The following is a 57671-nucleotide window of genomic DNA, read 5'->3' as shown; positions in this document are numbered from 1 at the left end:
TTTCTGGAAGCTGAATTGTAACAGTTACTTCTTTATTTTTCTGCTGGAAATCGACTTTTATTCTGTCTCTTAACCAAATATATTCATAAACTTCCTGCCACGGTGCCATCCAGATTGAGTCGTTTCCTTTTTCTCCGTATTTATTGGCAAGCGTTGTCATATAATATTTGAATTCAGGAAAACGCATACTTAAATTCCACAAATTTGTATTTCCAGTTCCGTGCGTGAATTCGTTAAACCAAACTGGATCTTTCTGTTTTACAATAGAATCTATCGTTTTTAAATATTTATCCATCGTTTTAAAACTTGTTGTGTCTTTTGAACTTTGAACAAACGTTCGGGCAGAAATCATTTTATCTAAATCTACTTTTGAATCAACTTTAAAAACTGGACCGACGCCATAATAAGATGCTACCGAAAAATTTCCATTATTGAGGGCTTCTTTTTCATATTCCAAATAATATTTCTCATCACCTTCTCCGCCTGGAACTACGAAATGAGACATTGTAAAATCAAGATTTTGCTTTATTGAAGCAGTATTTTCGGTTACTTCTGTCAAATAATTAGTGCCATGTTTTGTGGCATGATGAAAACTATGATTCAATATATCCCAACCAGCATTGTACATTTCTTTAATTTCTGACCAAGAAAGATGTCCGCGATTTTCTGGCAAATCACGTATTGAACCTCCATTTATTGCTAATGCCAATTTAAACGGAATTTTATTTCCCATTCCGTCCGAATAGAAAAGTCCTTCTGAAGTTGTTCCGTCTCCGCCTTGATCAATTTTCCATTCGTTTATTGATGAATTGCTGATTTTTCTTCCGTTCAATAATGGAAAAGCGGTTAAATAAGCTGATCTATAACCATCGTCGAGCGTAAAACTATACGCCAAATGTTTATTGTATTTTAAAGGAGAAACGGCAATTTTGATTTTATCAGCCGATTTTAGTTTTATTTTGAATGAAATTGTCTTTGTTTTTGAAGAATCTTTTTGAATAATTCCGTTAGAAAAACTAGTAAAGCTTCCGAAAATTATGATAGCTATTATAAGTAGAATTCGTTTTGACATAAATTTTAGTGGTTCTTTTGCGATCTAAAAGTACATTTCTTTTTGAAAAAATATTTTAAAACTGATCCTGTCCTTAAAAATAATTTGTTCTGAATCAAAAAAGAGAACAGATTTTAAACCTAAATTTGTACATCAAAACACCAATTCGGTTTTAGCTTATCTGCAAAATGACACACAAAATTTTAATTATAGACGACGAAGAAAAACTTAGAAGTCTGCTCGCGAGAATTATAAAATCGGAAGGATTTGAAGTTTTTGAAGCCAAAGATTTAAAATCGGGTTTTAAAAAATTGGAACAAACCGAAATTGATGTCGTTTTGTGCGATGTGAAACTTCCTGACGGAAACGGTGTTGATTTTCTTCAAAACATAAAAAACAGTTTCCCTTTGACAGAAGTTATTCTACTTACTGCTTTCGGAAATATTCCTGACGGCGTTCAAGCGATGAAAAATGGTGCTTTCGATTATATTGTAAAAGGCGATGATAACGACAAGATTATTCCGCTTCTTTATAAAGCTGTTGAAAAAGTGCATTTGCAGAAAAAAGTGCAGCAGTTAGAAAAACGAATCAACGATAAGTATTCTTTCAATACCATTATAGGAAAATCAAAAGGAATTGAACAAGTTATTGATTTGGCACAAAAAGTAGCCAAAACCGATTCGACTGTTTTACTTATGGGGGAAACCGGAACCGGAAAAGAAGTTTTTGCGCAGGCGATTCATGAAAACAGCAATCGTGCAGGAAAATCTTTTGTGGCGCTGAACTGCAGTACTTTCACAAAAGAAATTTTAGAAAGCGAGCTTTTCGGTCATAAACAAGGTGCATTTACAGGAGCTGTAAAAGATAAAAAAGGTTTTATTGAAGAAGCAAATGGCGGAACTTTATTTCTGGATGAAATTGGTGAAATGCCAATTGACCTCCAAGCGAAATTATTGCGTGTTTTAGAAACCAGCGAATACATTCCCATTGGCGATACAACTCCGAAAAAATCAAACTTTAGATTAATTGCGGCTACAAACCGAGATTTAAAAACCGAAAGCGACGAACATCGCTTCCGCTCTGATTTGTATTTCCGTTTGAATATTTTCGAAATCAAGCTTCCTTCTTTACGAGAAAGAATTAAAGATATTCCGTTATTGGCTAATTATTACGTGAAACAATTTTCAGAAAAAACGAATAAAAAAGATTTACAGGTTGGAGATGACTTTTTACAGAAATTAGAAAATTACTCTTGGCCAGGAAATATCCGCGAACTCAAAAATGTTATTGAAAGATCGGTTATTTTGAGCAATGGAAATATTCTGACCGCAGATGTTCTTCCTTATGAAATGCAACATCAAACTGAAAACAATTCGAAACCAATGTCTGCTTTCTCCATGCAAAGTGTTGAAAAACTGCATATTCAAAAGGTTTTAAATTATACGAAAGGAAATAAGGCTGAAACGGCCAGATTATTAGAAATTGGAATTGCAACTTTGTATAGAAAATTGGAAGAATATGGGATAGAAAATTCCAAAAATTAAATTCCAAATTCCAATGGCAATTTCAAAGCTTCGGAGAAGCGGTATATTTATAGAATATTTTTAGCCACATTGATTGAAAGCTCCAGCGGAGCGACACCGACACAATCTAAAAAACATGTCACCCCGCTGGGGCTCTTGTAAATGTGAATACATCATTTTCTATAAATATACCGCTTCTCCGAAGCTTCAAAATAACATATCAAAACGAGAAAAGCTTATCAAAATGATAGGCTTTTTTTATACCTATTTTTTGGCACAAAACTACATCCCTTTTATTCACAACACTTTACACACAACCTGATTTTTTCGGAACATCTTTTGGCATAAGGAGAGAGAACATTAAAAATTCATTCCAAATGAAAAATCAAGTTACCTCAATCTACAAACAAGCAGAACGATTTGCTGAGATTACTAAAAAAAATATTATCTGTGGTAATATCGTTCGAGCAAAAAAATGCTTAGCGCTTGCTGAACGGTTATTTATAAACGGAAGTATCGAAACCAAAAATGCCATTTCTAATGTATATGTTTTTTCAGTTTCGTCTTTTATGGAAATGCGTCACTGCAATATTTCTCACCTTTTCCCTCAAACGCTTAAAGCAGAATATATCAAGCAGGTTAATGCCTCTGGCGTATAAATATGTTGAATCGTTTAACTGTTTAATTGTTTAATCGACTTCAAAAAATCTAAAATCTGTCCCGAGGCTTCGGGACTAAAATCTAAAATAATCCCTATGATCACTTTTCTTTTACTTGGGCTGGCCGTTGTGCTGTTTGCCATTTGCTTTTTGTCTGTTGAATTTTTTGAAAAAATCTAAATCATGACCGCACTATTTATTATCTCAATCGCCGTTTTCTTGTATCTGATTTATGTCTTAATCAAACCTGAAAAATTCTAAAAATGAAAAAGTCAAATTATAAAAATAAAAAGACACCTCTATTATATGTATGTGCTGTCTGGACATTAGCCTTTATTGTACTTATCCTGTTTTTATAAAATTCTAAAAATTAAATAATTTCTAACAAATAAAATATGAACACAGAAATACTAGGTGTCATAGGTATTTTTATCCTTACCATTATTTTAGCTATTCCGGTAGGGAAATATATTGCTAAAGTTTTCTTGGGAAATAAAACACTTCTTGACCCAATTTTCAATCCAATTGAAAAACTTATTTTTAAAATTAGCGGTATCAATCCAGCCGAGGAAATGAACTGGAAACAGCACTTAAAAGCACTTTTAAGCATCAATATGGTTTGGTTTTTTCTTTGCTTTTTTGTTCTGCTTTTTCAGGGTTCTTTACCACTAAATCCAGATAATAATCCATCGATGTCGCCTGATTTGGCATTTAACACCACTATTTCATTTGTTGTTAACTGCAACTTACAGCATTATTCTGGCGAAAGCGGTGTTTCGTATCTATCGCAAATGGTTTTGATGTTTTTACAATTTGTTTCAGCTGGTGTTGGAATCGCTGCTGCTGCAATGGTTTTTACTGCAATGAAAGAGAGAACTACTGACAAACTGGGGAATTTCTACAATTATTTCGTAAAAAGCTGTACTCGTATTTTATTACCGCTTTCAGCAATTGTAGCTATCGCATTAGTTTTTAGCGGAACTCCAATGACTTTTGAAGGAAAAGACGCTATTACAACTTTACAAGGTGATCCGGTTGAGGTTTCTCGCGGACCAGCTGCTGCTTTTATTGCCATTAAACATATTGGTACAAACGGCGGTGGATTCTTTGGAGCTAATTCTACTCATCCATTAGAAAATCCAACTTACTTTACAAACGCAGTTGAACTTTGGGCGCAAATGATTATTCCGTTTGCGATGATTTTTGCACTTGGATTTTTCTTAAACAAAAGAAAATTCTCTTACATTATTTTTGGTGTCATGACCGTTGGATTTTTACTCTTGGTTGTTCCAACCGTTATGAGTGAGATCAACGGAAATCCTGCTATCGAAAAAATGGGAATCGCACAGACAACTGGAGCGATGGAAGGAAAAGAAGTTCGGTTTGGCCCAGCAATTTCAGGTTTCTGGAGTATTGCAACAACGGTAATTTCTACAGGTTCTGTAAACAGTATGCACGATAGTTCAATGCCGGTTTCTGGCGCTATGCAATTATTATCTATGATGGTAAATGCCTTTTACGGCGGATGCGGTGTTGGTATTCTAAACTACTATATTTTCATAATACTAGCCGTATTTATCTCCGGATTAATGGTTGGTCGAACACCAGAGTTTTTAGGAAAGAAAATCGAAGCGCGAGAAGTTAAAATTGCTGCTTTTATCGCCATTCTTCACCCATTATTAATATTAGCGGGAACTGCTTTAGCATCTTATTTTGCTGCGCATGATACTGCAATGGGTTATTGGTTTAGCGGAAACGCAACAGGCTGGTTAAACAATCCCGGAAATCACGGATTCTCTGAAATGTTATACGAATATACTTCGAGCGCTGCCAATAATGGTTCTGGTTTTGAAGGATTGGGAGATAATAATCCGTTCTGGAATATCACTACAGGAATTGTATTACTGCTAAGCCGTTTTATTCCAATCATTGGTCCATTGGCAATTGCAGGTTTATTGGCAGGTAAAAAATACATTCCAGAGAGTGCAGGAACTTTAAAGACTGATACCTCAATTTTCGGAATTATGACTTTTGCTGTGATTGCCATTATTGCGGCTTTATCTTTCTTTCCAGCGTTGGCTTTAGGCCCATTGGCAGAATTCTTTACACTAAAATAATAACTCATTTTTCAATGCTGAAAATATTTTAAACACATAGAAACATAGTCTTTTCTTTACCTAAAAAAGAAAATCAAAAGAAACTAGTTTCTAACACATAGCTATGTGTGTTGATGCAAGTGAAACGCCTTTACCACAAAGTAAAATCTATGTTTCTATGTGTTTAAAAAAGCCAACTAAATAATATAAAGAAATGACAACTAATAAATCCACATCATTGTTTGAAAGCAAACAGGTAAAAGAAGCCTTAGTGCAATCTTTTGTCAAGCTGAACCCAAAAATGATGATCAAAAATCCGGTAATGTTTACCGTAGAAATTGGAACAGCCATTATGTTTGCTGTCTGCGTTTCGATCTTAATGGGCGCAAATGACCAAGGAAGTTTTACTTATAACCTAATTGTATTTTTAATTTTACTGGCAACGCTTTTATTTGCCAATTTCGCTGAAGCTATTGCCGAAGCAAGAGGAAAAGCACAAGCTGACAGTTTAAGAAAAACCCGTGAAGAGACTCCTGCAAGACAGATTCTTCCAAACGGAGAAATCAGAAATATCAGTTCTTCAGCATTAAAAAAAGACGATATTTTCGTTTGCGAAGCTGGCGATTTAATTGCTGCCGATGGTGAAATTATCGAAGGTTTGGCTACAATCGACGAAAGTGCCATTACTGGAGAAAGTGCTCCTGTAATTAGAGAAGCTGGCGGAGATAAATCTTCTGTAACTGGAGGAACAAAAGTATTATCTGATAAAATTAAAGTAAAAGTAACTTCTGAACCTGGCGAAAGCTTCTTAGATAAAATGATTGCTTTGGTTGAAGGTGCAAGCCGTCAGAAAACGCCAAACGAAATTGCCTTAACCATTTTATTAGCCGCATTTACTTTAATTTTCGTGATTGTGTGCGTTACACTAAAACCGTTTGCCGACTATGCCAACGCACCCATCACGATCGCGGCTTTCATTGCTTTGTTTGTCTGTTTAATTCCAACTACAATTGGAGGTTTGCTTTCTGCAATTGGTATTGCGGGAATGGATAGAGCTTTACGTGCCAACGTAATTACAAAATCTGGTAAAGCAGTTGAAACAGCTGGAGATATTGATGTTTTGCTTTTGGATAAAACAGGAACTATCACAATCGGAAACAGAAAAGCAACCAATTTTTATCCAACAAAAGGAATCTCTTTTGATGATTTCGTGAAATCGGCTGTTTTGAGTTCGCTTGCTGATGATACGCCTGAAGGGAAAAGTATTTTAGAGTTAAGTGAAATGATTGATGTGAAGAGTGAAACAAAAGCAAGTTTCTTAAAGACTACTTCTGATATTTCGCATACTATCAAATTTACTGCCGAAACCAGAACTTCTGGAGTTGTATTAAAAGACGGAACAAACATTCGAAAAGGTGCACAAGACGCTGCTAAAAACATTGCACAACAAGCTGGAAATTCTTTTCCTGAAGATACTGCACAACAAGTAATTTCAATTTCTTCTAATGGAGGAACACCTTTAGTAGTCATTAAAAATAATGAAATCCAAGGTGTTATCGAACTTCAGGACATCATTAAAACCGGAATGAAAGAACGTTTTGAGCGCTTGCGCCGAATGGGAATCAAAACGGTTATGGTTACTGGTGATAATCCGCTTACTGCGAAATTTATTGCCGAAAAAGCTGGCGTGGATGATTTTATTGCCGAAGCTAAGCCTGAGGATAAAATGAATTACATAAGAAAAGAACAAGCCGAAGGACGCCTAGTTGCCATGATGGGTGACGGAACAAATGACGCTCCTGCCCTTGCGCAAGCGAATGTTGGAGTTGCCATGAACAGCGGGACTCAAGCTGCAAAAGAAGCTGGAAATATGGTTGACCTTGACAATGACCCAACGAAATTAATCGAGATTGTTGAAATTGGAAAACAGCTTTTAATGACTCGAGGTACTTTAACCACTTTTTCAATTGCAAATGACGTTGCGAAATATTTTGCTATTGTTCCTGCTCTTTTTATTACTGCGATTCCTGCGCTTCAAGGTTTGAATATTATGCATTTGCATAGTCCTGAAAGCGCCATTTTATCGGCTGTAATTTTCAATGCTATTATCATTCCGATTTTGATTCCGCTGGCATTGAAAGGTGTTGAATATCGTCCAATTGGGGCAAGTGCCATTCTAAAACGTAATCTTTTGATTTATGGTCTTGGCGGTTTAATTGTTCCTTTTATCGGAATCAAAGTTATTGATTTAATAGTTGCAATCTTTATGTAAAAAAAGTTACTAAGGTTCTGAGATGCTAAGGCGCTAAGTTTTTTTCTCTTAGTCCCTTAGAACCTTAGCTCCTTAGAACCTCTAAAAATAAAAAAAATGAAAAATCTATTTTCACTCATAAAACTTACTGTCGCTACATTAATCTTGTTCGCAGTTATTTATCCTTTAGCGATTTACGGAATCGCACAAATGGCTCCAAACCAAGGAAAAGGAGAAACTATCTCGGTTAACGGAAAGATAGTTGGTTATCAAAAAATCGGACAGAAGTTTGATAAGTCAAATTATTTCTGGGGAAGGCCTTCGGCTGTTGATTATAATGCGGCGGGAAGTGCCGGAAGCAATAAAGGTCCAAGCAATGCTGAATATCTAGCATTGGTTCAAAAAAGAATTGATACCCTTTTATTGGTTCATCCGTACTTGAAAAAATCTGATATTCCTGCTGATATGGTTACAGCTTCAGGAAGCGGTTTAGATCCGAATGTTTCTCCGCAAGGCGCTTTGATTCAGGTGAAACGAATTGCTAAAGAGCGAAATTTAGCTGAAGCGAAAGTAAAAGCTTTAGTAGAATCTAAAATTAATTCGGCCGTTGTTGGTCCTGAAACGGTAAATGTTTTGGAATTGAATGTGGCGCTGGATCAGCTTCGCTGAAGCTTTAAGATGCTAAGGTTCTAAGATACTGAGATTCTAAGTTTTTCTCCTGCAAGGTTTTCAAAACTTTGTAGGTATGAAAAATCTGCATCAAGTATTATCATGAAGTATCCGTGTAGTTTGTCATCCTGAGGAACGAAGGATCACACGAGAAGTTCCGTCCGCATGATCGTCAATCTTTGTCGAGCTACTAGTGTGATCCTTCGTTCCTCAGGATGACAAACTGTGGCGAGAATTGGAATCAATAAACTTAAAATTAAATACCTACAAGGTTTTGGAAACCTTGCAGGAAACGAAAACGCCTTTTTACCCCAAATGCCCTAGCCCCGATAGTAGTGGAAATCCTTTTGTGCCGGGGTTCGGCACAAAAGATTGAAACGGATAGTGGGAAATAGCTCCTAAAAAATCTACTAAACAAATAATTGAATACCACAAAAATGAAAAAAATAATACTTACTGCTTTAATCGCTTTTGGTTTTAGCAATTTACACGCACAAGAAGAATCTAAAAGTCCGTTTACGTTTTCTGGATATGTAGACGTTTATTACAGTTATGATTTCGCGAAACCGGAGAATCATACAAAACCGAGTTTTTTTTATAATTATAATCGAACCAATGAAGTGAACCTGAATTTAGGTTTGGCAAAGGTGAATTATTCTAAAGGAAATGTCCGAGCGAATTTAGCCTTGATGGCAGGAACTTATGCGCAATATAATATGTCGGCTGAGCAGGATTTACTGCAAAATGTTTATGAAGCGAATGTGGGTGTGAAGATTTCGCAAAAACATGATTTATGGATTGATGCTGGGATTATGCCTGCTCACATTGGTTTTGAAAGTGCAATAGGAAAAGACTGTCAGACTTTGACCCGAAGCATTTTGGCTGAAAATTCGCCTTATTATGAAGCAGGAGTCAAAATTGGCTATACTTCTGATTCTGGAAAATGGTATTTGGCGGCGATGTATTTGAACGGCTGGCAGAGAATTCAGAAAATTGATGGCAATCAAACTCCGGCTTTTGGAACTCAAGTTACGTACAAACCATCTGATCGGGTTGTTTTGAACTGGAGTACATATATTGGAAACGAACAGCCTGATATTGACAAGAGATGGCGTTACTTTAATAACTTTTATGGACAATTTAAAGTGGCTGAAAAAGTAAACTTAACAACTGGTTTTGATATTGGTTCTCAGCAATCGGCTAAAGGAAGTAATAAATATGATGTTTGGTTCTCTCCTGTCTTAATTCTTCAATACAAACCGACTGATAAAATTCAGCTGGCTGCACGAGGAGAATATTATAGTGACGAAAAAGGTGTAATTATCGCAACTGAAACTCCAAACGGATTTAAAACTTACGGATTTTCAGCTAACTTTGATTACTTAGTTACTGACAATGTTATGTTTAGAATTGAAGCAAGAAATCTTTCAAGCAAAGATGAAATTTTCACAAAAAACAATCAGCCAACAGATGCAAATACGTTTGTGACGACAGCATTAGCTATTAGTTTCTAGAAATATTTTTGCCACAGATTACACAGATTAAAAGGATTTTTTTTCGCCACGAATTACACAAATTTTCACTAATTTTTATTCAATATAATTCGTGGAGATTTGTGTAATTCGTGGCAAATAAATCAACACAAAGCAATTCAATAATCTTTTTAATCTGTGAAATCTGTGGCTAAAAAAAATAAAGGTTAGTGTCTTAGCGCCTTCGTGGCAAAAAAATATGAAAGAAGAAAACGAAAATAACGCACAGCATTTTCTGGATTTGATTCAGAAATCACGAAAAGGAAAGTTTAAAATCTACATTGGGATGAGCGCCGGTGTGGGCAAGACTTTTCGTATGCTTCAGGAAGCGCATTCGTTATTGAAAAACGGAATCGATGTCAAAATTGGTTACATCGAAACGCACATGCGAAAGGAAACGCATGAATTATTAGCAGGCTTGCCTATAATTCCGAGGCGGACTATTTTTTATAAAGGAAAAGAACTCGATGAACTCGATGTTCAGGCAATCATCAACCTTAGACCAGAAGTGGTTATCGTTGATGAATTGGCGCATACAAACATTGAAGGAAGCAAAAACGAAAAACGCTGGCAGGATGTTCTGGAGATTTTGGATGCTGGAATTAATGTAATTTCGGCTGTCAATATTCAACATATTGAGAGTTTAAATGAAGATGTAAAACGGATTACCAATATCGATGTTCAAGAAAGAATTCCTGATAATGTTCTACGATTGGCCGATGAGGTTGTAAATATCGATTTGACTTCAGAAGATTTGATTGCCCGACTGAAAGAAGGAAAAATTTATACAGCAGATAAAATTCCGACTGCTTTAGCGAACTTTTTTAAATCGGAACAAATTCTCCAATTGCGTGAATTGGCTTTGAAAGAAGTGGCAAGTCAGGTAGTTCGAAAAGTGGAAAGTGAAGTTCCGAATCTGCATGCTTTAAGACATGAAAAGCTTTTAGCCTGCATTAGCAGTAATGAAAAAACGGCTAAAATCATTATTAGAAAAGCAGCAAGATTAGCCAGTTATTACAACGGATCGTGGTATGTTTTGTATGTTGAAACGCCAAAAGAAAGCAGTAACAGAATTGCACTCGACAAACAAAGACATTTAATTAATAACTTTAAACTCGCTGTGCAATTGGGCGCTGAGGTTATTAAATTGGAAAATTCAAATATTACCGATGCTATTTTAAAAACGGTAGAGCAAAAACAAATTACAACTGTGTGTATCGGAAAACCGCATTTTAATTTGTTTAAAGTAATTTTGTCTACAACAATTTTCAGACGTTTGCTCAACAAATTGTCTTTGTCAAATGTTGACCTTGTTATCCTGTCGTGAAAAATTTTTAAACCATATAAGTGATATAAGTTCATTTAAATTCGAGGCGTTGATTTTTTTTTAACCGCAAAGACGCTAAGGTCTCGCAAAGCACGCAAAGATTAAAAAAAACTTTGCGCCATGCTCTAGCGAACTTTGCGTAAAACTTCGCGTCTTTGCGGTTAAAAAAAAAGCAATTCTAATATTTTCTTATATCACTTATATGGTTCAAAAAAAGTTCAAAAAAAATTAAATGTTTTATAAAATGAGAATTAAAACCAAATTGAATCTGGGTGTTGGATTGTTATTTTTAATGATCATTATACTTTCGTTAGTGAGCGGATATTCTGTTTTTTTGATAAAAGCAGATACCGAGAATATTCTGAAAGCGAATTATAATACGCTGGAATATTCGCGAAATATGATTTTGTCTTTGGATGAAATTAAAGCGAGCCCTGATAGCAAGATTCATGTTTTCAAGGAATATCTTGAAAAACAAACGCAAAATGTTACCGAACCCGGAGAAAAAGAAGCAACCGAAAACCTTGAAAAAAGTTTTACGCTTTTAGAACAAAACGGAGCAAACGAAACCATAAAAGCAAAAATCAGACAGGATATTTTTGCCATCATGAAACTGAATCTGGATGCTATAAAACAGAAAAGCGATATTGCTAAACATACCGCCGAAAATGCCAATTTATGGATTGCCATTGTGGGAAGTTTATGCTTTTTGATTGCTTTTAATTTGCTGGTTAATCTTCCGAATAATATTGCCAATCCTATCAAGGAATTGACACTGAGTATCAAGGAAATTGCGAATAAAAACTATTCTGAACGCGTTCATTTTACGAGTCATAGCGAATTTGGAGATTTGGCCAAATCGTTTAATACGATGGCGCAGAAACTCCAGGAATATAATGATAGTAATTTGTATAAACTCTTTTTTGAAAAGAAACGACTGGAAACTTTAATCAATAATATGAACGATCCTATTATTGGATTAGATCATGAAGGAATTGTTTTGTTTGCCAATGATGAAGCACTGAAAATTGTTGGTCTGAAACTGGAAGATGTTATCGGAAAATCGGCTTCTACTCTAGCCTTATCGAATGATTTGATTCGGTCTTTGATTTTAAAAGAAGATTCAGACGCTCCTAAAAAACAACCACTTAAAATTTATGCGCACGGAAAAGAAAGTTATTTCGAAAAAGAAATTCTCAATATTACCATAATTCCGACTGGAGAAGAAAAAGAAATCAATATTGGCGATGTGATTATTCTGCGAAATATTACACTTTTTAAAGAACTGGATTTTGCCAAAACCAACTTTATTGCCACCGTTTCGCACGAATTAAAAACACCAATTGCATCGATAAAACTAAGTCTGAAATTACTTGAAAATGAAAAAACAGGCGATATGAACGACGATCAAAAACAATTGGTCGAAAGCATAAAAGATGACAGTCAGCGCTTATTGAAAATTACTGGCGAATTGCTTAATCTATCGCAGTTAGAAACTGGAAATATTCAGCTGAATATCGAAAAAAGCAATCCGCAAGAAATTGTAAATTATGCTGTTGAAGCAGTAAAAGTTCAGGCGGAACAAAAACAGATTAAATTAATAATTGATGCCGATGAAAATCTAGAAGACGTAAAAGCCGACAGCGAAAAAACAGGCTGGGTTTTGATTAATTATTTGTCGAATGCCATCCGTTATTCTTCTGAAAAAAGTACCATTCACATCAAACTTAAAAAAGAATTAAATCAAATCGTGTTTCAGGTTATCGATACCGGAAAAGGAATTGATACAAGATATAAAGACAAAGTTTTTGACAAATATTTTCAGGTTCCGGGAAGTCAGAAATCCGGAACGGGATTGGGATTAGCTATTAGCAAAGAATTTATTGAAGCTCAAAATGGAAGTGTTGGGGTTGAGAGTAATTTGGGATTAGGAAGTACGTTTTGGTTTTCGTTGAAAGTATAAATTATTTAACAGTATTTTGAAAATAAATCTTTAATTTTGAGTATTAAAAAGAATTTGATATGGACATGACAGCGCAAATAAAAGAAAATTTGATCTCCAGAATTAGAGATTCTAAAGACATGAATTTTTTAAAAGCACTTCAAACTATTTTTGATTCTTCAGAACAGTCATTATATGAATTAAATGCTGAACAACAATCTTCTATCGAAACAAGCCGAAATCAGATAAAAAATGGCGAATTTCATAAAAATGAAGATGTAATTTCAGAGATGAGAGAATGGCTAAAAAAGAAATAATCTGGTCTGATCTTGCTAAACTTGAATTTTCTAATGTTCTTGAGTTTTATGTTTTCAGGAATGGAAATTCTGATTACAGCTTAAAAATTCTTGAAGAAGTTGAAGATTTATTAGAAACTCTTTCTAATAATGAGTTTATTGGAAGACTTACTTCTAATAAAATCACTCGTGTTATTCCAATGAAAATTTATTTGATTTTTTATGAAATTAATAACAATCAAATAGAAGTATTATCTTTTTGGGACAATCGTCAAAATCCTGAAAAAAGGAAAATAAAATAAGACTCTTATTTAGCCAATCTTAATCCAATTACCCTATTCAAACCCAACAAATTAATATTCACTTAAGGTTCAATTAAGACCAAAATACCAGCGTTGAACATTCGTTACTATTGCAAAATATAACGACAAAAACAATGTTCCGCAAAACGATTTCCCTCGTATTTCTATTCGGATTATTTTCTGCGAATGCACAGCAAAATGATTCGATCACAAAAATTGACAGTACTTCACATCCATTAAAATTCAATTACAAACAATTAATTATTCCGAGCGTATTAATTGGTTATGGCGTAATTGGTTTAGAAAGTGATCAGCTTTTGAGTTTCAATCATCAAATTAAAAATGAGGTTACTGAAGACATTGACGAGAAAGTTACCATTGACGATTTCTCGCAATATGCGCCTGCCGTATCTGTTTATGCGCTGAATGCTTTTGGAGTAAAAGGCAAAAATAATATGCGCGACCGTTCTGTAATACTTGTGACTTCGTATGCGATTATGGCGACAACGGTTTTAGGTTTAAAATCGATTTCACATGTAGAAAGACCTGATGGAAGTTCGAATAATTCCTTTCCTTCTGGACACACTGCAACTGCATTTATGGGCGCCGAATTTTTATACCAAGAATACAAAGACAAATCGATTTGGTATGGAATTGCAGGTTATGCCGTTGCTACTGGAACGGGACTTTTTAGAATCTACAATAATCGTCATTGGTTAACTGATGTCGCTGCTGGAGCTGGAATCGGGATATTGAGTACCAAAATTGCTTATTGGATCAATCCGTATATTACTAAAAAGTTATTCAAATCAGATTCTGAGAACAAATCAACTTCTATGATTATGCCTTTTTATAATGGACAGCAATATGGATTAGGATTTGCGAAGGTTTTTTAGTTTTTTTTGCCACAAAGGCGCTAAGATACAAAGTTTTTTAAGCCACAGATTTCACAGATTAAAAGGATTTTTTACTACTTTGTATAGTTTGTTTGCCACGAATTACACAAATTTCCACGAATTATATTTGAATAAAAAATTTGTGAAAATTTGTGTAATTCGTGGCGAAAAAAATAATCCTTTTAATCTGTGAAATCTGTGGCAAAACTCTTTTTATGTATTCGAAGTATTATTCTTAATCTCTCGAACTTCACGTTTCAATTCTAAAAGCAAATCTTTCATTGCTCCAGTTTCTGTTGTTTCTTGTTTTTTGTCTGAACGGCCGATGTTGCATTCGTATTCCCAAATCTCCAAAATATCAGAAGCTTTCACTTCATAATTTGGGTAAAAACTATTGTCAGATTCTAAAACCAAACTATTCTTTTTGTTTTTATTGAGACGTTTGTAAACCATTCCTTCACTTTTGGTAATAAGAATATAGGTTTTACCATCCATCACCTCTCCTAGTTTTTCTACATAACGGCCAATAATGATAGAACCATCTTCATGCGGAGGCATAGAATCGCCTTCAACGGGAAATCCACGATGTTTTCCTGGTCCTAAAAACGGAAGTGTAATCTGCTGTAAACTTTCAATATATTCTGGATCAGCATATCCGTTTAAATAACCTGCTTTTGCTTTTTGAGATACAATTTCAATAAAATTTTCTCCAAAACTATCCACTTGAATGGGTAAAATAAGTCGATTGCCTTCTAGTTTTATCAAATTTTGCACATCAATTTTACGGATATCGACAGATAATATCAAGTCGATACTCATATGAAAATATAATGCAATCTTCTTTAAAATGTCATACGGTGCCTCCGAAGTTCCGTCTTCGTATTTCACGTATCTTCCTCTTGTAATACTTAGGTTTTCAGCTAATTTTTCTTGTGATATTTTATGCTTAACCCTTAGTGCTCTGATGTTGTCTGAAAATAAGGACATAATTAATTTGTTATAATTTGGAACAGCAAATATACAAAAAATTGTTATCACCTGTGCTAATTTTGTTCCATACAAAAACAAAAGGAAAATGGCACGGGCAATTGTACATATGGATCTGGATACCTTTTTTGTATCCTGCGAAAGACGCACCAACTCAGAACTCAACGGAATTCCGCTTATTATAGGTGGCGGAGACCGCGGTGTTGTGGCCTCTTGTTCGTATGAAGCCCGAAAATATGGTGTTCGTTCTGCCATGCCAATTCGTATGGCATTAAAACTTTGTCCAGACGCAAAAGTGATGAAAGGCGACATGGAATTATATTCGCAACTTTCTCATGATGTTACCGAAATTCTTCAGGAAAAAGCACCTGTTTTAGAAAAAGCCAGCATCGATGAATTTTATATGGACATTACCGGAATGGACAAATTTCACGGAAGTTACAAATGGACAAATGAATTGGCGCAAAAAGTAATTAAAGAAACAGGACTTCCGATTAGTTTTTCATTATCCATCAATAAAACCGTTTCTAAAATTGCGACTGGCGAAGGCAAACCTGTTGGGAATCTAGAAATTCCAGAACAAAAAGTTCAGGATTTTTTAAATCCGCTTTCGATTCAGAAAATCCCGATGGTGGGCGCTGTGACTTTTCAGCTTTTGTCTAGAATCGGCGTTCGTAAAATTCAGACTTTAGCCGAAATGCCTGCTGAGGTTTTACAACAAATGATTGGTAAAAATGGTTTGGAACTTTGGAAAAAAGCGCACGGAATTGACCATACCCCTGTTGAACCTTATACGGAAAGAAAATCAATTTCGACCGAAACTACTTTTTCACAAGATACTATCGATCTTGCCAAACTGAGAAGAATATTATTAGGAATGGTAGAAAAACTGGCTTTCCAGCTTCGTGCAGAACAATGGCTGACTTCAACTGTTACGGTCAAAATACGTTACGCCAATTTTGATACCGAAACCAAACAATGCCGAGTAGCTTATACCTCCGCCGATCATATTTTGACTAAAAACGTAATAGAGCTTTTTGAAAAAGTGTATCAGCGTCGTATGCGTCTACGCCTGATTGGCGTTCGCTTTAGCGGATTGGTACGCGGAACGTATCAAATCGATCTTTTCGAAGATACTCAGGAAATGCTTTCACTTTATGAAGCGATGGACAAAATGAAAAGCCGTTATGGTTTTGATGCCGTAATGCGTTGTGCCGGAGCTCACTTTAAACCGAATACTAAAGACGAAATTTTAAAACGCAAAAAATAATGTATCTCAATTGTCATTCTTATCATTCATTACGTTACGGCACGATTCCGCTTAAGGAATTGATTGCTGAAGCCGTTTTGCATGGTATAAAAGCAATGGCATTGACCGATATTAATACCGTTACTGGAATTTACGATTTTATAAAAGCGTGTCAGGAAAAAGAAATCAAGCCTTTGGTTGGAATGGAATTTCGATGCGAACATCAATTCCGATATATTGGTTTGGCACAAAATGCAGAAGGTTTAGCCGAAATGAACAGATTCTTAACGGAACATAATTTCAGCGGAGAAACTTTGCCTTTGCGTGCTCCCAAATTCAAATCGGCTTTTGTGATTTATACTTTAGAAAATGCTCCCGAAACGCTTTTTGAAAATGAATTTATCGGAGTTCGTCCTGAAGAAGTTTCAAGTCTTCTGACTTCAAAACATAAAAATAAAATCTCCAAAATGGTGGTTTTACAGCCTGTAACTTTTAGAAATAAAAAAGAATACAACCTGCATAAAGTGCTTCGGGCTATTGATACGAATATTATTTTATCGAAGCTTACAGAAGCAGATTATTGTAAAGTTTCTGATGTGATGAAACCTGTAGAATCGATTCTGCCATTCTATGAAAAATATCCTGAAATCATTTTAAATACACAGCGTATTATTGATGAGTGCAATTTTCAATATGATTTTTCAGCTAAAAGAAATAAAAAATTCTATACTGAAAACCGCCAAAAAGATTTAGAAAAACTGACTGAATTAGCTTGGGAAGGATTTAAAAATCGTTACGAAAACGAAAATCTAGAAGCAAAAGCCCGCGTAGAGAAAGAATTAAAAGTAATTGATGAATTAGAATTCAGCGGTTATTTTTTAATTACCTGGGATATTATTCAATACAGCAACAGTAAGGGTTTTATGCACATTGGACGCGGAAGTGGTGCCAACAGTATTATTGCCTATTGTCTCGGAATTACCGATATCTGTCCTATCGAATTGGACTTATATTTTGAACGTTTCTTAAACCTCAACCGTAAAACTCCACCCGATTTTGATATCGATTGGAGCTGGCAGGAACGCAATACCATTTTAGAATATATCTTCAAAAAATACGGCAAAGATCATGTTGCTTTTTGCGGTACAAACGTTGAATTTAAATACAGATCTATTTTTAGAGAAGTCGGAAAGGTTTTTGGGCTTCCAAAAGAAGAACTCGATATGCTGGCTAAAAATCCAATGGCGTTGCATGAAACCAATAAAATTGTAAAAATGGTTCAGCAATATGGAATGCTATTGGAAAAATATCCGAACCAACGCAGTATGCACGCCTGCGGAATTTTGATTTCTGAAGAACCAATTACGAATTACACGCCTCTAGAAATGCCTCCAAAAGGTTTTCCAATTGTACTTTTTGATATGCATATTGCCGAAGAAATTGGTTTTGACAAATTTGATATTCTAAGTCAGCGAGGCATCGGCCATATTGACGACAGCGTAAAACTGATTGCCAAAAACCGAGGCATAAAAGTTAATATTCGCGATACTTCCATTTCTAAAGATGAAGCGGTTTGCAACTCTTATTTAGCAAAAGGACATACAATTGGCTGTTTTTATATCGAAAGTCCAGCTATGCGAGGATTATTGCGTCGACTAAATTGCGACAATTATAAAATTTTGGTTGCAGCTTCGTCTATCATTCGTCCTGGAGTAGCACAATCGGGAATGATGAAAGAGTATATTTTTCGCCATAATAATCCAACTCAGTTTGAGTATTTCCATGAAGTTTTTAGGGAACATCTTGGCGAAACTTACGGCATTATGGTTTATCAGGAAGATGTGATAAAAATCGCCCAGCATTACGGCGGACTTCCCGCTCCTGACGGCGATATTCTGCGTCGTGCCATGTCGGGAAAAGGAAGATCGTTGGAAGCTTTACAAAAAGTAAAAGATAATTTCTTTGCGAGCTGCGCACAAAAAGGACATCCGTTACAATTAAGTCAGGAAATTTATCGTCAAATTGAATCTTTTGCGGGCTATTCTTTCTGCAAAGCGCATTCGGCTTCTTATGCGGTTGAGAGTTATCAAAGTTTATACTTGAAAGTTAATTTCCCTGTTGAGTTTATGACGGCGGTAATCAACAATCAGGGCGGATTTTACAGAACCGAAGTTTATGTACACGAAGCTAGAATGTCTGGCGGAACGATTCATAATCCGTGTGTGAATAAAAGTGAATATCAAACGACTTTATACGGAACCGATATTTATCTCGGTTTTATGCACATTCAAAGTCTGGAATCTAAAATCGCTCACTTGATTGAAGAAGATCGAAATAAAAAAGGGGATTTTAGTTCTCTAGAAGATTTTATCAATCGAATTCCAATTGGGATCGAAGGTGTTAAAACTCTGATTTTCATTGATGCTTTTCGTTTTACCGGAAAAACTAAAAATCAGCTTTTGGTAATTGCTAGTTTATTGCTGAACAATTTTAAACCTGAAAACAGAGATTTAAAACTTTTGCAAGAACCTGTTAAAGAATATAAACTTCCAACATTGGAACGCTCTGTTTTTGAAGATGCTTTTGACGAAATCGAGTTGCTAAGTTTTCCTGTTTCTTGTACTGTTTTTGATCTTTTACAAACCAAACATCGTGGTGATGTGATGGCAAAAGATTTAGTACAGTATCATAAAAAACAAGTTAGAATGCTGGCCTATCTCATTTCCAGAAAACACGTCCCGACCAAAAAAGGCACCATGTATTTTGGAACTTGGATTGATCACGAAGGCACCTATTTTGACACCGCTCATTTTCCTGACAGCTTAGAAAAATATCCTTTTCAGGGTGGTGGCTGTTACTTATTATTAGGAAATGTTGAGGTTGATTATCATTTTCCGACTATTACGATTCTCAAAATGGCCAAAATGCCTTTTATTCCAGATCCGCGCTATATGGATTCGAAAGATCAATACAGAACACAAAGTCAGATAAAGGAAGATGTTAGTTTGACGCATCGAGCGCCTTATCCGCAGGGACATGAAATTAATTTGCCGAGACATAGAATGAAGTTTTAATTTTTACTAAACGCCGAAAATTGCTCGCAAAGACGCAAAGTCGCAAAGTTTAATTTAAAGAACTTGAAAAAAACAAAACTTGGCGTCTCTGCGACTTTGCGAGATTAAAAAATAAAGTCTGCACACTATGTGTTAAAAAATTAAATAACTAAAGAAGAACTTACGTTATATAAAGATGAAAAATACGGAATATGCTATAGTCGATATTGAAACCACAGGCGGAAATGCCAGTGGCAGTCGCATTACTGAAATTGCGATCATTATTCATGATGGTAAAAATGTGCTAGATCGTTATGAAACACTTGTAAATCCTCAACAGGACATTCCTCCTTCTATTTTTGGATTAACGGGCATTAATAACGAAATGGTAGCCAATGCCCCAATCTTTGATGATATTTCAGAGAAAATATTAGAAATGCTTACTGATCGTATTTTCGTTGCACACAATGTCAATTTCGATTATTCATTCGTTCATCATCAGTTGGAACAGTCAGGTTTTAAATGGTCTGCTAAAAAACTCTGCACCGTTCGTGCGGCCAGAAAAATCAAACCTGGTTTAGGTTCTTACAGTTTAGGAAATCTTTGCAATTCTTTAAATATCAATTTAGAAAATAGGCACCGTGCTGGAGGAGATGCCGATGCTACTGCCCTATTATTTTCTCTTTTGCTAGAATGGGATGATGCTGGAGAAATCGAAAAAATGATTAAAAAAACAGCACAAGACCAGCGCTTACCTCCTAACCTTCCGCCAGATGATTTTAATAATTTACCCGATAAACCAGGAGTATATTATTTTTATAATCAGGCGAAAAAAGTGATTTATGTTGGAAAAGCTATTAATTTGAAAAAACGCGTTTCTTCTCATTTCAGCGGTAATAATATCAATCCGCAGAGACAGCATTTTTTAAGAGATATTCACGGAATTTCTTTTGAAGTCTGCGCTACCGAATTAATGGCGCTTCTTTTAGAATGTACTGAAATCAAAAAACTCTGGCCGACTTATAATAGAGCTTTAAAACGTTTTGAAGCTAAATTTGGCATTTATCAATATGAAGCGAGAAATGGTTATAAATATCTCGCTATTGGCAAAGTGAGCAAGTTTCAGGTCTGCATTCATGAATTCAGCAGTTTGCATGAAGGCATCAATTTACTTCGAAACCTTGCCGAACGTTTTGAAATCGATCACCGTTTCTGCAAATATTCAAGATCTGAAGAGGGAGAATTTTTCTATAATAATAATCCGCAAAGTCTGCCAGATGCTATAATGCATAATGCACAAGTCGATAATGCTATTGACTATCTCTTAAACAACAGACCAACTTTTGCCATTATCGACAAAGGAAAATCAAAAGAAGAACGCAGCTGCATTTGGATTGAAAATGGGCATTTTTATGGTATGGGATATCTTCCTTCAGATGTTTCGATTCATGAGCCTTCAGACGTAAAAAATTATGTTACGCCTTATAAAAGCAATCAATATATTGAACAACTGATTTTTTCTTATGCAGAGAAGCATCCTAGAAAAGTATTCTTTAAAAAGCATTTAGTCTAAAATCAAATTAGAGAAAAATAGAGCTGTAAAAAATCAAAATTATGACACTATTTACCGATACCGAATTATTTACCACTGGACACGGAGGTAAAAAAATATTTGATCTTCCGGATTGCGAACTAATTCTGATTGAAAATTTCTTCAGTAAAGAAGAATCAGATTCTTTTTATGACAGAATACTGCGCAAAACGAAATGGAGAGAGTACGAAATGGAAATTTATGATAAAACCTATACTGTTCCCAGAATGATTGCGTGGTACGAAGATAAAGACAACGAAGGAGCTGATCCAAACGGACCTGACTGGACGTATGAATTGTTAAAAATCAGAAGCCGTGTTGAAAAAGAAACTCAGCTTGATTTTAACAGCCTTCTGTTAAATTTATACCGAAACGGAAAAGATGGCGTAGGCTGGCATAGCGACCGAGAAGACAAATCTGGTAAAGATCCAATTATAGCATCTGTCACTTTTGGAGAAACCCGAATGTTTAAACTTCGCCATAAATTCAGAAAGGATATTCCATTGGTTGAAATACCACTTCATCATGGATCTTTCCTACTAATGGCGGGGACTACCAATAGTTTTTGGCAACATCATGTACCCAAAACAGCACGCAAAGTTTTGCCCAGAATAAATTTAACTTTTAGGCAAACGCAACGTAATACGTAATGCATTCAGAACTAAAAACTAGCTGATTTATTAGCTCAATTTCAACGAGGAAAATTCTGTCGAAAAAAGTTAAAATACTGATTGTATGAACGTTTTATTAGGCTGAACCTTCCTTTTTTACTATTTTTGCAACCTTTTAAAAAAATATAATACCGCAATGGCTTATTCAAACAACGATTTAGCGCGCTTCCTAGATGCACAAAACAAACTTTATCTTACTGCTCTTTCTGAAATAGGAAAAGGGAAAAAAGAGACGCATTGGATGTGGTTTATTTTTCCTCAAATTAAAGGATTGGGCAAAAGCGATACTGCAAATCTTTATGCCATTAATGATTTAAAAGAAGCTTCAGATTATTTGGAGCATCCAATTTTAGGAAAACATTTAATTGAAATTTCAGAATTGCTATTGACCTTTAAAATGAAATCGGCTGATGGAATTTTTGGAGATTTAGATGCTCGAAAATTGCGTTCTTGCATGACTCTGTTTTCTTTGGTAGAAAATGCAAATCCAATATTTCAGGAAATTCTGGAAGCTTTCTTCTCTGGAGAAAACGATCCGCTTACTTTGTCTATTATTAATTCAACTATAAAATCTGTTGATGAACCGGTTGAAATATAACCCGAGTTTACAGCGATTATTTACATTTAAAAGACACTAATTCTAGTGTCTTTTTTTTGTTTACAACTATATCATTTGCTAAAATCAAGATCTTAATTTGTTTATTTAAAAATAATTAGCATTAACTTGCATAATCAACCTCAAATCTAAACCAAATTATGACAGAAAAAATCAAAACTTTACAAATCATTCATCTTGGCATTTGCGCTGGAACAATTATCGCGTATTTCATTGTAGGAGATATTTCGTTAGAAACACTAAGCGTTCCAGCTATTGATTCTAATTCAATACTATACCTTATTATTCCTATTCTTGCCTTTGTATTAAGCAGTATATTATTTAAAGCACAATTAAAACAAATTGATCCGAAATTAAAACTCGAAGACAAACTTCCTGTTTACCAAACTGCTTCTATTATGCGATGGGCGGTTCTTGAAGGTGCCGCTTTTTTGATATTATTCATTAAACCCGAATTTATCTTGTTCGGAATACTTCTCATTGTTTATCTTCTTTATTTAAGACCTACCGAAGAAAGAATTACCAATGATTTATCTAATTCTTAAAACGTATAAAGCATAAAAAAAGCATCTTGAAAGATCAAGATGCTTTTTTTATTAAATTTCAATTGAAGCTAAAATATTATTCACTTGGTTTTGTTAAATAGTAAACTGGAATTCCGGTTAACATAATTAATACTCCCCAACCGCAAGTTGAGAATTTTGTGATTAACAACGAAATACAAATTGCTGACGCTACCACTATATATAACATTGGCAAAAATGGATATCCAAATGCTTTATAAGGTCTTTCTGCATCTGGCATTTTTTTTCTTAGAATAAAAATTCCGTAGATCGTAAGTATGTAAAAAATCAATACAATGATAATTACAAAATCAAGCAAATCGCCATACTTTCCTGTAAGACACAAAGCTGAAGCCCAAATGCACTGCGCCCAAAGTGCCCAAGCAGGAACACTCGAACTGTTTAAAACGGCAGCTTTTTTGAAAAATAAACCGTCTTTTGCCATCGTATAATATACTCTCGCACCCGCCATAATTAATCCGTTGTTGCAGGCAAAAGTCGAAATCATAATCATAATTGCAATAATGAGCGCTCCAATATTCCCGAAAATATAATCTGAGGCCACAACTGCAACGCGGTCAAATTTTGCTGTAGCAATTTCGTCAAACGGCACTACAGCCAAATACATAAGATTTGTCACAACATAAAGAGAGGTCACAATAAAAGTTCCTAAAAACAAACTTAGACCTACATTGCGTTTCGGATTCTTAATTTCACCCGCAATAAAAGTCACACCATTCCAAGCATCGCTAGAAAATAACGATCCTACCATTGCTGCTGAAATTCCCGAAATCAAAGCAGTTCCGCTAATTGGCAGCCATGATCCACTTACTTTGTCAAATGTCTTTGTACTCCATCCGTCTGCCCAGTTTGCATCCCAAACAGAAGCTTTCGCAGCAAGCGTCAATCCAAAAACAACTAAGCCTAGTAGCGATAAAATTTTAATTATGGTTAAAACGGTTTGCAGAATTTTTCCATTTTTTACACCTCGGCTATTAATGAATGTCAGAATGATAATCGTTAAAATTGAAACGAGCTGAGCAGCATTGAGTTTAAAAGCTCCCAGTTCGTAAAGAATATTCTCATCGCTCAACGGTTCATACAAATAAGCAGCAAATTTAGAAAAAGCCACTCCTACAGCTGCAATAGTTCCAGTCTGAATAACTGCAAAAAAACTCCAGCCGTACAAAAAGGCAATCAGTTTGTTATAAGCTTCTTTCAGGTAAACGTATTGGCCTCCTGCTTTTGGGAACATAGCACTCAATTCGCCGTAACTAACTGCTGCAACAACAGTAATAAATCCAGACAAAAGCCAGATTAAAGTAAGCCATCCCGCCGAACCTACTTGTCTTGCGATATCGGCGCTTACAATAAATATCCCGGATCCGATCATAGAGCCAACCACAAGCATGGTTCCGTCTAAGAGTCCGAGTTCTCTTTTAAAATGTTCTTGGTCGTTTTCTTGCATTTTTATTGGTTTAGGTTGGATAAAGATATACTTTTTTCTGAAATCTTAATCTTTAAATTATAAATTCCATAAATTCTTAAAAAAGATCATATTTATCAAGATTTAACCCAAATCTTTATTAAAATCTTTTGGGTGTATCCAGCCGAAAAAAGTGGGTCGGCTGTCCACTTTATCTTTTGTGGTTACCGATAGCTATCGGAACTACCATAAAAGAATGCCGTTCCTACCCCTTACGCAAACAAAAAGTGCATTCAAAAACGATATATAAATCAACATTAGTAATTCCAACTTTTATATATTTGATTTCTACGAATTGCCTAATGAAAAATAAAGAACTTGGAAAGAATGGAAGAAATAATCAATAAAATTGCTCAAGACAAAATGGATTTCAATATTGGTTTAGAGCTATTATTGGATAAGAATAGTTTTGACGAAATTTTTGAAACACTTCAAATTTACATTTTAAACTCTATTCCAAATAAAACCGATTATAATTCAGAAACTTATCAAAGAGCAATAAATACTATTCCTCTAAAACCCACTTATACGCCAATTGTAATCTTAAAAAGTTTTTCCACTAAAATTGCTTTCAATAAATTGGCTTCATTGCCTAAAAATGAAAATAAAAAAGTAATAGTCTCTTTACTTTGGATTTTTAAAATTACGGATACGGAAAGAAGAAATACAGAATGCAAAAATGGTTGTGGACATTTTTGGCATGAACTTGACTAAAGATTCTTAATAAACATATTAGCTCTCAAGACAAATGAGATATACTATATCTTCCTTTTGAAACAAGGGAAATTTTCTTTAATTTTAAAAGAAAAAGAAAATCATGACTTGGGATCCGAAAAAATACAATGAGTTTAAAGAAGAACGTTCTAAACCGTTTGATGATTTAACAAGTCATATTGTTGACAAACCAAATCTAAAAGTTATAGACCTCGGATGCGGAACAGGTGAATTGACCAAAAAATTGTATCAAAAACTTACAAAGCCATCTGTTCTTGGCATCGACAATTCTGCTGAAATGCTGGCTAAAGCTCCAATACAAGAAAATCTTAAATTTAAAGAAAAGGCGATTTTAGAACAGATTAATGAAGAGACCAAATGGGATTTAATCTTCTCCAACGCCGCATTGCAATGGATTGATAACCATAACGAACTTTTTCCGAAAATTATCTCCCGAATAAATCCAGGCGGACAACTGGCAGTTCAGATGCCACAGCAAAATGAAAACATCCTGAATAAAATACTTTTACAGCTTGTTCAAGAAGAACCTTTTGTAACGTATCTAAAACATTGGACGCGTCCTTCTCCAGTATTGACCTTAGATGAATACGCAAAAATCCTGTTTGAAAATGGCGGTACAAATCTGGTTCTGTATGAGAAAGTTTACCCTATAATTTCTAATAAAAAAGATGACTTTTTTGACTTCATTTCAGGCTCTGCATTAACTGTTTATCAAGAAAGATTGGAAGAACAGGAATTTGCAGCATTATCAGCTGAATTCAAAAAAAGAATAGATACTTATTTTCCTATAGTCCCGTCTATTTACGCCTTTAGAAGATTGATTATTTATGCTAAATTTTAATCAAACAATCTGACAAAACCAATATTTAATACTTAAACAAAAATACTTAAAACAAAAATATTTTAACTTCTACAGTATCTTTTTTACGAAAATCATAAGATAAATTTTATTATATTTGAGAGAATGATTCTGACAGCATTTACAATCAGCAAAATACATTAACAAGTGTTTAACGAAAACATGAATTAAATTTCCCCCATAACTATTTATTCATACTTGCAAAACACGCAAAAAAGGCACGTTTTATTAACCTACTAATTTTAAGATTATGTCTAAATTGCAAGCTTTAAAAAATTTTCGTTTCCCAAATGTTTTCATTCTCATTTTAATAGTGTTCATTTCGTGCGCATTATTAATCTGCATCAATTTTTTTACTATTAAAATCTTATCAGCAAATAGAGCTTACGTAAATGGGGAATCACATTATTCTAAAGGACAAAAAGATGCATCTAGACACTTAATTACTTATTTATTTACCAAAAATCGCACACAATGGAAATTATACCTCGAAGAGTTAAAAGTACCTCAAGGAGATGGAATTGCGAGAGTTACACTCCTAAAAGCTGGAGACAATAAAATTGCCCGAAAGGGATTTTTAATTGGCAGAAATCACGAAGATGATTTAGACGATATTATCTGGCTGTTTGACAATTTTAAACATGTAAGCTTTTTATCTAAAGCTATAGATGAATGGGGACAGGGTGACAAACTAATTTTCGATTTATTTGTTATTGGCCAGCAGATTAATGCCAAAATTGAGCATAATGTATTGACTGCTAAAGATCAAAAGAAATATTTAAAAGAAATAAGTGCAATAAGTGACCGACTAACAGTTAATGAACGGAATTTTTCAAATACATTGGGAGAAGGAACTCGAAAAATAAAGGATCTACTGATTATCACAAATATCTTTTTCATACTGGTTATAGTCTGCAGCGTTTGTCTTTATTATTCGATAATGGTAAAAAGGCTATTAGTTTCGAAAAAAGAAATAGAGGCAAAAAATGAGAACCTTGTTACCGTAAATCGTGAATTGGACCGATTTGTTTACAGCGCATCACACGATTTGAGATCTCCTATCACTTCATTGAAAGGTCTTATCGAAATAACAGCATTAGAAGATGATGTGGAGCAGGTTCGAAATTATTTGCAAATGATGCATCAGAGCCTAGCAAGGCAAGATCAATTTATTAGCGATATTATTGATTACTCCAAAAACAAAAGAAAACAAGTAATAATGGAGCCTGTGAGTTTAAAAGAATTGTGCAATGAAGCTATCCAACAATTAATGCATATTGAAAATGCAAACAAAATTAAATTCACGCAAGAGCTTTTAGTGGATCATATTGAAAGCGATGGGCTTCGTCTAAAAATCATCATTAACAATCTGCTTTCTAATGCTATTAAGTATGCAGATTGCAACAAGCCAGAAATGTTTATTACGATAAAAACTTATTCTAGTGACGGTTTAAATAAACTTGAAGTGACAGATAATGGAATCGGAATTCATGACGATTATAAAGCAAATATTTTTGATATGTATTTTGGAACAAATAAAAACAAAGGCTCTGGTTTAGGCTTGTATATTGTAAAAGAAGCCGTTGAAAACATCAGAGGTGATATTTCTGTTTTTTCCGAAAGCAGTGTGGGAAGTAAATTTATAGTAACAATACCAAATTCTTATGCCGTATAGATCTCAATTTATAATTATAGAAGACAACTTGATTGATCAATTTGTCATTAAAAAGCTGCTGAAAAAAGGGCTTGATGTTAATCCTGTTTATATTGCAAACAACGGGAAAGAAGGCATGAACTGGATTCAAAAAAATCAGAATCAAAGTCCATTGATTATTCTTTTAGACATTCAAATGCCTGTTATGGATGGATTTGAATTTTTGAAAGAATTTGACAAGCTCCCAGAAGATGTAAAAGAAAAGATCGAAATTTTTGTACTTTCTTCTACTTTAGATAGTGACGAAATCAAAAAAGTTAAAGAAAACAAGTATGTATCCGATTTTTGGAATAAACCTTTTAGATTAGAGACATTAAAAAGTGTTTTTCTTGAAGCCTAATTCAAAACACGATTTACTTGAGAAAAAGCTCTTGTATAATATGGTTCTTTTGTTGAGGAAATCATCACACCTCCGTGAGTAGATGAATGTACGAATTTAATCTCGCCATCGACATTTTCGACAACCATACCTACGTGATTTATATGGCGTCTGCCATTGGTTCTAAAGAAAATCAAATCCCCTTTTTGCGCTTCGTCTGAAGCTACTTTTGTTCCTATTCGAGATTGCTCTATTGAACTTCTAGGTAATTTAATGTCAAAATTTCCAAAAGTGCAAAACATTAATCCTGAACAGTCAAAACCTGCTTTTGTCGTTCCTCCAGATCTATATCTAATACCTATATTCTCGGTTGCACTTGCTATAAGCTGATCAATTAATCCAGAATAATCTCCCGTCCTCACAACAGTTGAATCTCTTTTTATTTCTGGTGCCGTTTCTGCTACTTGACTAGATGAAGCATCGGTCTGTAGATTAGTTTCTTGCAAAGTTTTTGCTGCTTGAATGGCATCCGCTTTTTCTTTTGGAACACGAATTTTCAACAAATATCCAACAGGAACTTTTCCTTTAATTGATGGATTCTGGCGTACTAATTCTGCAACTGTAATACCATATTCCTTAGAAATGCCATATTTTGTTTCTTTGGTTTTGACTTCTCTTATAAACTCTACATCTGTTGAAACCACTTCTGAACTAACAGAAGCATCACTTGGCGAGCTAATATTTGAAGCTACGTTATTTGAAGGAATATTTATTTGCTGTCCTATTTTTAAGCCTTCGCTTTCCAAAGATGGATTTGCTTTCTTTAAATCATCAACAGAAACATTATATTTTTTAGAAATCCCCCAAAGCGTTTCTTTGGAAGCTACTTCATGAGTACCAGAAGCAGCTATAGAAGAAGTATTATTATCTGCAACCTCAACATTTTTATTTTTTGTCTTTGCAGCAGTTTTATTTTTATTCGGAATTAAAAGAGTGGAATTAAGTTTTAATATTCTAGGAGCATTCGGATTTGCATCTGCAATGTCTTTTACTTTTACCCCATATTTTTTAGCAATAACAGAAAGGTTATCTCCTTGTGAAATTTTGTGCTTAATAAAATTATCTTGCGCAAAGGCTCCAACACTGAAAAAAAACAATACTATTATTAACCTGTAAACCATACTCTCTTTCTTAAAGTTTTTACACTTTTTTCTATATTATACATTAATCACAACTCAAAAAAGACAAATATATTGCCTAAAAAGCGAATTTAACTTTTTAAAGTAAAAAAACCTGTGTTTTTAACAATTATTTTACCTCGAATTAACAGTCTCTGCATCGAAATTGACCCAACTTTTTGAAAGGCAGTTTTTTACAAGAAACATGGTATTTTCTTATTTCTAACCGAAACAAAAAAACTTAGATGTTTAAAAAACCACGCTATACCATCATTATTTTTTCTTTCTCTTTACAAATCTGCAAATAAGCCGAATTGTTAAATCTCAAAACAGCAATCATCAACAAACTACATCTACACATAAACATTGCACACTCAAATTCAAACCTTAACTAGTGAAAATAATGAGTTTTAACTAAAGTAAAAAGCCCTGCAAAAACAGGGCTTTTTAATATAAAAACGTAAACATTAAGCTTTTCCAGCTGCAATTAAGTTTAACGCAGAACCTGCAACAAACCAACCAATTTGACCTTCGTTATAGGTGTGGTTAGCCAAGATAATATCTTTTGTACCATCTGCATGAACAAATTCTAATGTCAACGGTTTTCCCGGAGCGAATTCAGTTAAATCTAAGAAGTTAATAGTATCATCTTCTTGAATTTTATCGTAATCTGCTTCATTTGCAAATGTCAACCCTAAAAGACCTTGTTTTTTAAGGTTTGTTTCATGGATACGAGCAAAAGATTTTACCAATACCGCTTTAACCCCTAAGAAACGAGGCTCCATAGCCGCATGCTCACGAGAAGATCCTTCTCCGTAGTTATGATCACCAACTACAATTGACGGAACTCCAGCCGCTTTGTACGCACGTGCAACCGCAGGAACAGCATCATATTGACCTGTTAATTGGTTTTTCACAGAGTTTGTTTTTTGATTGTAAGCATTTACAGCTCCAATCAGCATATTATTAGAAATATTATCTAAATGTCCACGGAAACGCAACCAAGGTCCAGCCATAGAAATATGGTCGGTTGTACATTTTCCGAATGCTTTGATTAACAATTTAGCGCCTGTAATATTTTTACCATCCCAAGCATCAAACGGAGCCAATAGTTGCAAACGCTCTGAAGTTGGATTTACCACAACCTGAACTCCTGATCCGTCTTCTGCTGGAGCTTGGAATCCTGGATCCTCAGCATAAAAACCTTTAGCAGGAAGTTCATCTCCTGTTGGCTCTTCAAGCATTACTTCTTCACCATCTTCGTTGATTAATTTATCCGTTAATGGATTAAATCCTAAATCACCAGCAATAGCTAAAGCAGTTACCAATTCAGGAGAACCTACGAAAGCTAAAGTATTCGGGTTACCATCGGCACGTTTTGAGAAGTTACGGTTAAAAGAATGCACGATAGTGTTTCTTTCTTCTTTCTCTGCCCCTTCTCTATCCCACATACCAATACATGGTCCGCATGCATTTGCAAATACAGTTGCATTGATTTTATTAAAAGTATCAATAAATCCGTCTCTTTCTATTGTAGAGCGCACTACTTCAGAACCTGGCGTAATTGTAAATTTCGCTTTCGTTTTTAAGTTTTTAGCAGCGACCTGTTTTGCCAAAGAAGCTGCACGAGAAATATCTTCGTAAGATGAGTTTGTACAAGAACCTATCAAACCATACTGTACTTGTAATGGCCAGTTATTTTTGATTGCCTCTTCTTTCATTTTAGAAATCGGAGTCGCTAAATCTGGAGTAAAAGGACCATTTAAATGTGGTTCTAATGTAGATAAGTTGATCTCAATCACTTGATCAAAATATTTTTCAGGATTAGCATATACTTCTGCATCTCCTGTTAAATAAGGAGCAATTTTATCTGCTGCATCAGCAACATCTGCTCTATTTGTAGAACGAAGGTAGCGTCCCATTGAATCATCGTAACCAAAAGTAGAAGTTGTAGCTCCAATCTCAGCTCCCATATTACAAATAGTTCCTTTACCTGTACAAGACATTGCTTTTGCACCTTCTCCAAAATATTCTACGATTGCTCCAGTACCACCTTTTACAGTAAGAATACCAGCAACTTTAAGAATAACATCTTTTGGAGCTGTCCATCCTGATAATTTACCAGTTAATTTAACTCCGATCAACTTAGGAAATTTAAGTTCCCAAGCCATTCCAGACATCACATCCACAGCATCTGCTCCACCTACACCAATCGCCACCATTCCTAAACCACCTGCATTTACAGTGTGAGAATCGGTACCAATCATCATTCCTCCTGGGAAAGCATAATTTTCAAGTACTACTTGGTGAATAATTCCAGCTCCTGGCTTCCAGAAACCGATTCCGTATTTATTAGAAACTGACGACAAGAAATCAAAAACCTCATTACTTTGAGTTTTAGCTCTAGCCAAATCTGTTGCAGCATCTACTTTTGCCTGAATCAAGTGATCGCAGTGAACCGTTGTAGGCACTGCCACTTTAGATTTACCTGCATGCATAAACTGCAATAAGGCCATTTGTGCTGTCGCATCTTGACAAGCAACGCGGTCTGGTGCAAAGTCAACATAATCAATTCCTCTTCCAAACGCCTTAGTAGGATTTCCATCCCAAAGGTGATTGTATAAAATTTTCTCTGTTAAAGTAAGCGGACGTCCAACAATTTCACGCGCTTTATCAACTCGCGCTGGCATGTTTTCGTACACTTTTTTAATCATTTCGATATCAAAAGCCATAGATTTTTTGTTTTTTATTATTCTTTTTTGAACATGACAAGATACAAAAAATAGAACAATTATTACTAAAAAAGCCCGAGTTTTACGACTCGGGCTTTTAAAATATTATTAAATAATCGTTTGATTACATAACTAATTGTTTGTTAGAAGGAGCAAACTTAGTCAAGTTAATTCCGTCTACCGCTGCAGTATATTCTTCCATAGTTGGAGTTCTACCTAAAATTGTAGAAAGAACCACAACTGGAGTAGAAGAAAGCAATGATTCTCCTTTTTTACCTTCAGCATCTTCTACAACTCTACCTTGGAAAAGACGAGTAGATGTTGCCATTACCGTATCTCCTTTAGCAGCTTTTTCTTGGTTACCCATACAAAGGTTACATCCAGGACGCTCTAAATACAACATGTTTTCGTATTCTGTACGAGCTGCACCTTTAGGAGCGTTATCGTCAAATTCGAAACCTGAGTATTTTTGTAACACTTCCCAATCACCTTCTGCTTTCAATTCATCAACAATGTTATAAGTTGGAGGAGCAACTACAAGTGGAGCGTTAAATTCAACTTTACCTGTTTGTGCTTCAACGTTTTTCAACATTTGAGCAAGGATTTTCATATCTCCTTTGTGAACCATACAAGAACCAATAAATCCAAGATCTACTTTTTTCTCTCCACCATAGAAAGATAATGGTCTGATGGTATCGTGAGTATAACGTTTAGAAACGTCTTTATTATTAACATCTGGGTCAGCGATCATTGGTTCAGCAATTTGATCCAAATCCACTACAACTTCAGCATAGTATTTAGCGTTTGCATCCGGAGTTAAAGCTGGTTTTTCACCAGATTTAATTTCTGCAATTCTCTTATCTGCTTTATTGATTAATCCTTGAAGAACTTGTCTGTCGTTATCCATTCCTTTATCGATCATGATTTGGATTCTGCCTTTAGCAATTTCCAATGATTCGATCAAAGTATCGTCTTCTGAAATACAGATAGAAGCTTTTGCTTTCATCTCTGCAGTCCAATCTGTAAATGTAAACGCTTGGTCAGCAGTAAGAGTTCCGATGTGAACCTCAATGATTCTTCCTTGGAATACGTTTTCACCGTTGAATTGCTTAAGCATTTGAGCTTGAGTAGCATGAACCACATCACGGAAATCCATATAGCCTTTCATATCTCCTTTGAAAGTCACTTTTACAGATTCTGGGATTGGCATAGAAGCCTCTCCCGTAGCCAATGCAAGAGCAACAGTTCCTGAGTCAGCACCAAAAGCAACACCTTTAGACATTCTCGTGTGAGAGTCACCACCGATAATGATTGCCCATTCGTCGATAGTAATATCATTAAGTACTTTGTGGATTACGTCTGTCATTGAATGATAAACTCCTTTTGGGTCACGAGCTGTGATCAAACCGAAGTTGTTCATAAACTTCATCAATTTAGGAATGTTAGCCTGAGCTTTTTTGTCCCAAACAGAAGCAGTATGACATCCAGATTGGTAAGCCCCATCAACAATTGGAGAAATTACCGTAGCAGCCATAGACTCTAATTCCTGAGCCGTCATAAGACCTGTAGTATCTTGAGAACCTACAATGTTTACTTCTACACGAACATCAGAACCAGCGTGTAGCACTTTTCCTGGAGCAATTCCTACAGCATTTTTATTGAAGATTTTTTCAACTGCAGTTAAACCTTGTCCTTCATTAGAAATTTCTTTAGATGGAGCAAATACAGCAGGAGCTTCGATATCTAAAACTTTAGCCGCGAAAGTTTGAAGTTTTTTACCGAATACAATTGCGTAAGATCCTCCAGCTCTAATAAACTCTTTTTTCTGAGGCGTAAATGATCTAGAAATATCAATTAATTCTTGATCACCATTGTATAATTTTTTAGTTTGAGTATTGATTGTCAAAACAGTTCCTGTAGCAACAGAATAAGCTTGCTCAAGAATTGGTTCGTTGTTTTCGTTCAATACTGGTTTTCCATCTGCATCTAATTTTTTAACCCAGTTTTTAAGGTCAATTCCGATACCTCCAGTTACGTCAACTGTAGTAAGGAAAATTGGAGAAATACCATTTGTACCTCCAACAATTGGAGCAATATTTACGAATGGAACATACTCACTTGCTTGTTTTCCTGTCCAAAGCGCCACGTTGTTTACACCTGACATTCTAGAAGAACCAACACCCATTGTTCCTTTCTCAGCGATTAACATTACGCTTGCATCTGGGTGCTTTGCTTGTAACGCTTGTATTTCCTCTTGTGCTTGAGGAGTAATCATACACTTACCGTGAAGTTCACGATCTGAACGAGAGTGAGCTTGGTTTCCTGGAGAAAGTAAATCTGTAGAGATATCTCCTTCACCAGCGATATAAGTAACAACTTTAATTTCTTCTGCTATTTCTGGAAGTTTAGTGAAGAATTCAGCTTTTGCATAACTCTCGATAATTTCTTTAGCGAATGAGTTACCAGCTTTGAAAGCTTCTTTCAAACGGTCAGTATCTGCATCGTAAAGAAAAACTTGTGTTTTAAGAACGTCTGCAGCTTGTTGAGCAATCGCAGCATCATTTCCTAAAGCCAAATCTAACAACACTTCAATAGAAGGTCCACCCTTCATGTGCGATAATAATTCAAAAGCAAAAGCTGGAGTGATTTCTTTTACTATTGATTGACCTAAAATAATTTCTTTTAAGAACTTAGCTTTTTCACCTGCAGCACTTGTTGTACCTGGTAAAGTATTGTAAATAAAAAACTTAAGAGAGTCTTCGCGATTTGCGTTATCAACATCTTTAATTTGAGCAATGATTTCGCTTAATAATTCAGCTCCATCAATTGGTTTAGGGTGCAACCCTTGATTTTTTCTTTCTTCAATTTCTTGAAGGTAATCCTGATAAATATTCATAATAAAAGCGGATTTATTTTTTTGAGGCAAATTTAAGCATTAAACCCGATAATTAAAAAAAATTTAATAGAACAAGCCTTTTCAAAAATTATTATTGCTAAAAAACGATTTTCACTGCTTGTTTTTGCTAAAAAATCAATTTTGAATTAAAATAATGAATTATTAACATTTAAAGATCTTTTCTTTAACAAAGTCGAAATTTGATGTTACAAAGCAAGTAAGTTTTTACCTCTATTTTCGAAAAGAATCTTTCTAAATAAGCAATTATAACGTTATAGTTGGTCTTTTTGATGTCGTTTGAACGTCGTCGATCGATTTTGAAATTCCAGACTAAAGCAAAAAATCCCGATAATAGCTTATCGGGATTTAGTAAATATATTTTGTAAAAATTACATCAGTTTTTTAATGATTGTTTCTTCTGTAATTCCTTCCGCATCTGCTTTATAATTTTTAATAATTCTATGACGAAGAATTCCTGTTGCCACTGCCTGAACATCTTCAATATCTGGTGAAAATTTTCCATTAAAAGCAGCATGTGCTTTTGCTGCCAAAATTAAGTTTTGTGATGCTCTTGGCCCAGCTCCCCAATCTAAGTAGTTTTTCACAAAATCATTTGCTAAACTATTATCTGGACGTGTTTTGCTTACTAGCGTTACGGCATATTCAATAACATTGTCTGCAACTGGAATTCTGCGGATTAAATGCTGAAAATCGATAATTTCCTGTGCAGTAAACAACGGATTAATTTCTGTTTTAACATCAGAAGTCGTTCTTTTTACCACTTGAACTTCCTCTTCAAAAGTTGGATATTCTAATTTAATGGCAAACATAAAACGGTCTAACTGAGCTTCAGGCAATGGATAAGTTCCTTCCTGCTCAATAGGGTTTTGAGTTGCCAAAACAAAATAAGGCAAATCTAATTTATGATGCTGCCCCGCAATAGTTACCGATCTCTCCTGCATCGCTTCTAACAAAGCTGCTTGCGTTTTTGGTGGCGTTCTGTTTATCTCGTCAGCTAGAATGATGTTAGAGAAAATTGGCCCTTTAATGAATTTAAAGTTTCTATTTTCATCCAAAATTTCACTTCCTAAAATATCAGAAGGCATTAAATCTGGCGTAAACTGAATTCTCTTAAAATCTAGACCTAAAGCCTGAGATAAAGTATTTATCATTAAGGTTTTTGCCAAACCTGGAACCCCTATTAAAAGTGCGTGTCCTCCAGAAAATATACAAAGTAAAATTTGGTCTACAACGGCATCTTGCCCTACAATGATTTTCGCTATTTCTTTTTTTAATTCGTTTCTTTTTTGAACTAAATTGTGAATTGCTGTTACGTCAGACATTTATGAATGTATTTAAAATTAAAAAGAGTTAATTCTATGAAATCATAAAACTAACTCTTTTTATTTATTTATTAAAACTTATTTTTTCAACCAGTTGTTCGCAAAAGTACAATCTTTATACTCTCCAATGATTTTGATGTAAGTATCTTTAATTTTAGTATCAAACCATTTTGCAATTGCATTGATCTGCTTTTCTTTTAATGCTAATTCTTTAATTTTAGTATAATCTTTAGCATAATCAGCAGTGTGCTCGTCAATTCTATTTGTAACCGTAATTAACTTATATGTCTTTTTACCTTTGTCATCCGTATTTAAAAGCGGTTGAGAAACTTCGTCTCCCTTTAAATTTGAAACTTGACTATACAAAGTTGGATCCATTTTTGTCAATTCAAAACGAGTGTCTTGTGTTGTCGGATTCACCAATGTTCCACCGTTTGTTCTAGTCTCTTTTTCGTCAGATTCTGTTCTTGCTGCTTCAGCAAAAGTCAATTCTTTATTAACAATTTTATTTCTAATATTGGTAATTCTTTCTTTTGCTTCTTTTAAAGCCGCTTCTGAAACTGTTGGAGAAATCAAAATATGACGAAGTTCTACTTCTTGTCCTTTAATTTTTTCTACCATTATAATATGATATCCATAAATTGTTTCAAATGGCTCTGAAATTTCTCCAGCCTGCAAACTAAAAGCTACATCTTTAAATTCTTTAACAAAAGGAGTTTTTCTTGTCATTTTGTAATACCCTCCATTTGGTGATGATCCTGGATCTTGAGAGTATAAAACGGCTTTTGTAGCAAAACTAGAACCTTCTAGAACATCTTTTCTAATAGCATTTAATCTATCAATTACTTTTTGCTTGTCTTCTTTAGAAATTTTAGGTTCTACCACAATTTGTGCTACTTCCATTTCTGCTCCAAAAGTTGGCAATTCATCTTTTGGGATTTTATTAAAGAAATTACGAACCTCTTCTGGAGTAATCTCAACATCTTTTACGATCTTATCTCTCATCTCCGAAGCCAATTTTTGCTCCTTCAAGATATCTGCAAAATAAGTTTTAAATTCTTCTACAGAGCTTTTCTTATAGTACTCAACTACTTTATTGATATCACCAACTTGCTGTGTCATATAGTTAAGACGGTCTTCCATCATACTTCTAACCTCGGCATCGCTCACAATAATACTATCCTGAATAGCTTGGTGTGCATATAATTTGTCTTCTAAAAGTTTACCAAGCATCTGGCATCTTGTAATATCTTTGATAGACCCGCCTTGCGCAGTAATTTCTAGAAATCCTTTATCGATATCAGAATCTAAAACAATATAATCCCCTACTGTCGCAATAATTCCATCGATTTTTAATTTTCCACCAGAAGGAGTTTCTACAGGTTTCTGAGCAACAACATCAGGAATAATTTCTTGCGCTGTGATAATTGGAGTTAAAAAAAGAAAAAAACAAATTGTTAGTGCAAACTTGAAATCAATTGTTTTTAGCTGTAATTTTTTTAATAACATTATTTTAATTTTTATTTGAATGTAAAGCCTGTTTTAGATAATCCTTCTAAAATTATATATGTCCAACAGAAACATAAATAATTAAAGTATAGTTCTTTCGTAACTTATAACGAACAAAAATAACAATTCAATTACATAATCCAACTATCCTATATACTATTAACAAAAAATTATAGGATAGTTTTTTAAGCCTATATCAAATCAGATATTTTCATTTCAGGATTGCAATGAGCAATTATTCTATAATTTCTTCAATAATTCTAATTCTTTCCTTAAATAAATCCTTAATTATAAGCATTATAGAAAAAAGTTCTCAACACTACAACGTTTTCGTTAGAGCCTATTTTCTCATAAATTAAAATTAAATCAAAAAAAAATTACTTTAGATGCGTAATTATCATTTTACAGTATTAAAAAATGACATTATTTACTTTTTTAAAGCTTGAATTTGACAATTATAAAACTCACTATTTAACTTAACCACATCTATTATGAAAAAACCTATTTTAAAATTATGCCTTATTACGGCATTTACTGCACTGCTGTATTCGTGTTCTCAGAACGAAATGAGCGAATCTGATTCAAAAGCTGAAAGCCAAAATTTTAAAGTCATTGATGTTACGCATCACGATGGAAAACCATTTAGCACAGGAACTTCCAATTCTACTTCAACAGGAAAATATGTTGATAATCCTGGAGGAGGAGTTATGATGCAGGCTTTTTATTGGGATGTTCCTTCTGGAGGAACTTGGTGGAATACCGTAAGCAGCAAAGTAACTGCATGGGGCAATGCCGGAATTGGTTCTATCTGGTTACCACCAGCTTCGAAAGCACAAAACGGAGCATTTTCTATGGGATACGATCCAACAGATTATTTTGATTTTGGTGATTACAATCAGAATGGAAGTACTGAAACAAGATTTGGATCAAAAACTGAATTGGTAAGCTTAATTACAGCTGCTCACAATGAAAACATCAAAGTTTATGCAGATATCGTAATCAATCATAACAGTGGTGGGCAATCTGAAGCTAACCCATTTACAGGAACAAATACGTGGACTAATTTTACAGGAGTTGCTTCGGGCAAATTTCCTCGTAACTATAATGATTTTTATAAAAACAGCTACGGAAACAATGACGAAGGATCTTTTGGAGGGTTTCCTGATTTATGCCATGCTGCACCAAATGTTCAGAACTGGCTATGGCTACGTGCAGACGGAGTCGGTAAATATTATAAAAACACTATGAAATTTGATGGCTGGAGATTTGACTACGTAAAAGGTTTTGGTGCTTGGGTTGTAAATTCATGGAATGCTAATGTTGGTGGATTTTCTGTTGGAGAATTATGGGATTCGAATGTAAATGTATTAAATGATTGGGCAAATGCTGCAAATAGTTCTGTATTTGATTTCGCTTGCTATTACAAAATGAATGATGCTTTTGACGGAAACAATCTTGCTCTTCTGAATGATGATATGATGTGGAAACGTAATCCTTACAAAGCAGTGACTTTTGTAACCAATCATGATACAGATGAAATTTGGAGCAAAATGCTTGCTTACTCCTATATATTAACTCACGAAGGATATCCAACAATTTTCTACCGAGATTATGAAGAATGGCTGGATAAGAACAAACTGAATAATCTAATTTGGATTCATAATAATAAAGCAACTGGAACAACCTCTATTTTATATTCTGATAATGACGAATATGTAGCAAGAAGAAACGGCTACAACGGCAATCCTGGATTAGTAGTTTACATTAACAACTCCGATGTATGGCAAGAAAGATGGATTCAGACCAATTGGGCTAATACCCAAATTAAAGATTTTACTGGAAACTCATCTTGGTATCCAACAACTCAAGCCGACAAATGGGTAAAAATACAATGTCCTCCTAAAGGATATTCAATTTGGTCAATTAATCAGTAATTTTAAAAATGACTATTTAAGGCTGTTGCAAAAACAGCCTTATTTTTTGCTCTAAAAAACCGTTTAAGACAAAAGACTTCCAAATTTAGGAAGTGAATATTTTTATAAAGTCGTATTTAATAGTACTTTTGCAACCTATTTATACGAAATATGAGCTTTTTAAAAGAAATACAACGCAGAAGAACATTCGGAATTATATCGCATCCCGATGCCGGTAAAACAACATTGACTGAGAAATTATTGTTATTTGGAGGTGCAATTCAGGAAGCTGGTGCGGTAAAAAGTAATAAGATTAAAAAAGGAGCAACGAGTGACTTTATGGAGATCGAACGCCAAAGAGGTATTTCGGTTTCTACCTCTGTTCTTGCTTTTAATTATAAAGATAAAAAAATTAATATCCTTGATACTCCTGGACACAAGGATTTTGCCGAAGATACTTTTAGAACTTTAACTGCTGTTGATAGCGTTATTGTTGTAATTGACGTTGCAAAAGGGGTTGAGGAACAAACTGAAAAATTGGTTGCAGTTTGTAGAATGCGTAACATTCCGATGATTGTTTTCATCAATAAATTAGATCGTGAAGGTAAAGATGCTTTTGATCTAATGGATGAAGTGGAGCAAAAATTAGGTTTAAAAGTAACTCCATTAAGTTTCCCAATCGGAATGGGTTATGATTTCCAAGGAATTTACAACTTATGGGAAGAAAACATTAATCTTTTCAGTGGAGACAGCCGTAAAAACATAGAGGAAACGATTGCTTTTTCTGATGTTCAAAATAATCCTGAACTAGATAAAATTGTTGGTGAAAAAGCAGCAACAAAACTTCGTGAAGAATTAGAATTAATCGATGAAGTCTATCCAAAATTTGAACGTCAAGATTATTTAGACGGAAAAATTCAACCTGTATTCTTTGGTTCTGCATTAAATAATTTTGGGGTTCGTGAATTGTTAGATTGTTTCATTACAATCGCTCCATCTCCAAGACCAAAAGATTCTGAAACTCGTTTGGTTGATCCAACAGAAGAAAAAATGAGTGGTTTTGTGTTTAAAATTCACGCCAATATGGATCCTAAGCATAGAGATCGTTTGGCTTTCATTAAAATTGTTTCTGGAACTTTCGAAAGAAACAAACCATATTACCACGTTAGACAAAAGAAAAATTTGAAATTCTCTAGTCCAAATGCATTCTTTGCTGAGAAAAAAGAGATAGTCGATGTTTCTTATCCAGGTGATATTGTAGGTTTGCACGATACAGGAAACTTTAAAATTGGTGATACTTTGACAGAAGGCGAAATCATGAGTTTTAAAGGAATTCCGAGCTTCTCTCCAGAACACTTTAGATACATCAATAATGCTGATCCATTGAAAGCAAAACAGTTGGATAAAGGTGTTGATCAATTAATGGATGAAGGTGTTGCTCAGTTATTTACTTTAGAAATGAACAACCGTAAAGTAATCGGAACAGTTGGGGCGCTTCAGTACGAAGTTATCCAATATCGTCTAGAGCACGAATACGGTGCTAAATGCACATACGAAAACTTTCCTGTACATAAAGCTTGCTGGGTAAAACCTGATGATGCTAAAAATGAAGAATTCAAAGAATTTAAACGTATTAAACAAAAATTCTTGGCTCATGATAAATATGGTCAATTGGTATTCTTAGCTGATTCTGATTTCACCATTCAAATGACACAAAGTAAATATCCAAGTGTAAAACTGTACTTTACTTCAGAATTTGATTAAACTAAAAATAAAAATGCCCCAAATAGTATCTAACTTTTTGGGGCATGTTCATTTTCAATGATGTTTTTTTTGTTAATATTTAGACAAAACTGATTGCCATTGTATTAAGTCCTTTTCTTCAGGATACAATTTCACTCCCTCATCAACAATTTTCTTCATCTCTTTTATATTATACTTACCAGACCACGCAAGACATTTAGCATAATAGAAATAAGCTTGCGAATCTTTTCTATACGTGTTAAATAAATTATACATTTTAACAATTTCAGCTGAATCTTTGTTCAAAGACCCCAAATGAATTGCCATTTTATAATAATAAATATTTCTTGGTTTAGCATAAAAAGCCTTTTTACCATACAAATAGGCACTATCTTGTTTTTTTAAATCTTGATAAATCTTGCATTTGAGATAATAATCATACGCAGTATTAGGACTAAATTTATGAACGCTGTCCAAAATTTTAATAGCTTCATCATATCTTTTTTCTTTTTGCAGATATTTAGCTTCTTTATAGCCTATCGTCTCAGAGTTTTCGGCAATGTTTGGAAAAGAAGGAAACATAAGCTTCACCTGATCATATTTATATTGTGGCAAAGCATCAGGCAAACCATCGACACTATTTAAATCATTATCTATTATAAACTGAGATTTCATTGACTTAAAAACCGTATAATGAATACAAGTTCCTACAGCGCTGAGTACGACAATCGATAAAACTAAGACTTTTATCCAAATTACATCTTGATCACCTTTCTTTTCTTCTTTATCCTCTAAATAATTGATGATTATCGTAGCCAAAAGAAAAGCAAACAAAATCTGCATATGTGGCCTTTCGAGTGGAAAATTAAAAAATGCATCAATAAAATAACCACAGAGAGAAATAAAAAGAATTAAGGATAGTAGTTTTAATTCATGTTCTTGTTTTGAAAACATACTCTTTAAAGCAAGAAAAAAGGCACATCCAAAAATTAAAATATAGACAATACCATTAGGGATTCCTGTTTCGCCCGCAACTTCTATAAAATCATTATGAGGGTGTTTTGAAAAAGTGTTATCATCAATCAGTGTATTAGTATATGTTGTAGTATATAATTTCCAATTGCCCACTCCAACACCAAGAATAGGGTTCTTTTTAACTACTTCTAACGCATGTTGCCAATATTCTAAACGTATTGATGTGGTTGAATTTGAATTATCAGTTATAGTGCTTAACCTATCGCCTACAGTACCATACACTGAATTTTTATCTTTCTGAAGTGCTTTTTTTATACTATGTTGACTAATAAAAAAACTTCCCAAAAAAACACAGAGCAACACTAAGGCATTTTTATAAAACAATTTCATTTTGTTGGCCTTGTAAAATATAAAGAAAATACCAACCAGCAATAGAAAAAACTGCAATAGTGTGCTTAAATAAGCTGCTCGTGCATTAATAAGAAAAACTGTAGTTAACGCGAATCCCAGAGATAAAGCGCATAAATACTTCAGCCATTTTTTATGAACTAGCAAGCCATACACAAGCACCGGAATCTGGACAACCAATACTGCCGCAAAAATATTTTTATTACCTTCCGTACTTTGCAAAGAATTGATTAAAACTCCTAAACCTATTTTACCTAAACCTGCATAGAATAATTTTACTGCTGAAAACGACTTTATTAATATCAGGATTGCCACAACAATTGATAAAGGTTTAAATAAATACAGCCTCTTATAAAGTAAAACCGCAAGAATACAAAATGTGACAACCGTTGTTAAGAATCGAGTATAAATAATCATACTCTCGACTTTGTTAATTGCAAAAAAAATAGAAACTCCCGCAATGATCAAAAAAAAGAAGTAAATAAGCAGGATACTATTCTTAAAAATTGGCTTTATTGAAAAATGAAAGATATCCTTTCGATACTGAAACATAAAAACTCCAGATAGAAAATTTAATATGCTTAAGAGAAGCCAATGAATGCCAAGCTGATCTTGAATATATGAAATTGTTATGCAGTCAATACTAAAATAAAAACTGACAATGATCAATATTAAAACATCTATTGATTGCATTTCTCTTTTTTTACTTTTTGAGACATACTTAGATAAGTCCAACTCTTGCTCCATCATTCATACTTTAAAAATTAGAGCACAAATTTAAATATTTTTCATTCAATAAACATATTTTTTATAGTAAAAATATTACATTTTTATATCTCTCACAAAAAAAACGCTAATATCAAAATTAGCGCTTTTTTATAATTTGAATTAAATCAACCTTTACTAAGTCATGTATATTTCAAAATTGAATCTTTCTAGGTAACACCAAGTTAAAGAAATATTTAGTTGAAAAGAAACTTTGTCGACTAAAGTAAATTAAATCCGACATACTACATTTTTAATTCATTAGCCATAAAAAAAGCCCCTTGAAAAAGGGGCTTTAAAATTTATGCTTGTCCTGCTGGACCAAAATTAAGCGGAATTGGTGCTTGTTCCGTTTCTTTGATTTCGCCATGAGCTGCCTCAAATCTGTGGATATTCTCCCCTATTGCTCTCAATAATCTTTTAGCATGTTGTGGTGTCAAAACAATTCTTGACTTTACCTTGGCTTTAGGAATACCTGGCATAATACTCACAAAATCTAAAACAAACTCAGATGATGAGTGATTAATAATTGCTAGATTAGAATAAATTCCTTCTGCAATAGTTTCGTCTAACTCAATGTTAATTTGCTCTTGTTGTTGTTTCGGATTACTCATAGTTTCCTAATTAATAAATGTATTCTTCTTTATTAGCCATCATTTCGTTGTAATCGTCTTTAGATCCTACGATAGTGTTATCGTATTCTCTCATACCAGTTCCTGCAGGAATTCTGTGTCCAACAATTACATTTTCTTTTAATCCTTCTAGATCATCTACTTTACCAGCTACTGCAGCTTCGTTAAGTACTTTCGTTGTCTCCTGGAATGAAGCCGCAGAAATGAATGATTTAGTTTGTAACGAAGCTCTTGTAATACCTTGTAGAACTGGCGTTGCAGTTGCAGTGATTACGTCTCTTGCTACAACAAGATTTTTATCTGTACGTTTCAATAATGAATTTTCATCACGCAATTCACGAGGTGTAATGATCTGACCTGGTTTCAATACTGAAGAATCTCCAGCATCTTCAACCACTTTCATTCCATATAATTTATCGTTTTGAACGATGAAATCTTTAGTATGAATTAATTGGTCTTCTAAGAATAAAGTATCTCCTGGATCCTCAACTCTTACTTTACGCATCATTTGACGAATTACAACCTCAAAGTGCTTATCATTAATTTTTACCCCTTGTAAACGGTAAACCTCTTGAATTTCATTTACCAAGTACTGTTGAACAGCAGCTGGACCTTGAATTCTTAAGATATCATCTGGTGTAATTGCACCATCAGACAATGGAACTCCCGCTCTTACGAAGTCATTCTCTTGTACTAAGATTTGGCTTGAAAGTTTCACTAGATACTTTTTAATCTCACCAAATTTAGACTCGATAACGATCTCACGGTTACCTCTCTTAATTTTACCGAATGATACAACACCATCAATTTCAGATACAACTGCTGGGTTTGAAGGGTTACGAGCCTCAAGAAGCTCAGTAATTCTTGGTAAACCTCCCGTGATATCGCCTGCTTTAGAAGAACGACGAGGAATTTTTACTAATACTTTACCTGCTTTAATTTTCTCACCATTCTCAACCATTAAGTGTGCACCTACTGGTAAGTTGTATGAACGAATCAATTCACCTTCTTTACCATAAACTAATAAAGTTGGGATTAATTTTTTGTTTCTAGCCTCAGAAATTACTTTTTCTTGGAAACCAGTCTGCTCATCGATCTCAACCATGTATGATTGTCCTTGTTCTAAATCTTCGTAAGCAATCTTACCAGTAAATTCAGAAACAATTACACCATTATATGGATCCCATTTACAGATTACAGTTCCTTTAGTAACTACATCTCCATCATTTACAAAAATACTAGATCCGTAAGGAATGTTATGTGTATTTAAAACAATTCCGGTTCCTTCGTCAATTAATTTTAACTCCGTAGAACGTGATACAACGATATCAACTTCGTTACCTTCACTATCTTCACCTTTAACTGTTTTTAAATCTTCAATTTCAAGTCTACCATTGAATCTTGTAATAATACTAGACTCTTCAGAAATACCTCCAGCAACCCCTCCAACGTGGAACGTACGAAGTGTCAACTGTGTACCTGGCTCTCCAATAGACTGAGCTGCAATAACTCCGACAGCTTCACCTCTTTGCGTCATCTTACCAGTAGCTAAGTTTCTACCGTAACATTTAGCACAAATACCTTTTAAAGCCTCACAAGTTAATGGAGATCTAACTTCTACTTTTTCAATTGGAGAAGCTTCGATCGTTTTAACGATAGATTCAGTAATTTGCTCACCAGACCTAACCATTACTTCATTAGTAAGAGGATTAATAACGTCTTGTAATGCAACACGTCCTAAGATTCTCTCACCTAAAGATTCAACGATTTCCTCATTTTTCTTCAAAGCAGCAACTTCAACACCTCTTAAAGTTCCACAATCTTCGATGTTAACAATAACATCTTGAGAAACGTCATGAAGCCTTCTTGTCAAGTAACCAGCATCGGCTGTTTTAAGAGCCGTATCCGCAAGACCTTTACGAGCACCGTGAGTAGAAATGAAGTACTCAAGGATAGAAAGACCTTCCTTAAAGTTAGAAAGAATCGGGTTTTCAATAATCTCACCACCACCAGCAGTAGATTTTTTAGGCTTAGCCATCAAACCACGCATACCAGTTAACTGACGAATCTGCTCCTTAGAACCCCTCGCCCCAGAGTCAAGCATCATATATACAGAGTTGAAACCTTGTTGGTCTTCTCTAATATTTTTCATTGCTAACTCTGTTAACTGAGCATTTGCTGAAGTCCATACGTCAATAACTTGGTTGTAACGCTCGTTATTTGTGATAAGACCCATGTTATAGTTAGTTGAGATACCTTCAACTTGCTCTCTAGCATCTGCAATTAACTTCGTTTTTTGTTCTGGAATTCTAATATCACCTAAAGAGAATGATAAACCTCCTCTAAATGCGAATTTATACCCCATATCTTTCATATTATCTAAGAAAGCTGCCGTTGTAGGCACATCAGTCACACTTAAAATGTGTCCGATAATATCTCTAAGGTTTTTCTTAGTCAATACGTCGTTGATATATCCAGCTGCTTCAGGTACTACTTCGTTAAATAATACACGTCCTGCAGTTGTCTGGATGATTTTGTACACTAATTCTCCAGCGTCATTAAAATCTTTTGCTCTGATTTTCACACGAGCATTCAATTCTAATCTTCCTTCGTTTAATGCAATATTTACTTCTTCAGCAGAATAGAAAGTCAAATCCTGACCAATAATTTTGTGATCTTCTGTAGAAATACGCTCTTTGGTCATATAATATAGACCCAAGACCATGTCCTGAGAAGGTACAGTGATAGGCGCACCATTTGCAGGGTTCAAGATATTGTGAGAAGCCAACATTAATAATTGAGCCTCTAAAATAGCTTCTGGTCCTAATGGTAAGTGAACCGCCATCTGGTCACCATCGAAATCGGCGTTGAAAGCGGTACATACTAATGGGTGTAACTGGATCGCTTTTCCTTCAATTAATTTTGGCTGGAAAGCCTGAATACCAAGTCTGTGCAAAGTAGGAGCACGGTTAAGTAATACTGGGTGTCCTTTAATTACGTTTTCAAGGATATCCCAAACTACTGGCTCTTTCTTATCAATGATTTTCTTAGCAGATTTTACTGTTTTTACAATACCTCTTTCAATCAACTTACGGATAACGAAAGGTTTGTATAATTCAGAAGCCATATCTTTTGGCAATCCGCACTCATATAATTTTAACTCAGGACCAACAACAATTACCGAACGAGCAGAATAATCCACACGTTTACCAAGTAAGTTTTGACGGAAACGTCCTTGTTTACCTTTTAATGAGTCAGATAATGATTTTAATGGTCTGTTTGATTCTGTTTTAACAGCAGAAGCTTTACGAGTGTTATCGAATAATGAATCTACAGATTCTTGTAACATACGTTTCTCGTTTCTTAAGATAACCTCTGGAGCTTTAATCTCCATTAATCTTTTCAAACGGTTGTTACGGATGATTACACGACGATATAAGTCGTTCAAATCTGAAGTTGCAAAACGACCTCCATCAAGTGGCACAAGCGGACGTAATTCTGGTGGGATAACTGGAACCACTTTCATGATCATCCATTCTGGACGGTTTTCGCGGTTTTCGTTAGACTCACGGAAAGACTCAACAACTTGTAATCTTTTTAAAGCTTCAGTTTTTCTTTGTTTAGATGTCTCGTTGTTAGCGCTGTGTCTTAATTCATAAGATAAAGCATCTAAGTCAATACGAGCCAATAAATCCATAATACACTCTGCTCCCATTTTGGCAACAAATTTATTAGGATCTAAATCATCTAAATATTGGTTTTCTTGTGGAAGAGTATCTAAAATATTTAAATATTCTTCTTCAGTTAAGAAATCTAATCTTTGTAATGATTCTCCATCTGCATTTTTAGCGATACCTGGCTGAATTACTACGTATCTTTCGTAGTAAATGATCATATCTAATTTCTTAGATGGAAGACCAAGGATATAACCAATTTTGTTTGGAAGAGAACGGAAGTACCAGATGTGAGCAATTGGCACAACAAGGTTGATGTGTCCTACTCTATCACGACGTACTTTTTTCTCAGTAACTTCAACACCACAACGGTCACAGATGATACCTTTGTAACGAATTCTTTTATACTTACCACAAGCACATTCGAAATCTTTTACTGGTCCGAAGATTCTTTCGCAGAAAAGTCCGTCACGCTCTGGTTTGTGAGTTCTATAGTTGATTGTTTCTGGCTTTAAAACCTCTCCTCTTGATTCTTTCAAGATAGATTCTGGTGAAGCCAATCCAATAGAGATTTTGTTAAATCTTTTTACTGGATTCTTATCTTTATTGTTTCTGTTATTCATCATAGTTTTTACTATTGATTTATTTGCAATTAAAAAATTGATTCTTAGCCTAGTCTAAAGTCAAATGTCATAAAGTTTTTAAAGTCATTGCTGACTTTAGACTTTGGACTTTCAAACTTTCGACTTAAAACACTACCTCGGGTTACTTCTCTAAACCTCAAATTCTTATTTGAAGTGCTAGTTATAAAATGCCTCGCATTGTTATAAAAAATCGGAACGGGTTACGGGTATAAATCTTTAAAAACTTGTAACATTTAGTAAACAGTGGCAGTCCCAGTTTTCAGTGTTAAACTGAATACTGAGACTGTAACTGAAAACTTTTATTATTCTTCCAAACGAAGATCTAAACCTAGACCTTTCAATTCGTGCATTAATACATTGAATGATTCTGGTAAACCTGGTTCTGGCATAGTTTCACCCTTAACGATAGCCTCGTAAGTTTTAGCTCTACCAATAACGTCATCAGACTTAACAGTTAAGATTTCACGTAGTGTACTAGAAGCTCCATAAGCCTCAAGTGCCCAAACCTCCATCTCTCCAAAACGCTGACCTCCAAATTGGGCCTTACCTCCAAGTGGCTGTTGCGTAATCAATGAGTATGGTCCGATAGAACGTGCGTGCATCTTATCATCAACCATGTGTCCTAATTTAAGCATGTAAATTACACCCACAGTCGCTTTTTGCGCAAAACGCTCTCCAGTTCCACCATCAAATAGGTAAGTATGTCCGAAACGTGGTACGTTAGCCTCATCAGTCAAAGCATTGATCTCGTCAAGAGAAGCTCCGTCGAAAATTGGAGTAGCAAATTTTCTACCCAAGTTCATACCAGCCCATCCTAATACAGTCTCATAAATCTGACCAATGTTCATACGTGAAGGTACCCCAAGTGGATTCAATACGATATCTACTGGTGTTCCATCTTCTAAGAAAGGCATATCTTCATGACGAACGATTCTAGCAACAATACCTTTGTTACCGTGACGTCCCGCCATTTTATCACCCACTTTTAACTTACGTTTTTTAGCGATGTAGATTTTAGCCAATTTCAAGATTCCAGATGGTAATTCATCTCCAACTGTAATAGTGAATTTCTCTCTTCTTAAAGCTCCTTGTAAGTCGTTCAGCTTAATTTTATAGTTATGAATTAAATCATTAACCATTTTATTTGTAGCGTCATCAGCAACCCACTGACCTTTGCTTAAGTGAGCAAAATCTTCTACTGCGTAAAGCATTTTTTGAGTATATTTTTTACCTTTTGGTAAAACTTCTTCACCCAAATCATTCATTACACCTTGAGATGTTTTTCCGTTAACGATCAAGAATAATTTCTCAACCAATCTGTCTTTTAATTCAACAAATTTAGTTTCGAATTCCATTTCTAAAGCACCTAAAGCGTCTTTATCCTGAGTACGTTTACGTTTATCTTTTACAGCTCTTGCAAATAATTTTTTATCAAGAACTACACCATGTAAAGATGGAGAAGCTTTTAATGAAGCATCTTTTACATCACCTGCTTTATCCCCGAAGATTGCACGAAGCAATTTCTCCTCTGGAGTAGGATCTGATTCTCCTTTTGGTGTAATTTTTCCAATCAAAATGTCGCCAGGTTTAACCTCTGCTCCAATTCTGATCATACCGTTTTCATCTAAATCTTTAGTAGCTTCTTCAGAAACGTTAGGAATATCGTTTGTTAACTCTTCGTTTCCTAACTTAGTATCTCTAACCTCTAATGAATAATCATCAACGTGGATAGATGTAAAAATATCATCACGAACTACTTTTTCAGAAATTACAATGGCATCCTCGAAGTTGTACCCTTTCCATGGCATGAACGCAACTTTTAAGTTTCTACCTAAAGCTAATTCTCCATTTTGAGTAGCATATCCTTCAGACAATACTTGTCCAGGAACAACTCTATCACCTCTTCTTACGATTGGTTTCAAGTTGATACTTGTACCTTGATTGGTTTTTCTAAATTTAATTAAGTTGTACGTTTTCTCATCAGCATCAAAACTAACCATTCTCTCGTCTTCTGTACGATCGTATTTAATAGTAATGATGTTAGCATCAACGTATTCAACAGTACCATGCCCTTCAGCATTGATCAATACTCTTGAATCTGAAGCTACCTGACGCTCTAAACCTGTACCAACAATCGGAGCTTCAGGACGGATCAAAGGAACTGCCTGACGCATCATGTTTGATCCCATCAACGCACGGTTCGCATCATCATGCTCCAAGAAAGGAATCAAAGATGCAGAAATCGAAGCGATCTGGTTAGGAGCAACGTCTGTATAATGTACTGAACTTGGTTCAACAACTGGGAAGTCACCCTCTTCACGAGCAATAACGTTACTAGCTGTAATTTTACCTGAAGCGTCCATATCAATGTTTGCCTGAGCAATCATTTTTCCTTCTTCTTCTTCAGCACTTAAATAGATAGGTGCACTTTCTAAATCAACAACACCATCCGTTACTTTACGGTATGGAGTTTCAATGAATCCCATTCCGTTAACTTTTGCATAAACACCAAGAGATGAAATCAAACCAATGTTTGGTCCCTCAGGAGTTTCAATCGGACATAAACGACCATAGTGAGTATAGTGAACGTCACGAACCTCGAAACCAGCTCTCTCTCTCGAAAGTCCACCTGGCCCAAGTGCAGAAAGTCTTCTTTTGTGTGTAATCTCAGCTAATGGATTCGTTTGATCCATAAATTGAGATAACTGGTTAGTACCAAAGAAAGAGTTGATAACTGATGATAATGTTTTAGCATTGATCAAATCAATTGGTGTAAACACCTCGTTATCTCTAACGTTCATTCTCTCACGAATAGTTCTAGCCATACGTGCTAAACCAACACCGAATTGTTGAGACAATTGTTCTCCAACTGTTCTAACACGACGGTTTGATAAGTGGTCGATATCATCAATCTCTGCTTTAGAGTTGATCAACTCGATCAAATATTTAACGATAGTAATGATATCCTCTTTAGTAAGCACTTGCTTATCCATAGGGATATCTAAATCTAATTTTTTGTTCATTCTGTAACGACCTACCTCACCTAAGTTGTAACGTTGATCAGAGAAGAACAATTTATCTATAATACCACGAGCAGTTTCCTCATCAGGCGGTTCAGCGTTACGCAACTGACGGTAAATGTGCTCTACAGCTTCTTTTTCAGAGTTTGTTGGATCTTTTTGTAACGTGTTGTGGATAATAGCATAATCTGCTTGGTTATTATCCTCTTTGTGTAACAAAATAGATTTTACGTTAGAATCGATGATCTCTTCAACGTTATCTTTGTCGATAATAGTATCACGATCAAGGATGATTTCGTTACGCTCGATAGAAACTACCTCTCCAGTATCCTCATCTACGAAATCCTCGTGCCATGTGTTCAAAACACGTGCAGCAAGTCTTCTTCCAATATATTTCTTAATACCTGTTTTAGAAACTTTAATCTCTTCAGCTAAGTCGAAAATTTCAAGGATATCCTTATCTCTTTCAAAACCGATAGCACGGAATAAAGTTGTTACAGGTAATTTTTTCTTTCTATCGATATACGCGTACATTACGCTGTTAATATCAGTAGAGAACTCTATCCAAGAACCTTTAAAAGGAATAACTCTTGCAGAGTAAAGTTTAGTTCCATTTGCGTGGAATGACTGTCCAAAGAAAACCCCTGGAGAACGGTGTAATTGAGATACTACAACACGCTCGGCACCATTAATAACAAAAGTACCACTAGGAGTCATGTAAGGAATTGTTCCAAGATAAACATCTTGTACAATAGTTTCAAAATCTTCGTGTTCTGGATCTGTACAGTATAGTTTTAACCTAGCTTTTAAAGGCACACTATAAGTAAGACCTCTCTCTATACATTCTTGAATTGTATAACGTGGAGGATCAACAAAATAATCTAGGAATTCCAATACAAAGTTGTTTCTTGTATCTGTAATTGGGAAGTTTTCCATGAAGGTATTGTATAACCCTTCGTTGCCTCTTTCGTCAGATTTCGTTTCTAATTGAAAGAAATCTTTAAAAGATTTAACCTGAACATCCAAAAAGTCTGGATAGTCAGGGATATTTTTTGTAGAGGCAAAATTCAATCTTTCAGTCTGATTTGTTATCATCAATGGACAAAATTTTGATTAAAAAAAAGTAATTTATTTTTGTGTAAATACACATTGTTTAATCTATACTTTCTTATTATAATCAATACATCTTTAAAAATTAGTTCTATAAATTAAGTCTAATTTTCTTTCTTCGTATTGATCAAAAACTTTTTCGTATTTTAAACTATGGGATAATAAAATTGATATATTTTATTATACGAAAAATGGTTTAGGCCTTTGAGTGTTAACTCAAGACCTAAACCTAGTTCTTAAACTGAGTTTAATTATTTAAGCTCAACAGTAGCTCCAGCCTCTTCTAAAGATTTTTTAAGACCTTCAGCCTCTTCTTTAGAAACACCTTCTTTAACGTTGCTTGGTGCACCGTCAACTACATCTTTAGCTTCTTTAAGACCTAAACCAGTTAATTCTTTAACTAATTTTACAACAGCTAATTTAGAAGCTCCTGCATCTTTCAATACAACTGTAAATTCAGTTTGTGCTTCTTCAGCAGCACCGTCTCCTCCACCAGCAGCAACTACTACAGCAGCAGCAGCAGGCTCGATTCCGTACTCATCTTTTAATATTGTTGCTAATTCGTTAACTTCTTTAACTGTTAAGTTAACTAATTGTTCTGCGAATTGTTTCAAATCTGCCATTTTTTCTATCGTTTAAAATGATTTGTGTAAAAAATATAATTTAATTATTGTGCGCTAATTAAGCAGTAAGGAAGTAAACTTCCTCACGTTTATTACTCTGCTCCCTCTTCGCTTCCAGCGAATTTGTTTTGTAAAGCAGAAATAATTCTTTGAGCTGGAGATTGTAATAATCCAATGATTTCTCCAATAAGCTCTTCTTTAGATTTAATTGTAGCTAATGCATCTAATTGGTTATCCCCAATATATACTTCAGAATTGATGTAAGCTCCTTTTAAAACTGGTTTATCAGATTTCTTACGGAAATCTTTGATAATTTTTCCAGGTGCGTTAGCAACATCAGAAATAAAAATAGCACTGTTACCTGATAAAACTGTAGGTAAATCACCATAATCATTATCAGAAGCTTCCATTGCTTTTGCAAGCAAAGTGTTCTTTACAACTTCTAATTTGATACCTGCTTTGAAACAAGCTCTACGTAAGTTTGAAGTTGTCTCTGCGTTTAAACCAGAAATATCAGAAATGTAAATGATATTTGTACCAGCTAACTGCGCAGTTAAATTTTCAATCGCGATTGATTTTTCTTCTCTAGTCATACTAAAAATTTTTAACTACCAATTATACTGCTTTTGGGTCTAATGCGATAGCAGGACTCATTGTGCTTGTAAGGTGGATACCTTTGATGTATGTACCTTTAGCAGCAGTTGGTTTAAGTTTTATTAATGTTTGAATAATTTCGTGCGCGTTCTCAACGATTTGCTCAGCTCCGAAAGAAACTTTACCAATACCAGCGTGAACGATACCAGTTTTATCAACTTTAAAGTCAATTTTACCAGCTTTAACTTCTTGAACAGCTTTAGCAACATCCATAGTTACTGTACCTGTTTTAGGGTTTGGCATTAAACCTCTAGGTCCTAAAATACGACCTAATGGACCTAATTTACCCATAACAGCAGGCATAGTAATGATCACATCAACATCTGTCCAACCGTCTTTAATTTTTTGCAAGTAATCGTCAAGACCAACGTGATCTGCTCCAGCTTCTCTAGCTTCCGCTTCTTTATCTGGAGTAACCAATGCTAATACTTTAACGTCTTTTCCTGTTCCGTGAGGTAAAGTAACTACACCTCTAACCATTTGATTCGCTTTTCTTGGATCAACACCCAAACGAACTGCGATATCAACAGACTCATCAAATTTTGCAGAAGCAACAACTTTAATTAATGCAGCAGCATCTTTTAAAGAGTATAATTTGTTCTTTTCAATTTTTGAAGCAGCCTCTTTTTGCTTTTTTGTTAATTTTGCCATTTCTTTTTCTTAATTAAAAAGGAGCATCTCCTGATACAGTTATACCCATAGATCTAGCTGTTCCAGCAACCATACTCATAGCTTTCTCAATTGTGAAAGCGTTTAAGTCTGGCATTTTGTCTTCAGCAATAGTTCTAATTTGTTCCCAAGTAACGCTAGCTACTTTTTTACGATTAGGCTCACCAGAACCAGATTTTAGCTTTGCAGCTTCCATTAACTGAACTGCTGCTGGAGGAGTCTTAACAACAAAATCAAATGATTTGTCTTTGTACACAGTGATTTGCACTGGACAAATTTTGCCAGGTTTATCTTGAGTTCTAGCATTAAATTGCTTACAAAACTCCATGATGTTAACCCCAGCAGCTCCTAAAGCAGGTCCAACCGGTGGCGACGGGTTCGCAGCACCTCCCTTAACTTGTAGTTTAACTACCTTACTAATTTCTTTAGCCATTTTTAAAAAATTTAACACTGTGATCAATGGAAGCGATCACAATGGTTTATTATAGTGTAACAAAAAATTATACTTTTTCTACTTGCATAAAACTTAATTCCAATGGAGTTTTTCTTCCGAAAATCTTAACCATTACCTCAAGTTTACGCTTCTCTTCATTGATTTTCTCAACAGATCCATTAAATCCATTGAAAGGTCCATCAATAACCTTAACCGTTTCTCCAACACTAAATGGAATAGAACGAGTGTCCGTATTTACAGCCAACTCATCTACTTTACCTAACATACGGTTTACTTCAGAAAGTCTTAAAGGAACAGGTTCTCCACCTTTAGTTTCTCCCAAAAATCCAATAACACTAGTAATTGACTTAATAATATGAGGGATTTCACCAACTAAGTTAGCTTCAATCATAACATATCCAGGAAAGTAAACTTTATCCTTAGATGATTTTTTCCCATCTTTTACAGTAACTACTTTTTCAGTAGGAACCAAAACCTGAGAAACATAATCCTCCATACCTAATCTCGCAATCTCAGTCTCGATATAAGCTTTCACTTTATTCTCTTGACCACTAACTGCTCTAACTACGTACCATTTTTTCACATTATTATCTGCCATCACAAAAAAATTATCCTTTTAACCAGTTAAAAAATCCAGCCAAAGCTTTTGCAAAAAATTCGTCTACTCCCCATGTTGCCAAAGCGAATAGAATCGAAAATACAGCCACAACAATTGTCAATTTTTGCACTTCAGCCCAAGCTGGCCAAGTAACATTTGACTTTAACTCTTCGAAAGCCTCTGATAAATAATTAGTAACTTTTGTCATTTGATATATTTTTTATTGCACGGGCGGAGGGATTCGAACCCCCATCAACGGTTTTGGAGACCGCTATTCTACCCTTGAACTACGCCCGTAATTAAAGCCAGTGATTAAAAAATAATCACTGGCTTTTTATTTATTTTTATAGAATTACTCTACGATTTCAGTAACCTGACCAGCACCAACTGTTCTACCACCTTCACGGATAGCGAAACGTAAACCTACGTTCATAGCGATTGGGCTTAATAAAGCAACCTCAATAGTTAAGTTATCACCTGGCATTACCATCTCTACACCTGCTGGTAAAGTAATAACTCCAGTTACGTCAGTTGTACGTACGTAGAACTGTGGACGGTAGTTATTGTGGAATGGAGTGTGACGTCCACCTTCTTCTTTTTTCAAGATATAAACCTCAGCTTTGAATTTAGCGTGTGGTTTTACTGAACCTGGCTTAATAATAACCATACCTCTTTTGATATCAGCTTTATCAATACCTCTTAACAATAAACCTACGTTATCTCCAGCTTCACCTCTATCAAGGATTTTACGGAACATCTCAACTCCTGTAATAGTAGAAGTTAATTTTTCAGCTCCCATACCAATGATTTCAACAGGATCTCCAGTGTTAGCAACTCCAGTTTCGATACGACCTGTAGCAACAGTTCCACGACCTGTAATTGTAAATACGTCCTCAACTGGCATCAAGAATGGTTTAGCAACGTCACGTACTGGCTCTTCGATCCAGTTGTCAACAGCTTCCATTAATTCGATAATTTTAGGTACCCAGTTTGGATCATTGTTTAATCCTCCTAAAGCAGAACCTTGAACTACAGGACCATTATCTCCATCATATTCGTAGAAAGATAATAAATCTCTAATTTCCATTTCAACAAGCTCTAATAACTCAGCATCATCAACCATATCCACTTTGTTCATGAAAACAACGATTCTTGGAATACCAACCTGACGTCCTAAAAGGATGTGCTCACGAGTTTGTGGCATTGGACCATCTGTAGCAGCAACTACTAAGATAGCACCGTCCATTTGAGCAGCACCAGTAACCATGTTCTTTACGTAATCCGCGTGACCTGGACAGTCAACGTGAGCGTAGTGACGGTTAGCTGTTTCATACTCTACGTGAGATGTATTGATAGTAATACCTCTTTCTTTCTCCTCTGGAGCGTTATCGATTTGATCAAACGATTTTGCTTGACAGTAACCAGCATCTGACAATACTTTTGTAATTGCAGCAGTTAATGTAGTTTTTCCGTGATCTACGTGTCCAATTGTACCTATGTTTAAGTGCGGTTTGGAACGATTAAAATTCTCCTTTGCCATTTTACTTAATTTTTAATCTTAGTTATATATTAATTTTCAATTTCCTACTTACTTGAGCCAATGTCGGGATTTGAACCCGAGACCTCTTCCTTACCAAGGAAGCACTCTACCCCTGAGCTACACCGGCAGAGAGTTCTGATTTTAGATCTCTGAATTTAGATTTCAGATTTTTAAAAACCTAAAACCCAAAATCTTAACCTCTTT

43 protein-coding genes and 2 tRNA genes (1 of these 45 running past the window's edge) are annotated in these 57671 nt (G+C 34.8%); 24 read left to right on the top strand and 21 right to left on the bottom strand.

Annotated features, from left to right (window positions below):
- On the bottom strand, positions 1 to 1072 hold the 5' portion of the coding sequence (locus DM397_RS03000; protein WP_111376120.1) for a polysaccharide deacetylase family protein. It extends 140 nt beyond the left edge of the window; only the first 1072 of its 1212 coding nucleotides appear in the window; it begins with the start codon at positions 1070 to 1072; its stop codon lies off the left edge, out of view.
- Positions 1073 to 1239: 167 nt separating this feature from the next.
- On the opposite strand from DM397_RS03000, the gene DM397_RS02995 reads away from it, so the two are divergent.
- The 12 genes from DM397_RS02995 (at position 1240) to DM397_RS02940 (ending at position 14544) form a co-directional block, all read left to right on the top strand.
- Positions 1240 to 2595 (top strand): sigma-54-dependent transcriptional regulator, encoded by a 1356-nt coding sequence (locus DM397_RS02995; protein WP_111376119.1) that lies wholly within the window; start codon positions 1240 to 1242, stop codon positions 2593 to 2595.
- A gap of 356 nt (positions 2596 to 2951) precedes the next feature.
- On the top strand, positions 2952 to 3233 hold the full coding sequence (locus DM397_RS02990; RefSeq protein WP_008466868.1) for a DUF7674 family protein: 282 nt from the start codon (positions 2952 to 2954) through the stop codon (positions 3231 to 3233).
- Between the two features lie 183 nt (positions 3234 to 3416).
- Positions 3417 to 3494 (top strand): K(+)-transporting ATPase subunit F, encoded by a 78-nt coding sequence (gene kdpF, locus DM397_RS02985; RefSeq protein WP_111376125.1) that lies wholly within the window; start codon positions 3417 to 3419, stop codon positions 3492 to 3494.
- Between the two features lie 134 nt (positions 3495 to 3628).
- On the top strand, positions 3629 to 5350 hold the full coding sequence (gene kdpA / locus DM397_RS02980; protein ID WP_111376118.1) for a potassium-transporting ATPase subunit KdpA: 1722 nt from the start codon (positions 3629 to 3631) through the stop codon (positions 5348 to 5350).
- A gap of 193 nt (positions 5351 to 5543) precedes the next feature.
- On the top strand, positions 5544 to 7601 hold the full coding sequence (kdpB, locus tag DM397_RS02975; RefSeq protein WP_111376117.1) for a potassium-transporting ATPase subunit KdpB: 2058 nt from the start codon (positions 5544 to 5546) through the stop codon (positions 7599 to 7601).
- Between the two features lie 96 nt (positions 7602 to 7697).
- Positions 7698 to 8249 carry a K(+)-transporting ATPase subunit C gene (locus DM397_RS02970; RefSeq protein ID WP_111376116.1) on the top strand — a complete coding sequence of 184 codons (552 nt, stop codon included), beginning with the start codon at positions 7698 to 7700 and terminating at the stop codon, positions 8247 to 8249.
- A gap of 437 nt (positions 8250 to 8686) precedes the next feature.
- Positions 8687 to 9763, top strand: coding sequence for a porin (locus DM397_RS02965; RefSeq protein WP_111376115.1), 1077 nt, complete (start codon positions 8687 to 8689; stop codon positions 9761 to 9763).
- Between the two features lie 217 nt (positions 9764 to 9980).
- Positions 9981 to 11108 (top strand): sensor protein KdpD, encoded by a 1128-nt coding sequence (locus DM397_RS02960; protein WP_111376114.1) that lies wholly within the window; start codon positions 9981 to 9983, stop codon positions 11106 to 11108.
- A 244-nt stretch (positions 11109 to 11352) separates the two neighbouring features.
- Entirely contained in the window at positions 11353 to 13071 is a 1719-nt protein-coding gene (locus DM397_RS02955) for an ATP-binding protein (protein ID WP_111376113.1), read from the top strand.
- A gap of 59 nt (positions 13072 to 13130) precedes the next feature.
- A complete protein-coding gene (locus DM397_RS02950; protein WP_111376112.1) occupies positions 13131 to 13367 on the top strand; it encodes a hypothetical protein in 237 nt (78 codons plus the stop codon).
- Positions 13349 to 13648, top strand: a complete 300-nt coding sequence (locus tag DM397_RS02945) for a type II toxin-antitoxin system RelE/ParE family toxin (RefSeq protein ID WP_111376111.1) — start codon at positions 13349 to 13351, stop codon at positions 13646 to 13648. Before DM397_RS02950 ends, DM397_RS02945 begins: the two co-directional genes overlap by 19 nt.
- Positions 13649 to 13782: 134 nt before the next feature.
- Positions 13783 to 14544 (top strand): phosphatase PAP2 family protein, encoded by a 762-nt coding sequence (locus tag DM397_RS02940; RefSeq protein ID WP_111376110.1) that lies wholly within the window; start codon positions 13783 to 13785, stop codon positions 14542 to 14544.
- Positions 14545 to 14757: 213 nt separating this feature from the next.
- On the opposite strand, the gene DM397_RS02935 is transcribed toward DM397_RS02940, so the two are convergent.
- Positions 14758 to 15531, bottom strand: a complete 774-nt coding sequence (locus tag DM397_RS02935; protein ID WP_111376109.1) for an XRE family transcriptional regulator — start codon at positions 15529 to 15531, stop codon at positions 14758 to 14760.
- An 88-nt stretch (positions 15532 to 15619) separates the two neighbouring features.
- Between DM397_RS02935 and dinB the strand changes: the two genes are divergently transcribed.
- From dinB to DM397_RS02905, 6 genes are all read left to right on the top strand, one after another.
- Positions 15620 to 16801: a DNA polymerase IV gene (dinB, locus tag DM397_RS02930; RefSeq protein WP_111376108.1), complete on the top strand. Its 1182-nt coding sequence runs from the start codon at positions 15620 to 15622 to the stop codon at positions 16799 to 16801.
- Positions 16801 to 19854, top strand: coding sequence for a DNA polymerase III subunit alpha (locus DM397_RS02925; RefSeq protein WP_111376107.1), 3054 nt, complete (start codon positions 16801 to 16803; stop codon positions 19852 to 19854). Before dinB ends, DM397_RS02925 begins: the two co-directional genes overlap by 1 nt.
- A 175-nt stretch (positions 19855 to 20029) precedes the next feature.
- The gene (locus tag DM397_RS02920; RefSeq protein ID WP_111376106.1) at positions 20030 to 21406 is read left to right on the top strand and encodes an exonuclease domain-containing protein; all 1377 of its coding nucleotides are present in this window, start codon (positions 20030 to 20032) and stop codon (positions 21404 to 21406) included.
- 41 nt (positions 21407 to 21447) lie between these two features.
- Positions 21448 to 22074, top strand: coding sequence for an alpha-ketoglutarate-dependent dioxygenase AlkB family protein (locus DM397_RS02915; protein ID WP_111376105.1), 627 nt, complete (start codon positions 21448 to 21450; stop codon positions 22072 to 22074).
- A 157-nt stretch (positions 22075 to 22231) separates the two neighbouring features.
- Positions 22232 to 22693, top strand: a complete 462-nt coding sequence (locus tag DM397_RS02910) for a DUF1810 domain-containing protein (RefSeq protein WP_111376104.1) — start codon at positions 22232 to 22234, stop codon at positions 22691 to 22693.
- A gap of 158 nt (positions 22694 to 22851) precedes the next feature.
- Positions 22852 to 23256 (top strand): MFS transporter, encoded by a 405-nt coding sequence (locus DM397_RS02905; protein WP_111376103.1) that lies wholly within the window; start codon positions 22852 to 22854, stop codon positions 23254 to 23256.
- A gap of 76 nt (positions 23257 to 23332) precedes the next feature.
- On the opposite strand, the gene DM397_RS02900 is transcribed toward DM397_RS02905, so the two are convergent.
- On the bottom strand, positions 23333 to 24742 hold the full coding sequence (locus DM397_RS02900; protein ID WP_111376102.1) for an APC family permease: 1410 nt from the start codon (positions 24740 to 24742) through the stop codon (positions 23333 to 23335).
- Positions 24743 to 25087: 345 nt separating this feature from the next.
- Here DM397_RS02900 and DM397_RS02895 point away from each other — a divergent pair, with 345 nt between their 5' ends.
- From DM397_RS02895 to DM397_RS02880, 4 genes are all read left to right on the top strand, one after another.
- Complete coding sequence (locus DM397_RS02895; protein ID WP_111376101.1) at positions 25088 to 25474, top strand: DUF5958 family protein; 387 nt, start codon at positions 25088 to 25090, stop codon at positions 25472 to 25474.
- Positions 25475 to 25577: 103 nt separating this feature from the next.
- Positions 25578 to 26336 carry a methyltransferase domain-containing protein gene (locus tag DM397_RS02890; protein WP_111376100.1) on the top strand — a complete coding sequence of 253 codons (759 nt, stop codon included), beginning with the start codon at positions 25578 to 25580 and terminating at the stop codon, positions 26334 to 26336.
- Positions 26337 to 26604: 268 nt separating this feature from the next.
- On the top strand, positions 26605 to 28029 hold the full coding sequence (locus DM397_RS02885; RefSeq protein ID WP_111376099.1) for a sensor histidine kinase: 1425 nt from the start codon (positions 26605 to 26607) through the stop codon (positions 28027 to 28029).
- Entirely contained in the window at positions 28019 to 28408 is a 390-nt protein-coding gene (locus tag DM397_RS02880; RefSeq protein WP_111376098.1) for a response regulator, read from the top strand. The genes DM397_RS02885 and DM397_RS02880 overlap by 11 nt, the downstream gene beginning before the upstream one ends.
- Here DM397_RS02880 and DM397_RS02875 read toward each other — a convergent pair.
- From DM397_RS02875 to DM397_RS02855, 5 genes are all read right to left on the bottom strand, one after another.
- Positions 28405 to 29568, bottom strand: coding sequence for a C40 family peptidase (locus DM397_RS02875; RefSeq protein WP_111376097.1), 1164 nt, complete (start codon positions 29566 to 29568; stop codon positions 28405 to 28407). The two genes, DM397_RS02880 and DM397_RS02875, sit on opposite strands and share 4 nt — an antisense overlap.
- A 464-nt stretch (positions 29569 to 30032) precedes the next feature.
- Complete coding sequence (locus tag DM397_RS02870) at positions 30033 to 32297, bottom strand: aconitate hydratase (RefSeq protein WP_111376096.1); 2265 nt, start codon at positions 32295 to 32297, stop codon at positions 30033 to 30035.
- Between the two features lie 124 nt (positions 32298 to 32421).
- Positions 32422 to 35193 (bottom strand): bifunctional aconitate hydratase 2/2-methylisocitrate dehydratase, encoded by a 2772-nt coding sequence (locus DM397_RS02865; RefSeq protein ID WP_111376095.1) that lies wholly within the window; start codon positions 35191 to 35193, stop codon positions 32422 to 32424.
- 389 nt (positions 35194 to 35582) lie between these two features.
- On the bottom strand, positions 35583 to 36536 hold the full coding sequence (locus tag DM397_RS02860) for an AAA family ATPase (RefSeq protein ID WP_111376094.1): 954 nt from the start codon (positions 36534 to 36536) through the stop codon (positions 35583 to 35585).
- A gap of 78 nt (positions 36537 to 36614) precedes the next feature.
- Positions 36615 to 38045 (bottom strand): peptidylprolyl isomerase, encoded by a 1431-nt coding sequence (locus DM397_RS02855; protein WP_111376093.1) that lies wholly within the window; start codon positions 38043 to 38045, stop codon positions 36615 to 36617.
- Between the two features lie 491 nt (positions 38046 to 38536).
- Between DM397_RS02855 and DM397_RS02850 the strand changes: the two genes are divergently transcribed.
- Together DM397_RS02850 and DM397_RS02845 are read left to right on the top strand one after the other, a co-directional pair.
- On the top strand, positions 38537 to 39979 hold the full coding sequence (locus DM397_RS02850) for an alpha-amylase (protein ID WP_111376092.1): 1443 nt from the start codon (positions 38537 to 38539) through the stop codon (positions 39977 to 39979).
- 150 nt (positions 39980 to 40129) lie between these two features.
- The gene (locus DM397_RS02845; RefSeq protein WP_111376091.1) at positions 40130 to 41722 is read left to right on the top strand and encodes a peptide chain release factor 3; all 1593 of its coding nucleotides are present in this window, start codon (positions 40130 to 40132) and stop codon (positions 41720 to 41722) included.
- Positions 41723 to 41794: 72 nt separating this feature from the next.
- Here DM397_RS02845 and DM397_RS02840 read toward each other — a convergent pair whose 3' ends face one another.
- The 13 genes from DM397_RS02840 to DM397_RS02780 form a co-directional block, all read right to left on the bottom strand.
- Positions 41795 to 43834 carry an O-antigen ligase family protein gene (locus tag DM397_RS02840; protein ID WP_111376090.1) on the bottom strand — a complete coding sequence of 680 codons (2040 nt, stop codon included), beginning with the start codon at positions 43832 to 43834 and terminating at the stop codon, positions 41795 to 41797.
- Between the two features lie 317 nt (positions 43835 to 44151).
- Positions 44152 to 44463, bottom strand: coding sequence for a DUF3467 domain-containing protein (locus DM397_RS02835; RefSeq protein ID WP_012024017.1), 312 nt, complete (start codon positions 44461 to 44463; stop codon positions 44152 to 44154).
- A gap of 10 nt (positions 44464 to 44473) precedes the next feature.
- Entirely contained in the window at positions 44474 to 48781 is a 4308-nt protein-coding gene (rpoC, locus tag DM397_RS02830) for a DNA-directed RNA polymerase subunit beta' (protein ID WP_111376089.1), read from the bottom strand.
- 320 nt (positions 48782 to 49101) lie between these two features.
- The gene (gene rpoB, locus DM397_RS02825) at positions 49102 to 52914 is read right to left on the bottom strand and encodes a DNA-directed RNA polymerase subunit beta (protein WP_111376088.1); all 3813 of its coding nucleotides are present in this window, start codon (positions 52912 to 52914) and stop codon (positions 49102 to 49104) included.
- A 266-nt stretch (positions 52915 to 53180) separates the two neighbouring features.
- Entirely contained in the window at positions 53181 to 53552 is a 372-nt protein-coding gene (rplL, locus tag DM397_RS02820) for a 50S ribosomal protein L7/L12 (protein ID WP_008466917.1), read from the bottom strand.
- A gap of 92 nt (positions 53553 to 53644) precedes the next feature.
- Positions 53645 to 54145, bottom strand: a complete 501-nt coding sequence (rplJ, locus tag DM397_RS02815) for a 50S ribosomal protein L10 (RefSeq protein WP_111364129.1) — start codon at positions 54143 to 54145, stop codon at positions 53645 to 53647.
- 22 nt (positions 54146 to 54167) lie between these two features.
- On the bottom strand, positions 54168 to 54857 hold the full coding sequence (gene rplA, locus DM397_RS02810; RefSeq protein WP_008466920.1) for a 50S ribosomal protein L1: 690 nt from the start codon (positions 54855 to 54857) through the stop codon (positions 54168 to 54170).
- A 13-nt stretch (positions 54858 to 54870) separates the two neighbouring features.
- Positions 54871 to 55308 (bottom strand): 50S ribosomal protein L11, encoded by a 438-nt coding sequence (gene rplK, locus DM397_RS02805; RefSeq protein ID WP_008466923.1) that lies wholly within the window; start codon positions 55306 to 55308, stop codon positions 54871 to 54873.
- A 67-nt stretch (positions 55309 to 55375) separates the two neighbouring features.
- Positions 55376 to 55927 carry a transcription termination/antitermination protein NusG gene (gene nusG, locus DM397_RS02800; protein WP_008466925.1) on the bottom strand — a complete coding sequence of 184 codons (552 nt, stop codon included), beginning with the start codon at positions 55925 to 55927 and terminating at the stop codon, positions 55376 to 55378.
- Between the two features lie 10 nt (positions 55928 to 55937).
- Positions 55938 to 56135 carry a preprotein translocase subunit SecE gene (gene secE, locus DM397_RS02795; protein WP_008466927.1) on the bottom strand — a complete coding sequence of 66 codons (198 nt, stop codon included), beginning with the start codon at positions 56133 to 56135 and terminating at the stop codon, positions 55938 to 55940.
- Positions 56136 to 56153: 18 nt separating this feature from the next.
- A tRNA-Trp gene (locus DM397_RS02790) sits at positions 56154 to 56224 on the bottom strand.
- Between the two features lie 55 nt (positions 56225 to 56279).
- Positions 56280 to 57467, bottom strand: coding sequence for an elongation factor Tu (gene tuf, locus DM397_RS02785; RefSeq protein ID WP_109192121.1), 1188 nt, complete (start codon positions 57465 to 57467; stop codon positions 56280 to 56282).
- A gap of 55 nt (positions 57468 to 57522) precedes the next feature.
- Positions 57523 to 57594: transfer RNA gene (locus DM397_RS02780), tRNA-Thr, on the bottom strand.
- Positions 57595 to 57671 lie beyond the last annotated feature (77 nt).

The organism is Flavobacterium nitrogenifigens (assembly GCF_003254565.1).
Classification (GTDB): Bacteria; Bacteroidota; Bacteroidia; order Flavobacteriales; family Flavobacteriaceae; genus Flavobacterium; species Flavobacterium nitrogenifigens.
This window is presented reverse-complemented; position numbering and strand designations above follow the sequence as displayed.

What these genes read in the sequence shown, in the direction of transcription:
- DM397_RS02995 (WP_111376119.1), top strand. Translation starts at nt 1,240, where the DNA reads ATGACACACAAAATTTTAATTATAGACGACGAAGAAAAACTTAGAAGT.
- DM397_RS02990 (WP_008466868.1), top strand. Translation starts at nt 2,952, where the DNA reads ATGAAAAATCAAGTTACCTCAATCTACAAACAAGCAGAACGATTTGCT.
- kdpF (WP_111376125.1), top strand. Translation starts at nt 3,417, where the DNA reads ATGACCGCACTATTTATTATCTCAATCGCCGTTTTCTTGTATCTGATT.
- kdpA (WP_111376118.1), top strand. Translation starts at nt 3,629, where the DNA reads ATGAACACAGAAATACTAGGTGTCATAGGTATTTTTATCCTTACCATT.
- kdpB (WP_111376117.1), top strand. Translation starts at nt 5,544, where the DNA reads ATGACAACTAATAAATCCACATCATTGTTTGAAAGCAAACAGGTAAAA.
- DM397_RS02970 (WP_111376116.1), top strand. Translation starts at nt 7,698, where the DNA reads ATGAAAAATCTATTTTCACTCATAAAACTTACTGTCGCTACATTAATC.
- DM397_RS02965 (WP_111376115.1), top strand. Translation starts at nt 8,687, where the DNA reads ATGAAAAAAATAATACTTACTGCTTTAATCGCTTTTGGTTTTAGCAAT.
- DM397_RS02960 (WP_111376114.1), top strand. Translation starts at nt 9,981, where the DNA reads ATGAAAGAAGAAAACGAAAATAACGCACAGCATTTTCTGGATTTGATT.
- DM397_RS02955 (WP_111376113.1), top strand. Translation starts at nt 11,353, where the DNA reads ATGAGAATTAAAACCAAATTGAATCTGGGTGTTGGATTGTTATTTTTA.
- DM397_RS02950 (WP_111376112.1), top strand. Translation starts at nt 13,131, where the DNA reads ATGGACATGACAGCGCAAATAAAAGAAAATTTGATCTCCAGAATTAGA.
- DM397_RS02945 (WP_111376111.1), top strand. Translation starts at nt 13,349, where the DNA reads ATGGCTAAAAAAGAAATAATCTGGTCTGATCTTGCTAAACTTGAATTT.
- DM397_RS02940 (WP_111376110.1), top strand. Translation starts at nt 13,783, where the DNA reads ATGTTCCGCAAAACGATTTCCCTCGTATTTCTATTCGGATTATTTTCT.
- DM397_RS02935 (WP_111376109.1), bottom strand. Translation starts at nt 15,531, where the DNA reads ATGTCCTTATTTTCAGACAACATCAGAGCACTAAGGGTTAAGCATAAA.
- dinB (WP_111376108.1), top strand. Translation starts at nt 15,620, where the DNA reads ATGGCACGGGCAATTGTACATATGGATCTGGATACCTTTTTTGTATCC.
- DM397_RS02925 (WP_111376107.1), top strand. Translation starts at nt 16,801, where the DNA reads ATGTATCTCAATTGTCATTCTTATCATTCATTACGTTACGGCACGATT.
- DM397_RS02920 (WP_111376106.1), top strand. Translation starts at nt 20,030, where the DNA reads ATGAAAAATACGGAATATGCTATAGTCGATATTGAAACCACAGGCGGA.
- DM397_RS02915 (WP_111376105.1), top strand. Translation starts at nt 21,448, where the DNA reads ATGACACTATTTACCGATACCGAATTATTTACCACTGGACACGGAGGT.
- DM397_RS02910 (WP_111376104.1), top strand. Translation starts at nt 22,232, where the DNA reads ATGGCTTATTCAAACAACGATTTAGCGCGCTTCCTAGATGCACAAAAC.
- DM397_RS02905 (WP_111376103.1), top strand. Translation starts at nt 22,852, where the DNA reads ATGACAGAAAAAATCAAAACTTTACAAATCATTCATCTTGGCATTTGC.
- DM397_RS02900 (WP_111376102.1), bottom strand. Translation starts at nt 24,742, where the DNA reads ATGCAAGAAAACGACCAAGAACATTTTAAAAGAGAACTCGGACTCTTA.
- DM397_RS02895 (WP_111376101.1), top strand. Translation starts at nt 25,088, where the DNA reads ATGGAAGAAATAATCAATAAAATTGCTCAAGACAAAATGGATTTCAAT.
- DM397_RS02890 (WP_111376100.1), top strand. Translation starts at nt 25,578, where the DNA reads ATGACTTGGGATCCGAAAAAATACAATGAGTTTAAAGAAGAACGTTCT.
- DM397_RS02885 (WP_111376099.1), top strand. Translation starts at nt 26,605, where the DNA reads ATGTCTAAATTGCAAGCTTTAAAAAATTTTCGTTTCCCAAATGTTTTC.
- DM397_RS02880 (WP_111376098.1), top strand. Translation starts at nt 28,019, where the DNA reads ATGCCGTATAGATCTCAATTTATAATTATAGAAGACAACTTGATTGAT.
- DM397_RS02875 (WP_111376097.1), bottom strand. Translation starts at nt 29,568, where the DNA reads ATGGTTTACAGGTTAATAATAGTATTGTTTTTTTTCAGTGTTGGAGCC.
- DM397_RS02870 (WP_111376096.1), bottom strand. Translation starts at nt 32,297, where the DNA reads ATGGCTTTTGATATCGAAATGATTAAAAAAGTGTACGAAAACATGCCA.
- DM397_RS02865 (WP_111376095.1), bottom strand. Translation starts at nt 35,193, where the DNA reads ATGAATATTTATCAGGATTACCTTCAAGAAATTGAAGAAAGAAAAAAT.
- DM397_RS02860 (WP_111376094.1), bottom strand. Translation starts at nt 36,536, where the DNA reads ATGTCTGACGTAACAGCAATTCACAATTTAGTTCAAAAAAGAAACGAA.
- DM397_RS02855 (WP_111376093.1), bottom strand. Translation starts at nt 38,045, where the DNA reads ATGTTATTAAAAAAATTACAGCTAAAAACAATTGATTTCAAGTTTGCA.
- DM397_RS02850 (WP_111376092.1), top strand. Translation starts at nt 38,537, where the DNA reads ATGAAAAAACCTATTTTAAAATTATGCCTTATTACGGCATTTACTGCA.
- DM397_RS02845 (WP_111376091.1), top strand. Translation starts at nt 40,130, where the DNA reads ATGAGCTTTTTAAAAGAAATACAACGCAGAAGAACATTCGGAATTATA.
- DM397_RS02840 (WP_111376090.1), bottom strand. Translation starts at nt 43,834, where the DNA reads ATGATGGAGCAAGAGTTGGACTTATCTAAGTATGTCTCAAAAAGTAAA.
- DM397_RS02835 (WP_012024017.1), bottom strand. Translation starts at nt 44,463, where the DNA reads ATGAGTAATCCGAAACAACAACAAGAGCAAATTAACATTGAGTTAGAC.
- rpoC (WP_111376089.1), bottom strand. Translation starts at nt 48,781, where the DNA reads ATGATGAATAACAGAAACAATAAAGATAAGAATCCAGTAAAAAGATTT.
- rpoB (WP_111376088.1), bottom strand. Translation starts at nt 52,914, where the DNA reads ATGATAACAAATCAGACTGAAAGATTGAATTTTGCCTCTACAAAAAAT.
- rplL (WP_008466917.1), bottom strand. Translation starts at nt 53,552, where the DNA reads ATGGCAGATTTGAAACAATTCGCAGAACAATTAGTTAACTTAACAGTT.
- rplJ (WP_111364129.1), bottom strand. Translation starts at nt 54,145, where the DNA reads ATGACTAGAGAAGAAAAATCAATCGCGATTGAAAATTTAACTGCGCAG.
- rplA (WP_008466920.1), bottom strand. Translation starts at nt 54,857, where the DNA reads ATGGCAAAATTAACAAAAAAGCAAAAAGAGGCTGCTTCAAAAATTGAA.
- rplK (WP_008466923.1), bottom strand. Translation starts at nt 55,308, where the DNA reads ATGGCTAAAGAAATTAGTAAGGTAGTTAAACTACAAGTTAAGGGAGGT.
- nusG (WP_008466925.1), bottom strand. Translation starts at nt 55,927, where the DNA reads ATGGCAGATAATAATGTGAAAAAATGGTACGTAGTTAGAGCAGTTAGT.
- secE (WP_008466927.1), bottom strand. Translation starts at nt 56,135, where the DNA reads ATGACAAAAGTTACTAATTATTTATCAGAGGCTTTCGAAGAGTTAAAG.
- tuf (WP_109192121.1), bottom strand. Translation starts at nt 57,467, where the DNA reads ATGGCAAAGGAGAATTTTAATCGTTCCAAACCGCACTTAAACATAGGT.